The organism is Hoeflea sp. YIM 152468 (assembly GCF_029210485.1).
In the GTDB taxonomy this organism is placed as follows: domain Bacteria; phylum Pseudomonadota; class Alphaproteobacteria; order Rhizobiales; family Rhizobiaceae; genus Hoeflea.
On sequence record NZ_JARGET010000016.1, the window covers coordinates 1 to 56,488 of the forward strand.

Genomic DNA, 56,488 nt, shown 5'->3' on the forward strand with positions numbered 1-56,488 from the left:
CCTGCCACCAGTGAATCAGTCCGCAATCCTCACCGCAAGCAATTTAATGGGTCCTGAGCCTAGGCAGGCCGTGTTTGCCGATATACTCGCGCAGCCCCTGGTGTCCCACGTTAAGGGACCACGACTTGTGGCCGGAAAAGCTGCAACACGCAGCCTTGCGGCGGCATGGGCGAAGCGGTTTGGTGGCGCCGATCCAGGCGTGGAAATTGTTGCCGGTCTCACCATGCCACGACCGCTCGAATCCGAACATATTCTGCTGATCGGCGGGACGGGCGCTGGCAAGACGACGGTCATGGAAACGATCATGGACGGCGCGATCAAACGCGGTGACCGGCTACTGGCGCTGGACGTGAAGGGCGGCGTAACCGCCCGTTTCCCTGTCGACGACTTTTGTCTGCTGGCACTCGGCGATGGCCGCAGCAGCCGGTGGATGCTTGGTCTAGATATCGTCACGCCCGAAGACGCGGCCGAACTGGCAACAGAAATCATCCGGGAGACAAATGACCCCTCATGGTCTGCTGGTGCCCGGCAAGTGCTGACCGCGATCCTTGTACTCCTCCAGAGTGAAGCGGCCAAACGCGGAAAAGTATGGTCGTGGACACAACTCGATCAGATCCTGTCGAAACCCGTCGCGGAGCTTTTCAGGTTTCTTCGTGAAAGCGATCCCGTTGCCGCCTCGCTGATCAATGTCGAGCAGGATCAAACACAGCGGCAGGCGATGTCCTTCTACTTCGTTCTGGCTGCCAATGCCGGGCAGATGGCAAAGGCCTTTGCGGCCATGGGCGGGTCTTCGCGAAATGGAACAAAATCACCGGACGTCTCGATCCGGCGATGGGCTCGCGGAGCTGGCAGTGAAAATCTGATCCTGCGCCAGTCACGGCGGCAGCCGGAGCTTTCTGCTGCGATGTCCCGGATTGTGTTGAAGATCGTAGCCGACAACGCCGGTTCGGTATCTTCCGCAGAAGACACAAATCCTCCTGCCACCTGGCTCTTCCTTGACGAACTCCCACAACTGGGACGTTTGCCCGCTATACCCCGACTTGCTGCGATCGGTCGCTCCCTTGGCGTGAGGATCGTCGCTGCAATACAGTCTCCGGCACAGCTCAAGGAAATCTATGGAGCGGATGGTGCGCAGCACCTGCTTGACAACCTGACGACAAAGATCGTCGGTCGGGTTGCAAGCGGCAGCACCGCAACGGAAATTTCCTCTTCATGGATCGGCAATCGCACGGTCGCATGGATGGAAGACGCAGGCCTGGGCGTGGGCGGAAAGCCACGGTTGGAGCGGAAGACACAGGAAATCCCCGTCGTCGATCCGCAATTCCTTGCCAACGATCTCGGGCTTACCACTCGCTCTGGCAAAAGGCCATGTATCAGAGCACTCGTCATCGGTCATGGTGATGTGGCAATGCTGACCTGGCCTGTCGGTCGCTGGAGCGTGCGGCGACCAGCAGATGCCCTGCGTCACGGACACGTCCGCGCGCAAAAGGAGCAAGATTGATCTGGCCATCCCCGCAAAGTGGCCATGGTCGTCGTCGATCCTGTGGGAAGGTAGCCGGGACGCTGAACCTGAATCGACGGCACGTCCGCTATGTGCGGGATCGAGGCGAGCCCGGGCATTATAAAAGGGTATGAGCATATCGGAGCGTCGAGCATGGCGGTACTCCGCAAGGAGGACGACGCGGAAATTCGCGCATGTCGCGACCGGTTTAACCGGGTTGCCGCAGGAGCGTCAGCGAAGCGCCTTCCTGGGAAGGGACGCGGGACCGACAGCCCCCGGCAAGGCATACCGTTTTGAACACCGCGGCGCAATGGCTTTCGTTTTGTACCTTTAAAATAATGTAATAATATCAAATACTTAAAAGATATTTAGGTCGTTAGCCCAGCAGCTTTTTCAAGCCAGGCGACCATGGAGTCATCAAAGGAGATGAACCATGGTGGCAACCTGGGACCCCGCAGCAAGCGCGGAATACTATACGAAGCAGACTGCGTACTACGCGACCGAAACAGGCGCTGAGCCGCGCGGCGAGTGGTATGCCCCGGCAGGCGATCATGGCCTTGTCGACGGCACCGTTGTAGAGGCGGATCTATTCGAGCGTCTGTTCTCCGGCAAGGATACCGCCGGACAATCTCTTGTCACGAATGGCGGCGGGCGAATTGACCGTGTTCCGGCTTTCGATGTGACGCTGTCTGCACCGCGGTCCGTTTCTTTGATGTGGGCGCTCGGGGATGCGGAGACGCGATCCGCCATCGAAACTGCGCATGCGGATGCCGTTCGCCAGACACTCCAGCTTATAGAAAAGGAAGCGGCGTTTGCCCGGCGCGGTCAGGGCGGTAGCCGGATCGAACGGATCGCCTTGTCGGCAGCACTCTTCCGGCATGGTGAAAGCAGGCCCGCAGAGCATGCTGATGGCTTCACCTTTGCCGATCCGAACCTCCACACCCATTGCGTGATTCTCAACCTTGCGACGCGGTCGGACAAAACGATCGGAGCACTGCATTCAACTGTCTTGCGCGACTGGAAGATGGCCGCGGGGGCCACCTATCACGCAGCTCTCGCAGCAGGCGTGATGAAGGCGGGGCTTGAGATTGACCGCATTGGGTCGAACGGCGTCTTCGAGATTGCAGGCGTGGCTGAAGAAGCGATTACCTATTTCTCTGCCCGACGTCAGGAAATCCTGGAAGAGCTGCAGGTGGCAGGTGGGAGCACTGAATGGTCGGCTGCTCTTGCTGCAATGATTGCGCGGTCAAGCCGCAAGGCGAAGGACAAGGACGCCGCTGACCGGGAACTGGCCTGGCGAGATGCGGCTAGCCGTATCGGTTTTGCGGCAGAGGCTGACATTGAAAACCACCGCCGCTCCTTTGAAAATGCAGATCGAAAGAACGAAGCTGTTACCAAACGGCTGGCAGCCATTCCCGCGAAGCTCACCGAAACCAAAAGTGTTTTTGAGCGCCGCGATGTTGTGCGTGCCGTAGCAGAAGCCCTTGTCGGATCTGGCCGCGGGGCTGAGCGCATTGAAGCAGAGGTGTCCAGCCTGCTGGAGACAGCTCAGGTCGTGGAACTTGGCCGCGACCGGATTGGCCTTCCACGTTATTCGACGCCGGAGATGATCCGGATCGAGCGCGAAGTGGTCGAGATGGCAGCTCGTATGGCGAAATCCCCCGGCTTCCAGATCGATAGCGAACGCCTTGTTGCCGACTGTCGCAAGCGCTGGCTGAGCGAAGAACAGCAGATTGCAGTCACATATGCGACCGGCGAAACGGGGATCGTGGCGATAGAGGGAGCGCCCGGGACCGGCAAGACGACCTTGCTTGCTCCTGCCGTATCAGCATGGAAGGCAGCCGGCTTCCGTGTGGTTGGCGCTGCGACTGCATGGAAAGTCGCAACGGCCCTTCGCGACGATCTCGATATTGAGGCGCGAGCCACAGCCTCCTGGCTTGCCAGGTCAGGACATGGACAGCTGTTCCTCGACGCAAAATCTGTGCTCATCGTCGATGAAGCGGGACTCTTGTCTTCAAGGGAGATGCACGGGCTGCTGACTGCGGCCCGTGATGCAGGGGCGAAAGTGCTTCTTGCCGGCGATCGCGGCCAGCTGCAGGCGATCGGCGCCGGTTCGGGCTTGAGGGTTGTTGCCGAAGCGATCGAGGCTGTGCGTGTTCAAACCATTGTTCGGCAACGCGAGGCCTGGGCGCGCGATGCCATGGCAGCCTTTGGTCGCGGTGAGGCTGACAAAGCACTTGCCGCGTTTGCCGAGCGAAACCTGTTGCTTGAAGCGGATGGTGAGAAGGCAGCTGTCAAGGCTGTGGTTGATCGTGTCGACCAATACCTCGGGTCGTCAAGGCCGAACTCCTTCCTGATCGTCGCGAAAACCAATACCGAAGTGGCCGCGATCAGCAGAGAGGTCCGTACACGCCTTCGCGAAAAACAGATCATCCGGGGCGAGGACATCGCGATCGATGCCGTTACCCCGTCCCGACATGCAAGCCGTATCGACATCGCCGCAGGCGACCAAATTCGCTTTCTGGTCCGCAATGACAGGATCGGCGTGATCAACGGCACAGTCGGCCGGGTGATTGCCGTGGAGCCTTTTGATCGCGGCACGGACAAAACACCCCGCAAGCACGCAATCCTCACAGCAAGGATCGGTGACAGGATCGTCCAGTTCAACAGCTCCGAGCTTGCAGACGAGCAGGGCCGCACGAAATTTGCGCTTGCCTATGCCTCGACAATCTACGGTGCCCAGGGTGCGACCGTCGAGCAAGCCGTTGTTCTCGTCAATCCTGCCTTCGACCGGCATGACATCTATGTCGCAGCAAGCCGCGCCAGGGGCGAAACCGCTCTGGTCGTGGATCGTCGCCGGATCGATCGGGAGATGGCAGCGGCAGGTTTGAACCCGTCTGAGCCGGACCAGGATAGCCGCAGGCGTTGGCTCGGCGAGCGCATGGCAATCGCGCATATCAAGCAGACAACACTCGACTATCTGCCGACCGGACGCGATGCGCCCGAGCCAGAGCCCGTCCGAAGCAGGACCTGGGAGACTGGCCATGCGTTCTGATGCCGTCTCTCAGGATCGTCCCGTGCTTCGCTATCGCCCCGGCATTCCAGTGCCGGAGCGGCGCAGAAAAGCAAGATCGCGCCGAAAGAATGGCTCTGAGCGGACCGTGCCGGACCTCGTCCTCGATATGCCCGAACGCCCGCGCGTGTCTACCGACGAGCTCGCGGTGATCGAAACCTATCTCGCTGATCAGATCAGCGAGTTGCTTACCCGGTGCTCGTCAAGGTCATGACGGGCAGCGAATCCTCACCCATTCCCCAATTACCCATAAAGGAAGCCAACTCATGAATATGCATCTCAATCCCACCGCGATTTCGACGGCAAGAACCTATGGTTCCGATAAGCCGTCAGATGAAGCGCTTACAAACTGGCCGCTGCGCAGCATCGTCAACGATACGAAGACGCGCCCCTTCTGTGGTCCGACGGCTGTTGCCGCCATCACGCGTCAGCCGATCTCGATTGTAAAGGATGCCTTTCGGCTTGCCCGGTTTGGAAAGCGCTGGATTGAATTCGATCGCTCACCCGCAATCATGGGCGTCACACTGGCTGAAACCTACCATGTCATGAACACCTTCGGGTTCGGGGGAGGCTGGGAATCCTTTGATCGGGCTCCGAGCCTTGCCGCATGGCTCGAAACCCGAACCGGCATTGCGCGCACTCATCCTGTCATTGTCCATGTTACTGGCCATCTGGTGGCCGTACGCGGCTATGAGTTCTGCGACACCTTCTCAAAGGGCCTGGTGGTCGATGCGGATGAAGCTCCCGGCCGGCGCAAGAAGGTAAAGGACGTCTTTGTCGTGACCGGCAGGACCCCGCGTGCAGCCCATATCCCGTCAAAGAGCGGCAGGATGGTGGAGCCATGAGCGGGCTCACTAAAGTGCCGGACATCTTCTGTGTTTGGCGGTATCCCTTGAACGGGCAACGACAATCCGGAGACATCAGATCATGAACAAATCAATCAGAGGCAAAAACGTTGAGATAGATCTCGCTCCCACATTGCGTGTCGCTGCCTACCTGCGAGTGTCGACCGGACGCCAGGCGGATTCTGATCTGTCGATCCCGGACCAGAGAAAACAGATCTCCGGATTCTGCACATCGAAAGTCTGGCAGATTGTCGAGGAGTTCGTTGAATCCGGCGCCTCTGCGACAGATGACACCCGGCCCGAATTCCAGAGAATGATCGAACGCGCAACGGACGGCGATCACCCTTTTGATGTCATCGTCGTCCATTCATATTCACGGTTCTTCCGTGACAGCTTTCAACTTGAGTTCTATCTTAGACGTCTCGCGAAGGCTGGCGTCCGACTTGTGTCAATTACGCAAGAACTCAATGACGATCCGGCCCAGGTCATGATGCGCCAGGTGATCGCGCTCTTTGACGAGTACCAGAGCAAAGAGAACGCAAAGCACGTTTTGCGCGCCATGAAAGAGAATGCCCGCCAAGGCTTCCACAACGGGTCACCGGTTCCTCTGGGCTACAGGGCGGTTGAAGTGGAACGTCGCGGAACCAAGATCAAAAAGAAACTTGAAATTGACCCCGTGGATGCCGAAACTATCCGGTATATTTACAAGCTCTATTTGTATGGCGATGGCAAATCCGGCCCGCTTGGCATCAAGGAAATCGTCAAGCGTCTGAACGGCGAAGGATACCGAACCAAACGCAATTCGAGATTTGGCGTTGGCACCTTGCACGCCATCCTGACCAACCGCGTCTATATCGGCGAATGGGTCTTCAATCGACGGGATTCCAAGACTTTCAAAGACAAGCCGGTTACTGAACATATCATGGTGCCGGTGCCAGCCATCATCGAGCGGTCGGAATTTGATAATGTTCAACAGACACTCCGTCAGCGCAATCCGCGTGTGACGCCACCCCGAGTCACGACAGGACCGATCCTCCTGACCGGTCTTGCAATCTGCGCGACCTGTGGCGGCGGGATGACGTTGAGGACAGGAACTTCGCGCTCCGGAAAGATACACCGCTACTACACCTGTTCAAATGCGGCGCGGGCGGGCAAATCTGCATGCAAGGGACGCTCAATCAGGATGGATACCCTCGACACGCTTGTCGTCGAAAACCTATCGGAACGGCTGTTCACCTCGGAACGCCTCGCCGACATACTGTCAGCGATTTCTGCAAATCGTGCTGCCAAGTCCGCGGAAGTCGATCAACGCGTGATCCGTTTGCAGAGCGAACTCACTGACACGGAAACCCGACTGAAACGGATCTACTCGATGGTCGAGGACGGCAGCGCGGAAATGGACGACATTCTTCATGAACGCATCACTTCACTCAAGCTTGACCGTGATCGCCTGATGACCTCACTTGAACGGATAAGAACCCATGCAGTCCCGGCTACCGATATTCCGCCAGCCGTAATCGAGGAGTTCGGGCGCATGATGCGCGAAAACATATCGACCGGCGAAATCCCCTTCAGGAAAGCCTACCTCAAATCCGTTGTCGACCAGGTGATTGTCGACGACAAACAGATAAGGATCATCGGTTCAAAACGCACCATTGAAAGCGCAGTATTCGGCGGCAAAAAATTTTCCCATGGTGTTCGCAGTTTTGAACGGAAGTGGCGCGCCCGAAAGGATTCGAACCTCTGACCCCCAGATTCGTAGTCTGGTGCTCTATCCAGCTGAGCTACGGGCGCGCATCGCAGGCGTCAACCGCTTGCGAGGCGTGTCCTAAAACGGACTGCCGGGGAATGCAAGCGGAATTGGCGAAAAAAACGCTGGTTGCAGATTTGTCCGTCCCTTATGGGCTCCTGGCATCTTCAACCTGTCGCCGGGCTGTCAGTTGGCCGCTGCTCCTGGCTCCGGCGGCGTTGCCGGTGCGCCTAGTCACCGTGAGGCACTCGAGCCCCGGGTGAAGAGCCTGCCAAGGGCAGGAAGGCACTGCCGGGACCTGCAGCACTGCATGCTGGTGCAACCGTTGGCGCCAGCCATTGGACGCGCGGCGCTGCGGGGACGTCAGGCGCGGGCCCTGAACTTGTCCAGCGGCACCGGCTGGTCAGGCAGTTCGATGCGGAAGACCGCACCCTGGCTCGCCGATTCGTCGAGCGCGATCGATCCGCCATGGGCGATGACAAGTTCGCGGGCGATCGCCAGACCAAGCCCGGTGCCGCCTGAGCGGGCCGAACCGCGAAATGGCTGAAACAGGTTCTCACGCGCCTTGGCCGGAAGTCCCGGGCCGGTGTCGGCAACGCGGATTTCAACCACCGTGCCCAAACGGCGGGCGGACAGGGTGACGCGGCGCACGATTGCGCCGTCATCTCCGGTATCAGCCGCAAGCGCCTGCACCGCATTGCGCACCAGATTGTAGATGACCCGGAACATCTGCTCGCTGTCCGCCTCGATCTCGATATGCTCTTCCATGTCCAGCACAATGGTGACATCGGCGCGGGACTCCTCGATGACGACCTCGCGGACTTCGGCCGACAGAGCAGCGAGATTGATGAAGCGGCGGCGTGGGGCTGCCTCGCGCGCCTTGCCATAGGCGAGCACTTCACTGGAATAGCCGACAGCCCGGTCAATGGTCCGCAAGAGCTTGGGCGCGAAGCGCTTGACCAGCGGATCGTCAATCATCGCCAGCCGGTCAGACATCAATTGGGCCGAGGTCAGGATATTGCGCATGTCGTGGTTGATCTTGGAGACAGCGAGGCCGAGATCGGCCAGATGCCGCTGTTCCTTGAGTGTCTGCTGCAACCGGGTCTGCATTGCCGCAAGATGCCCCTCGGCCAAGGTCAATTCATCAACCATAGGGCCTGGCACGATGATGTTCTTCGGGTTCTCCGGATCCTTCGAGAAAGCCTGCATGTTGTCCGTGACCCGTTGCACCGGTCGCAGCAACAGCCGGTTGATGGAGAGGAACAGCAGACCTGCGGTGATAACCGAGATCAGCACCGACAACAAAAACACGTTGCGGCCGTAAATCAGCATCGCGTGGCGCAGTTGCCTGTCTTCGATAACCAGATCGATCTGCATGTCTGGATCGCCACCGACCGGGCCATAGACGCGGATCACCCTGTCGCCCCCGAAAACAATGGTGTCAAAGGCATCGATGATGGCCCGCAGCGGGGTGACGGAGGAGAGATCGTACTGATGGGTGACAAGCGGCGGCATGTCGGCACTGGCGATCATCCGCGATGTGCCGTCCTTGCGCAGCACGATGGCCTTGGTGCCGGTGGCCATCAAGGTGTCATTCTGGATGGACTGTGGAAGCTCCATGACATTGACGCCATCGACCACGACGGCCGCCGCCGCCGCCGTGTTGAGGCGATTTTCAAGCAACCGCAACCGTGTGTTGGCGACCGAAGGCACGAAAATCAGCACTTCGGCGATCATCACGAACAGGATGGTCAGCCACAACAGCTTGGAGGAAAGACTGCTCGCCCGCGGCCTCCACCAGGGAATTTTGCTCTCAGTTTGCGCATCCGCCATGGTCCACCCTTCCCGGCTCGGTCATCACCCAAACCGTCGCAGAAAGCGCACGATCCAGCGTACATAAGGCTTGCGGGTCATTGGTGTATAATAGGAAACCGCAGCGCGTTTTCCAATCTCGGCCATGGTCGGATAGGGCGGGACATAGCCGCGCACATGCTTGAGCGACAGGCCATTGCTGAGTGCCAATGCCCACATATTGATCATTTCGCCGGCACCGGCCCCTGCAATGGAGACCCCGAGCAGGCGCGCCTTGCGGTCCGTCACGATCTTGATCAGGCCGGTGGTCTTGCGCTCAGCCTGGGCCCGGTCGTTTTCTGCGTACGGCCATCGCAGGATCGAAATCCGGTCGCCATGGCGCTTGCGGGCTTCCTCCTCGGTCAGCCCGACCTGGGCGAGTTCGGGGTCTGTGAAGGTCGCCCAGGGTATGATATCGCGGTTTTCCCTGGCCGGAATACGGAACAGGATCTGTTGCACCACAAGGCCGGCATGGTAGCCCGCCACATGGGTGAACTGCAGGCCGCCGGCAACATCGCCGATGGCATAGACGCGCTTGTTGGATGTGCGCAGATTGGCGCCAACCTTGATACCACCCCTGTCGTGCTCGACACCGGCTTGCTCCAGCCCCAGGCCTTCGACATTGGCACGGTGGCCGACGGCGACCAGCACGTCCGAGCCATCGACAAAGCCTGCGCCCGTCCCGGCTTCATAGTGGACGCGGACACCTGTCCGGCCACGCTTTTCAACCGAGGTGACCTTGGCCCCCTCATGCACAGTCACGCCTTCGCTGCGGATATTCTCAAGCACGATGGCAGCCAGTTCCGGATCGTCCTTGCCCAGCGCCCTGAGACCTTCAACAACCGTCACCTCGGCGCCGAGCCTGCGGTGCGCCTGGGCCATTTCCATGCCGATCGGGCCGCCGCCGATGACAATGAGGTGCTTGGGTGCGCGGGTGCGGTCAAACAGGGTCTCGTTGGTCAGGTAGTCGACAGTATCCAGTCCCGGAATCGGCGGCACCAGGGCGGAGGAGCCGGTGGCGACGACATAGCGCCGGGCACGAATTTCGGTGCCGCCGGCCATGAGCGTGTTCTTGTCGATGAAACGGGCTTCGGCCTCGATCACATGAACGCCCATGGCGCGGAAACGCTCGACCGAATCATTTGGCGCGATCGCGCCGATGACCGCGTGAATGTGATCATGGACCTTGCGGAAATTGACCTTTACCTCGCCGGCGGTGACACCGAAGTCCGGGGCCTTGGCAAGGGCATGGGCGTGCTTGCCGGCGGCGATCATCGCCTTGGACGGCACACAGCCATAGTTCAGGCAATCACCGCCCATCTTGCCCTTTTCGACGAGAACCACATCGACGCCGAACGCGGCTGCGGCGGCTGCGACCGACAGGCCGCCGGAGCCACCGCCGATAACGCAGATGTCAGGTGTCAATCGGTTGCTCATGACGTGGTCTTTCTGTGATGGTGGTCACCTGTCCTGGCGCTGGCCAGGACTGTCAGCGCCTGCGGAGCTTGCGAACTATGGTGGGGATCGCAGCAACAATTGCAAGCCCAAGGAAAGCAATGGTGATCTCGGGCGTTACCAGATCAGAGACCGAGATCTCGCGTCCTGCGGCAGCTACAATGACACTGTCGAGCCCCTGGCCCAACCAGGTATAGGCAAAGGTTCCGGGAATGATGCCGAGAAATGTTGCCGCCACATAGGTGCGCAATTTGATGTCGAAAAAGGCCGGCGCGATGTTGATAATGAAAAACGGGAACACCGGAGCCAGACGCAACACCAGCAAGTAGCCGAATGCATCGCGGGTAAATCCGTCTGCAAGCTTGGCGGCAAACGGTCCGGCACGCTTGCGCAGCACATCGCCAAATGCCGATCTGGCGGCCAGGAAAATTGTCGCCGCACCGGTGGTGGCGGCAAAAACGGTCAAGGCTCCGCCGATGAACCATCCAAACACGAACCCGGCAAAAATCGTCAGGATCGAGGCCGCCGGAAACGCGAATGCGACGGCGAGCGCGTAGAGCACGAAGTAGCCGAGCGCAGAGACAATGCGGTTGTCGGCAACAAAACCCTTGAGGGCTTCACGCTGCTCGGCGAGCACGGCAAGCGACAGGTAATCCTGGAGCCCTGCGGCGTAGCCGAGAGCAAGACCGGCGGCAATAATGGCCAGTGGCAGATACCGCCGCCAGGTGCTGGTCCGGCTGGTCGGCGAGGCTGTGTCCGGGGTGTGCGCCATGGCTTTGTCCATTTCCGATGTTGCCTGCTGTCCAGTCATGCCGGCTCTCCAAGTCTGGTGTCGCAGCAAATTGCGCCGCTCTGTCTCGCTTGGGATCTAAGTAAAACAACGCCGCCTCCAGGGCCAATGACATTCCCCGGCGATTGGCCAAACATGCGTGAGCCTGGACCGGCTGAATCTCACGGAAGCGTGAAGTCCGCCTCTTCCACGCGCTACACGGCATTGATACTCCAGTCATAATCATAACCCGAAATCGAAGCGGCAGCGATGTCGGCCGCTTTGTGCGGGTTTGCAAACAACGACCAATGATGCTTGAGCTTGCCCTTGCCGCCGAAATCGCCGGCATACCAGGAGTAGATCCTGGAAGCGGTGATGCGGCCCTTGACCACCGAAACGCCGCGCGGATGATTGATATAGTCGATCGCGTTCTGACGCAGAAGCGCGTCAACATTGGCGCCGGTAAAGGCGCTGGTGGCAAGGTTGGGGCAGGAATAGGAGGCGCAATTGAGCCCGTAGTGGGACATCGGGTCTCTCAACAATGCGCGAACGATTTCATGTTCGATCTCATCAAGCGAGAGTTCTGTGCCGTTGATTGTCACCAGCTTGGCTGTCCAGGGGCCGGCTCCGAACAGGAACGAGCCGCCAAGATTGATCTTCTTGATCGAGGTCACCGGAAAGGCCTCGGCCACGACCTCAAGCGTCTTGGCATTGTAGAGATTGATCCAGTAGGCGTGGGCTTCGTTGCGCGACAGTGACGTCGGATCGACCGCCTGCAATGCGGAGATGTAGGACCTCAGTGCCGGCAGGTTCGACTTCACGCCACGGTAATCGACCCGGTTGTAGCGTTCGGCATCAGGTTTCACATGGGCTTTGAGGAGCGTGTTGTAAGCTGCATGATCCACCTTGGCGTTGCCTTTGGGCCGGAAACCGCTCATTGCAGCCCTGGCTGACGTTGGCCCAACAGCAATAGCGGCGACCAAGCTGGCGGAGCCTGTAATGAATGTGCGGCGGTCAATCTGCATGGTCTGGACTTTCCTTTTGCTTTGGCTTCTTGGTCATCACCCAAGCAGGATCTGGCGCAGCCATGTCAGCGAAGCAACAGCCAGACAGGCGATGTCACCGCCTTGTGAAAGAACGTGACCCTGGCCAATGCTGAAAAGACGGTGACCGAAGCGAATCCGGGCTCGCGTGGCTACGCCGCCGCGCATTGACTTTTGCACCAATTCGCGCCTATAAGCCGCTCGTCCGTGGAAGCTTCCGGTTTCCGGGAGCGTGTTTTGACGGACTGAACACCCAAACCACGTTGTTCCAAGAAGGGCCGCACACCGCGGTATTAAATAATGACAAAACGTACCTACCAACCATCCAAGCTTGTTCGCAAGCGCCGCCACGGCTTCCGTGCGCGTATGGCCACAAAGGGCGGCCGCAAGGTCCTCCAGGCTCGCCGCGCCCGTGGGCGTAGCAAGTTGTCGGCTTAATTGCTGACGCCGGCCCGCGAAGAAAGATGATCGCGTGGCACAAGACGACATCATAAAGATACCCGGGCGGCTTAAAACCCGGCCGGAGTTTCTCGCCGTGCAGAAGGGAAAACGTCTGCGCGGACCATATTTCTTACTGGAAAGCCTCGATAGGGGCGTCCCCGACCAGGCTCCGCGCATCGGCTTTACGGTGACGAAAAAACAGGGCAATTCGGTAGAGCGCAACAGAATGCGCCGCCGCCTCAAGGAGGTTGTGCGACATATGGCAGGGGTTCCCTTCAAGCCCGGACACGACTATGTGGTGGTCGCACGCCGCGATACGCTGGCTGCGCCGTTTGAACGACTCGTCACCGCGCTCACCGAGCGGGTGCATGAATCCGCCAGACCGAAACGACCCCACCAGGCGCGCGTCGAGAAGCATCTCGATGCGCCGGACAACACCAGAACGCCAGGCAATCGAAAGCCGGCCACCAGGATTGAGTGATGGAAAACAATCGCAATTATTTCGTCGCAATTCTCATGTCAGTGCTTGTCCTTGTCGCCTGGCAGTTTCTCTATGTCAGCCCGAAGATTGAACGTGAGCGTCTGGCCGCGGAAGCGCTGCAGGCACAGCAGCCCGTGCAGACGCCTGCCGCAGGCGCTGAGGGAGCCGCACCGGGCGACGTCAACGGATCATTGCCGGGCGGCGACACCTCGATCCCCGGTGCCGTGATCCAGGCTGGCGGGTTGTCGCGCGAAGATGCTGTGGCCCAGACTGGCCGGATCAGCATCGACACCCCGGCACTCATGGGCTCGATCAATCTCTCCGGCGCCCGCATCGACGATCTGCTGCTCAAGGAATATCGCGAGACAATCGACCCGACCAGTCCCAACATCTCCCTGTTCAGCCCGGCTGCAATGGCCGAAGGCTACTTCGCCGAAGTGGGGTACATCGGCGACGCTCAATCGGGTCCGGCTCCGGGGCCCAACACGGTCTGGACCGCCCAGCCCGGCCAGGTGCTGACGCCGTCATCACCGGTGACGCTGACCTATGACAACGGTGAAAACCTTGTCTTCACCCGGGTGATCTCGGTTGATGAAAACTACCTGTTCAGCTTCGAAGACACCATTGCCAACAGCGGCACTGCTGTGGCATCTGTTGCCAGCTATGGCCGGATTACCCGCTTCTCCAAGCCCGCAACCAGTGGCATTTACGTTCTGCACGAAGGCCTGATCGGGGTCATCGGCGAGGAAGGCCTGCAGGAAATCGACTATTCCGACGTCGAGGACACCCCGGTCATCGCGCATGGCAAGGCAACCGCCGGCTGGATGGGCATCACCGACAAATACTGGGCCGCAGCCCTTGTGCCGCCCCAGGGCGCAGGTTTCGAGACCCGCTTTGCGCATTTTACCGATGGCAGGGCACGCTACCAGTCTGATTTCAAGTCCGACACCCTTGCAGTCGCGCCGGGCGGCAGCGTCACATCCAAGACGCTCCTGTTTGCCGGCGCCAAGCAAGTGCCGATCATCGAAGGGTACGAGGCCGAGCACAACATTCTCAATTTTGACCTGATGATTGACTGGGGATGGTTCTACTTCATCACCAAGCCGATGTTCTGGCTGATCGACTACCTGTTCAAGGTGTTCGGCAATTTCGGCATTGCCATCCTGGTCACCACCGTGATCGTCAAGCTCATCTTCTTTCCACTGGCCAACAAGTCCTATGTCTCGATGGCCAACATGAAGAAGGTGCAGCCCAAGCTTGAAGAGCTCAAGGCAAAGCATGGTGACGACAAGATGGCTTTGCAGCAGGGGATGATGGAACTCTACAAGAAAGAGAAAATCAACCCGGTGGCCGGTTGCTGGCCGGTGCTGTTGCAGATCCCGGTGTTCTTCGCGCTCTACAAGGTGCTCTATGTCACCATCGAAATGCGACACGCGCCCTTCTTCGGCTGGATCAGGGACCTGTCAGCTCCGGATCCGACTTCGATGTTCAACCTGTTCGGCCTGTTGCCCTATGATGTGCCGTCGTTCCTGATGATCGGCGTCTGGCCATTGATCATGGGCATCACCATGTTTATCCAGATGCGGATGAACCCGACGCCTCCGGACCCGACACAGGCGATGATCTTTACCTGGATGCCGGTGGTGTTCACCTTCATGCTGGCGACTTTCCCGGCCGGTCTGGTGATCTACTGGGCCTGGAACAACACGCTTTCGGTGCTGCAGCAGGGTGTGATCATGAAGCGTCAGGGCGCCAAGATCGAGTTGTGGGATAATCTCGCGGCGCTGTTCAAACCCAAACCGAAAAAGACCTGACCGGCGCGGAGGCCGGAGCCATGAGCACACTGTCCGCAGATCCGGCAATGCAGGCCGCCAAAGAGCTCTCAGCTTCGCTGTTTACCAAGCCGTTCGTGTTTATTCGCGGCGTGCCCTCGCTCAAGTTCCTGCCGCCGGAAGGCCCGCCGGAAATTGCCTTTGCCGGCCGGTCCAATGTCGGCAAGTCCTCGCTGATCAACGCGCTTGTCGGCGTCAACGGCTTGGCGCGGACGTCCAATACGCCGGGCCGGACCCAGGAGCTGAACTATTTCGTACCGGCAGGTTATTCCGGCGATGCGGATGATCTGCCGCCGATGGCGCTGGTAGATATGCCAGGCTACGGCTATGCCAAGGCGCCCAAGGATCAGGTCGACCTGTGGACCGCGCTGGTGTTCGATTACATGCGCGGCCGCTCGACGCTGAAGCGGGTCTATCTGTTGATTGATTCACGTCACGGCGTCAAAAAGAATGATGAAGCCGTGATGGACCTGCTCGACAAGGCGGCCATGTCCTACCAGCTGGTGCTGACCAAGACCGACAAGATCAAGGAGGCCGGCGTGCCGCGGCTGATCAGCGACACGCTGGCTGCGATCAGGAAACGCCCCGCCGCCTATCCGGAAGTGCTCGCCACCTCATCGGAAAAGCATCAGGGCATCGCCGAACTCCGACTCGCGATTGCGCTGGCGATTACCGTGTAACAAGCCCGCACCCTGCCCGGCTTTTGAGCCGGGCTTTGTCATGAAGGCCTGGATCAGGCGGCTTCGGCCGGTTTGAAATTCAATGCCAAACCGTTGAGACAATGGCGCTTTCCCGTGGGAGGCGGCCCGTCATCAAAAATATGGCCGAAGTGGCCACCGCAACGGCGGCAATGGACTTCGGTGCGGGTGGAAAACAATGATTTGTCTTCCTTGGTCCGCACAGCATTCTCCTCGGCTTTCCAGAAACTGGGCCAGCCGGTGCCGCTGTCGTATTTGGCGTCGGACGCATAGGCGGGCAAATCGCACCCGGCGCAATGGTACATGCCGTTGCGTTTTTCGTCGTTGAGCGGGCTGGTGAAAGCGCGCTCGGTGGCCTCTGTGCGCAGCACATCGTACTGTCCGGGCGTCAGCTTTGCCTTCCATTCCGCCTCACTGAGCGTAAACTCGAACGTGCCTTCCGACGCGGTCGCGCGCGAACGGCGTCCAAACACGGTCAGGGCAACACCTGCAACACCTGCAGTCAAAAGCGCGCGACGGCTGATTTCTGTTTTCGTTGTCATGATGTGTCTCCTTGCGTTGACCGAAATCTAGGCAGGTGTGCGGGAAAAGGCCACGCACATGTTTTCAATTGCCCGTGAAGTGCCTCCCGCTCCTCAAGAGCGGGAGGCTGTCCGTGTTGGCGCGCCGTCCTTTGGTGATGCATGGGGCTGCGGCGCACCCGGACATGGCTTCAGGTCCTGGCGAGACCCGCTTTCAACCTCAGCCCTTGGGCAACAGCACCTTGTCGATGACGTGAATGACGCCATTGGACTGGTCGACATCAGCGATTGTGACATTGGCCATCGCGCCGGTTTCATCTTCGATGATGATCTTGTCGCCCTTGTAGGTGACATTGAGCATGCAGCCGCCAACGGTCTTGACCGGGTGCGTGCCGCCATCATCGTCGACCATCTTCATGATTGCCTTCGACATGGCATCGGCTGCGACGACGTGGCAGGTGAGCACCTTTGTCAACTGGTCCTTGTTTTCAGGCTTCAGCAGGGTGTCGACGGTGCCTTCCGGCAAAGCCGCGAAGGCGTCGTTTGTCGGCGCAAACACGGTGAACGGGCCTTCGCCCGCCAGTGTGTCGACCAGGCCTGCGGCCTTGACGGCTGCAACCAGCGTGGTGTGATCGGCTGAATTGACGGCGTTTTCGACAATGTTCTTGTCAGGGAACATCTCGGCGCCACCCACCATCGGGTTTGCGCCATGGCTGGCGGCATAGGAGAGGCTCACGCCTGCGAGCAGAACTGCGGTGGCGGCGATGGAGCGAAGAGCGGTTTTCATGAGACAACCTCTTTGAGTTTTCAGGCCGGATCATCCGGGCCTTTGGTCACCCGCCGCATGTTCTGTGCGGCGGTTAAAGAGGAAGACGGGACCTGTGCGAAATAAGTTTCAGAGCACCAGAATTATTTTTGGCCGAGGGCACCCGACAGCACCACCGGGCCAGTTGCCGCACCGGTGGGCGACCCGCCGAGCGGCTCGATGCTGACGGCAAGCAGGGCGCCATCGGAGATCTGGGAGAGCAGATCCCGGTCGAGCACAAGGCGGCCACCATCCTTGGGGACCAGCCCAAGCGAAACCGGCACGCCCTCACCCGGCACCAGCCACAGTTCCAGTGACTTGCCGTCATCGGGCGAAAACGCTGCCGGTGTGATTGTGAAGGCACCACTGGCCGGATCAAGCGCCGCCACAAGCCCGACCGCGCTGCCGGGCGCCCCCAGTTCAGCAACCAGCGCAGGACCGGCTGCGGGATCAACACTGCCGGGGAAATTGCCACCAAAGACACCAAGGGCCACGGCTGCGGCAAAACCGGCAAACGCCAGCCCTCGCCACAGCATCAGCGATCCCCACAGCCCGCCCTGAGACTTTGCTGCTTCGGCGAACAGCCGTGCGTCAATCCTGGCTTTGACGCCGGGTGGCGGAGGTTGAGGGCTGTAGGCGTCATCAAGGCTGGAGAGATCCGCTTGCCATGATGCGACAAGCGCTGCGAAATCCGCCTCGCGCAGCATCCGCTGCTCGACCTGCAGCCGCTCGGCCTGCGGCAATACGCCAAGCACGTATTCGCCGGCCAGAGCGTTGTCGTCGGAAATGTGCGGACCGGGGCTCATGTGTTCAGGCACTCTCTCAGTTTCAGCAGGCTGCGGCGCAGCCATGTTCGCATGGTGTTGAGCGGCACGCCATTCTTCTCGGCCAGCTCCTGATAACTCAATCCCTCGACATAGGCTTCGACCACGGCCGCCGCCTTGTCCGAATCCAGTCCTCCGAGACAGGTCTGGATCCGCCTTGCCTCGCCGCTGAGCGCCGCTCTGGCCTCGGGATCGGGGTCCGGATCCGCCACCTCGGGCGCATCGTCATATTCCAGCGTGGCCGGCTGGCGCGCCCGGATCATGTCGATCGCCTGGTTGCGGGCGATCGTCACCAGCCAGGCCATGGCCGAAGCCTGCCCCGCACGAAAGCTGCCGGCCCGCCGCCAAATGCGAACGTAAACCTCCTGCACGGCGTCCTCGGCCTGGGCGCTGTCTTTGAGGATACGGAGTGAGACGCCAAAAAGTTTCGCACTTGTCTGTGCATACAGCGCGGAAAAGGCCTTGCGGTCGCCCAGCGCGATATGCGCGATCAATCCAGAGAGATCATCTTGGTTCATGATGGGGTCGGCTGCTCCGCTCGCGGTTTTGACTCATATCAGTTTCATGGATCGCTGAAACCCTTTACGAAAAAATGCGCCAACTGGTTTTGCCTTTGGCACTTGGTGGGGTCGAGACGATCACCGCAAAAGAGAAATGGACCCAGGAGATCATTGATGCCGGGACCGATTGCCGCTAAACAGCGCCGGACCTTTTGCTTCTTGCGCTCACGCCAACCCGGGACGCCACACCAATGTCTGAGACCACAAGCAGCGACGCTGCAACCCAGGCCCGCCTGCTCGCCGAGGCGCTGCCCTATATGCAGCGCTACGAGAACAAGACCGTGGTGGTCAAATATGGTGGCCACGCCATGGGTGACGCAGCCCTCGGCAAGGCCTTCGCCCAGGACATTGCGCTGCTGAAGCAATCGGGCGTCAACCCGATCGTGGTGCATGGCGGCGGCCCGCAGATCGGCGCCATGCTGGCCAAAATGGGAATTGAATCCAAATTCGAGGGTGGTTTGCGGGTCACCGACGCCAAGACCGTCGAGATCGTCGAAATGGTGCTGGCCGGGTCAATCAACAAGGAAATCGTCGCGCTGATCAACGCCGAAGGCGAATGGGCCATCGGTCTGTGCGGCAAGGACGGCAACATGGTCTACGCCGAGAAGGCGCAAAAGACCTTTGTCGACCCTGATTCCAATATCGAAAGAGTGCTCGATCTGGGCTTTGTCGGCGAGCCGATGGAAGTCGACCGGACGCTGCTTGATCTTCTTGCCAAGTCGGAGATGATCCCGGTCCTGGCGCCTGTCGCACCGGGCCACGATGGCCACACCTACAACATCAATGCCGACACCTTCGCCGGCGCCATAGCCGGTGCTGTGGAGGCCTCGCGGCTGCTGTTCCTGACCGATGTTCCCGGTGTTCTCGACAAGAACAAGAAACTGATCGACAAATTGACCGTCAGTGAAGCCAGGGCGCTGATTGCCGACGGCACGATTTCCGCCGGCATGATCCCGAAGGTCGAAACCTGCATCGAGGCAATCGAGCGGGGTGTGAAGGGCGTTGTCATCCTCAACGGCAAGACCCCGCATGCGGTGCTGCTGGAACTGTTCACCGCGCACGGTGCCGGAACCCTGCTGGTTCCGTGAGCGTTCGGACTTGACCGGGGCGTGATCGCTGCACGGGAACTGCCTGCATTGCAGGTGTCGCAGCGCATGAGCGGAGACCCCTTCTTGCGCCACAATCCGTTGCCAAACCCGCTGAGCCACCCGTCCGAGCCGATGCTGCCAATATCGTGTCGATCCTGGCGGCTGTCGCGCCACCGCTCCATCAGCGACCGCGCCCGTCAATTCCCGTGCCAGCAAGGCGCCGTGCCGGCAAGGTACCGCCTGCTGGCCGGTCCACTAACGGCTGGAGAGGCTGGAACCGGTGACGCAGAAAATGTCGCCCAAGCGGGTGCAACGGGGCGTCAGGTTGAGCCTCGGATCGACTATGCCTCTGACCGAATTGCCGAGATTTCGCCCGAAACGCTGTGACTGGGCGTCAAATGTGTTGCGCGCTTTCGGGTCGAGGATCGCAATCGGTGCGGATATCGCCATGCCAGCAGCCGAGCCGACAGTGTTGGAGACGGACATTGCGGTGGCGCCAAATTCGGCCCCAAGGCCGAGATCCTGCTCGGTAACCGCCTGACCGTCGATCAGCCGTTGACCCAGCAATTTCACAACTTCCGGACTTTCGGCGAACTTGGAATGATTGAGGCTGTCTCCGACCTGCAGCGCCGAGAGATCAAGTATGGTGATTCCTCCGCGTTCGAACTCATCCCGGTAGACCGGATTGTGAATGTCGATCTGGCCAAGCCGGTCGACATTGCCGGAGATCCGGCGCGACAGGGTCAAGGCGCGATCATCCTGAGACACAAACACTGTGAATTTCGGGCGCTTCGACCCCATGTCAGCCAGTTGCTGGCTGAAAACATCGACATCAAGATCGGGTGAAGCCAGGATCACATTGCCGATCTTGGACGGAATCCCGTCGTTGCGGATCGCCATCTGGCGCAAGGATTCCATTGCCAGCCAGGTGCCCATCGAGTGAGCCAGAATGATGATATCCGTGATTTCCGGCGCCGCGGCAGCGCCGGTCAGAAGCGTCTCCAGCGCCGAGCGGGAATAGTTGGTGCTTTCCTTGTCATAGCCGTAATCGAACACCGAGCCACGTGATGGCCAGGTGAACATTACCGGGGTGGCATCGGTCCTGCTGTCATGGGCGATCTGGGCAAAGCGGTAAACCGCACTTTCATAGCGGGTATTGAAACCATGGACGAAAATCAGCAGCCGCCCGGAGGGCGATTTGTTGCGCTGGTACCAGGCCCTGATGTCCGTGACCGAGTCAAACCGGCTTGCTGACAGCGTCGCAAACTCGCGTGACGGATCTGCTGGCAGTGTCTTCGGCCATTGCACCTCGCCGATCTTGCGGTGTGCTTCAGGCGGAATCGAGACCACAAGTTCATTGAAGTCAACCGCATTGCCGCGTTCGCCAGAGTAGAGCAGGCCCGGATTGTCGGACGGTGCGCGGGTGGTGGCGACCATGATCGAAATCTCCGTCGCATCCGGAGCGGTCTGCGCGACAGGTGACAACACGCCTTCGGGAGGGCTGGCGCACCCCGCCAAAGACAGCGCGAGCCCGACAACAGCTGCGCCCGCCGCAGTCCGGCCCATTGTGAGCAACGGTTCGGTTATTGGCATGCACCATGCGGGCATCGGCGTTCCGTTCGGGTTTGCAATCGGCCGGTTCTCAACCTGGGGCTCAATCGGACTTGCCGGTTCCCCCGTCACCGCAGCCGGTCAGACCAGCAGCAGCACCACTATACCAGCTACGATGAAGATGCAGCCAAAAATTTCAAGCTTGTTGACGTGCTCGCGGAAAATCAGCACCGAGGAAGCATAGGTGAAAATCATCTCCACCTGGGCCAAGGCCTTGACCACAGCCGCTGTTTGCAGCGTCATCGCCATGAACCAGCCAAACGATGCGGTGGCGCCAACAAGGCCGACCATTGCGGAGATTTTCCACGCGGCGCGGATGCGGCCCAGTTCACCCGGAGCACGGAACCACATCCAGATCAGCATGATGACGGTCTGCAGCAGGATCGCCGCCAGCAGCGTGACCGCGGCCTGCATCATGAAATTCGGCCCGGCCAAGGACAACGATGCTGCGCGATAGCCGACCGCGGCGATGCCGAAGAAGGTTCCCGATGCCAGACCCAGAGCAGCCGTGCGGGAAAACACCGACCCGAGCAGCGCAGCCGCACCCGAGGCCGAGCGGGCGACCGAGATCATCACCACGCCGACGAGGCTGATGGCAATGGCGACCAGGGTCCCGGCACTCACCCTGTCGCCCAGAAAGATCAATCCGAACAAGGCCGCCTGCGCCGGCTCGGTGCGGGAGTAAGCTGTGCCGACGGTAAAATTGCGGTGGCTGAACATCTGGATCAGAAATGCCTGCGCGGTGATCTGGGAGAGCGCCGCCAGCGCCACCCAGCCGATGAACGCAGAATTCGGCAGCGGCAGCGGATAGCCGATGCCGAAGGCAAGCAGACCGACGAACACAAGGGCGAACGGCACTCCAAAGCCAAACCGTACAAAGGTCGCGCCGGTGGTGCCCATCACTCCCTTGAGATGCTTTTGCAACACAGAGCGGATGTTCTGCAGGAACGCGGCGGCAATGGTGATGAGGATCCAGGTTTCCATCTTGACGGGAGCCATCCTGTAGAAAGCGATGAGGCAACGCGGCCCGCCTTGCTGAGCCGGAATCCGGATTCTGCGTGCTGCGACAGCGGTCTAGCAGCTTGGCCACACTTCCGGCAAGCACTCGGCTTGCGCGGTCGCGAGGTCAGACCCGGTATCGAGACATCGGCCGACGGGTTTCACGCCACCATGAAACAGCGATCCCTACGCGTTATGCCGCATGAGAAATCCGCTGGCCGACACAAACCCTGTTGCGGCCGCCGCGCTTGGCTTCGTACAGCTTGGCATCGGCTGCGCGCATGACCTCATCGGGGCTCGCATGGCTCGCCAGCTCAGAGCCACCGACACTGACCGTCAGCTTCAGTTTCTTGCCTTCGGCTGTCGTGATGGACATATCCTCGACATTGCTCCGAATCCGCTCGGCCACCCGAAGCGCATCTTCCCGGTCCGCACCATTGAGGATGACAGCAAATTCCTCGCCGCCGATACGGGCTCCGAAATCACCGTTTCGAATGGCACGGGCAATCGCCTCGGCCACGGCGAGCAGGGCGCGGTCGCCGGCATCATGGCCATGCATATCATTGACCAGCTTGAACCGGTCGGCATCGATCATCAGCAGATACCCCGGATCGGGGTGCTGCATCCGTTCAGTCAGACGGGCAAGAAAAGCGTCACGGTTGGCAAGCCCGGTCATGCTGTCGTGACTTGCCCGGTGCAACAGGTCCCGGTTCGTGTCGGCAAGCTTGAGGTGAAACTCGAACAGGCGCTGATGCGCTTCACCCAGTGCCGCGTACGCTGCCTCAAGCTTCATGGTCTGCCGGAAAAAGACATAGCTCGCCGGCGGTGTGATCACGAGCGGACACAAGCCTGCGATCGACAGCGCCAGACCCATCGCCCCGGGCATGCCCGCCAAGATCATGGCTGTTGCGGTGATGGAGAGCGAGACAAGAACCGACGCCACTGTCACGATGCTGATTTTGCGGATCATCGTGCGAATATGTTTTCGTGAAATGTTTGGTTTCTGCATAATCAATCCAATGCGATTGCCCGTTGCGTGGTCCATCGCACGATAGTTTTGACTAAAGGTATACGGAGCCGCTAAAGCTGCGGCTTCCGAGCAGGCCATCGCCCCGCGGCGCCTTGAAGCGCCGCCGCTCCAACCGATATCATTCCGAGGTTCCCATGCCCCACAAGTCCGCCCTGCCAGATCCCGCTGCCTTCGCCCATGTCACCGAGTGGGTGTTTGATCTCGACAACACGCTGTATCCGCGCCGCACCGATTTGTTCTCGCAGATCGACAAGAAAATGACCGATTATGTGCGCACCCTGCTTGGCCTCGATCATGAGGCTGCGCGCAGCCTGCAGAAACAATATTACCGGGAGCATGGCACCACGCTGCAAGGCCTGATGCTCCATCACGGTGTCGATGCGAACGACTTCCTCGAAAAAGTTCACGACATAGATTATTCCTGGGTGAAGCCGGACCCAACGCTGGCCACAGCGATCAAGTCGCTGCCGGGCCGCAAGTTCATTTTTACCAATGGCGATACGCCGCATGCGGAGCGGACGGCGCGGGCCCTCGGAATTCTCGAGCATTTCGACGATATCTTCGACATCCTGGCAGCCGACCTCAAACCCAAACCGGCGCCCGAAACCTATGACCGTTTTCTCGCCCGGCACGGCGTGCACAAGGACAAGGCGGCGATGTTCGAGGATCTTCCGCGCAATCTGATGGCGCCGCATGCGCTGGGCATGCGCACCGTGCTGATCGTGCCCAACAATCTTGACGAGGTGCTGGACGACGTCTGGGAACACGAAGGCAAGGATGGCACGCATATCGATCACGTCACGGATGATCTGACGGCCTTCCTGACCCGCGTAACAGCCTGACCAGCCCGCCCTCCGGGGAGGCCGCCGGGCTGGGCGAGGCCGCGGACCTTTCCAATGTTTAATCTACATTACCGGGGTTTAAGTGGTTATTTTGAACCCCGGCATCCACTTTGGGGAGGCAAACAAGAACAGCCCCAAAAGGACATCCCGATGAAAAAGACACTTCTCGCCACCCTCGCTGCAGCCATGATTGCCTCCGTTGCATTTCCCGCCATGGCCGCCTCGCAACGCGGAGGTCACGAGCGTGGCCCGCGACTCGTGCATCTGATGGAACGGTTTGACACCAACAAGGACGGCGCCGTCGATCTTGAAGAAGTCTCCGCCCACCGTCAGTCGATGTTCGAAAGCGCTGACACCGACAAATCCGGCTCGCTGAGCCAGGATGAACTCAAGGCCTTCGGCGACATGCGCAAGGAAATGCGTCAGCAGAACCGGGAAGAACGCCGCGCCGAAGCCAAGGGCATGAAGCACGGCAAGATGGGCAAGCACGGCGACCGGGATGGCCGCATGGCCGGCAAGCATGACGGCAAACGTCATGGCGAAGGCAAGGGACGAGGTGAAGGCCGCGGCGATCGGCGCGGCGGCATGAAGCTCGAGCGCCTCGACACCGACAAGAACGGCGAAATCAGCCTTGAGGAATTCGCCTCTGTCTCGAGCCAGATGTTCGAACGGTTTGACCGCAATGACGACAAGAAGATCGACATCACCGACTTCTACCGCTCTGCCAAGAACGGCAACTGAGCCCGCAGCATCAGCCGAACGCGAACCAGGCCGGACCCCGGCCTGGTTTTTTCATGTCAGAGGCGTAATCTCGTAGTGGTTGGCGATGATCGACCACGCCTCCTCGGCGGTGTCGACAAAGTTGATCAGATCCAGATCATCGGGCGAGATCGTGCCGAAATCGGCCAGCGCCTGAAAATCCACAATCGAGTTCCAGAACTCGGACCCGAACAGGATCAGCGGCATCCTCTCCATCCGGCCGGTCTGGATCAGGGTCAGGGATTCAAAAAGCTCGTCCATGGTTCCGAAGCCGCCGGGGAAAATCGTGATCGCCCTGGCGCGCATCAGGAAATGCATCTTGCGGATGGCGAAATAGTGGAAGTTCAGACTGAATTCCGGCGTCACATAGGCATTGGGCGCCTGTTCATGCGGCAACACCACATTGAGCCCGATGGAAGCGGCGCCAACATCGTGGGCGCCACGGTTGCCTGCTTCCATCACCCCCGGGCCACCGCCGGTAACAATGACGTATTCCTGCCCCTTGGTGGCCAGCGAATGGGTGGAGCACAGCCGCGCAAAGGCGCGCGCTTCCTCATAGTAGCGGGCCGCGGCCGTCAGATTCTTCGCCTGGGTCTCGTTCTTGGCCGCCCAGGGCGCCTTGCCCGGCGCCGGGATGCGGGCTCCGCCGAACATCACCACTGTCGAGCGGATATCCGCCTCCATGAAAAGCATTTCCGGCTTGAGCAATTCAAGCTGCAGACGAATCGGCCGAAGCTCTTCTCGACAGAGAAAATCCGGGTCGGCATAGGCCAGCCGGTAAGCTGGTGACGCGCTTTGCGGAGTCGTGGGTTGCCGTTCGGCGCGCAGCTTGTCCTGGCGGCTGTCGGCAAACGGATCCCAGGTATTATTGGTACGTTTGGCACTCATCTGCTTGTCCCGTTCTGTGCTGGGCGATCTGCCGGATTTGACCCCGCGCCCAGCCTCGCTTAGGAGATGTGCAACGGTCCCCAACGGTCCGGCTGCACACGCCCATGACCGACCAAACTAGACGTTGAACCTTAAGGAATCGCCACGATGAAGCATGATATGGCTGCGCTTGCCACAACGATCGAAACCGCCTTTGACGATCGCGACACCATCTCCACTGCCACCCGCGGCGAAGTTCGCGATGCCGTTGAAGCATCGCTCAATCTGCTCGACCGCGGCGAAGCCCGGGTGGCGACACGCGGCGACGACGGCCAGTGGACCGTCAACCAATGGCTCAAGAAGGCGGTGTTGCTGTCGTTCCGGCTCAATCCGATGGAAGTCATCAAGGGCGGCCCCGGCGATGCCGTCTGGTGGGACAAGGTGCCTTCGAAGTTCGAAGGATGGACTGCCAATGAATTCGAGCGCGCGGGATTTCGCTCGGTTCCCGGCTCGATCGTCCGGCGCGGCTCTTTCATCGGAAAGAATGTCGTGCTGATGCCGTCTTTCGTCAATCTCGGCGCCTATGTCGATGAAGGCTCGATGGTCGACGGCTGGGCCACAGTCGGCTCCTGTGCACAGATCGGCAAGAATGTGCACCTTTCGGGCGGCGTCGGGATTGGCGGCGTTCTCGAGCCGCTGCAGGCCGGGCCGACGATCATCGAGGACAATTGCTTCATTGGCGCGCGTTCGGAAGTGGTCGAAGGCTGCATCGTGCGCGAAGGCGCGGTCCTGGGCATGGGCGTCTACATCGGCAAGTCGACCCGCATCGTCAACCGGATGACCGGCGAGATCAGCTATGGCGAGATCCCGCCCTATTCCGTGGTCGTCGCCGGCTCGATGCCGACCTCGAGCACCATGGGCAACGGCGAGGCCGCGCCAAACCTCTATTGCGCCGTCATCGTCAAGACCGTCGACGCACAGACCCGGTCGAAAACCGGCATCAACGAACTGCTCAGGGACTAGGTGAACCATGGCGCGGCGGCCCGGCACCGGCATGCGCTGGCTCCTGTTCGGAGTCTCGGGCCGGTTGTCGCGCCGGGTCTATGCCTGGTCGCTTTTGTTCTGGATCGCCGTGCTTGCCATCCCGGTTTCCGCAGTTGTTCGCGCCGTGCCGGACAGCTCCGAGATGACCATGGCAGGATTTGCCATCATCTTCAGTTTCGTGCCGGCAGCCTGGTCAATTGCGGTGATGAGCATCAAGCGGCTGCACGACGCGGGCCTGCCCGGAATTCTGGTAGGCGTCCTGGTTGTTCCGGCCGCGTCCTTCTTCATGCTGTTGATCATCATGCTCTGGCCCTCGGCAAAGGGCCCCAACCGGCACGGTCCGGGGCCGAACCAGCCCGGCTATTGACCGGGGTGCTTTTCATCCGCCCCGAACAGTCGACAGCACCGGGGCAATCGGCTAATCACGACGCATGAAACTCACTGATCCCGCCCAAACGCTTGCCGCCCTGCTCCGCTGTCCCTCGGTCACCCCCGCAGAGGGTGGGGCGCTGACGACGCTGGCCGCGATGCTGGGCGAATTGGGGCTTTCCAATGACCGCGTGACATTTTCGGACACCGGCACGCCAGACGTCGACAATCTCTATTCGCGACTGGGCTCGGACGGGCCGCATTTGATGTTTGCCGGCCATACCGATGTGGTTCCGGTCGGTGATGCCGATGCCTGGACGCAAGACCCGTTTGCAGCGCAGATTGCCGATGGCGAGATGTATGGCCGCGGTGCGGTCGACATGAAGGGTGGGATTGCCTGCTTTGTCTCGGCCCTGGCGCGGCTGATCGAGCGCAAGGGCGCGCCTGAGGGCTCGGTCTCGCTGCTGATCACCGGCGACGAGGAAGGGCCCTCGATCAACGGCACCGAAAAGCTGCTCGCCTATGCCAAAGCAAAGGGCGAGCACTGGGATGCGGCTCTGGTCGGTGAGCCGACCAATCCGGACCAGATGGGTGACATGATCAAGATCGGCCGACGGGGTTCGCTGTCGGGAACGCTCAGAGTGGACGGCGTGCAAGGCCATGTTGCCTATCCGCATCTGGCCGACAATCCGCTGCGCGGCATGCTGACGCTGGCGGATGCCCTGATGGACCCGCCGCTGGATGCCGGCAATGAGCGGTTTCCGCCGTCCAATCTGGAAATCACCAGCCTCGACACGGGCAATGGGGCAACCAATGTGATTCCGGCGCACGCCAGCGCGAGGTTCAACATCCGCTTCAATGATCTCTGGACCGCTGAAAGCCTCGCCGGCGAGCTGCGTGGGCGGCTCGAGCAGGCGTCCAGGGCCGACAGATTGCGCCCCGGACGTGACCCGGTGCGCTACGCCATCGAGTTCGACAGCCGGTCCTCGCCGTCGTTCCTGACCCGCGACTCGGCGCTGATCACGACGCTGTCGGCGGCCATTGCCGAGGCGACAGGGCGGACGCCAAAACTGTCGACCACCGGCGGCACCTCCGACGCACGCTTCATCAAGGATTATTGTCCGGTCGTCGAGTTCGGACTTGTCGGAAAGACCATGCACATGGTTGACGAACGGGTGGCGCTCAATGACCTTGAGAGCCTGACGGAGATTTACGAAATCTTTCTCGAGCGCTGGTTTGCCAGCGCCGGAGCGCGCTGATCTTGGCCGGCGGCGTGATACCGTCGCGGCTGGAAGCCGGGCGATCGCTGGCGGGGCTGTTTTATCTGATCATCGGAAACCGCGACGGCGGGCGTCTGCTCGATGCATCTCCCGACGGTTTCTGGCGATCCTTCGGCGCCTTCTTCTGGGCCTGGCCGGTGCAGTGTTTCCTGTGGACCGGGATCTGGCGCGCAGCGCCCGAATCCAGACCCGAAGCCGCGGCCGAGATCTTCAGGTTCTTTCTCGTCTCCACCAGCTTCGATGTCGCCGCGTGGGTCTTGCCGGCGATCCTGCTGCTGGCGGTCTGCCAGCTTTTCGGGCTGTCAAAGAAGTTTTCACGCCTGGTCGTGGTCAACAACTGGTTCGGATTGCTGTCGGCCTATATCGGATTTCTGCCTGCAGCTCTGCGCTATCTGACGCCGGTGCCGGACACGGCCAATGCGTTTATCTCGCTGGGGATCTATGCGCTGGTGATCTGGCTGTATTTCCGCGTGATCCGGATCAGCACCGGAGGTGATCTGATGATCACCATCTTCATCACGCTGATGATGGTGATGACCGGGCTGACCGTTTCCGAACTGGCCTTCCGGGCACTCTCCGGCTGATTGCCGCCGTGCCGCCTCAGCCGATTGATGCAACACCAGTCCCGCGGCCTGATCGCGGCCGCGCGGATTGGCTGGACAAGCACGTCCCCCTTCCAGCTATCAGGCTGCAAGTTCCTCTGGCGCCGAGAACAAGGCGTCAAGATCAAGATAACAGATCATCTGCTTGTCGACGGGGATGATGGCCTTGGTCAGAGCGCGCTCGGCGGCGGGCAGCACATCAGGTGCCGGCTGCAACTCATCGACGTTGACGGTGATCATGTCCGACACATTCTCCACCAGCAGTCCGACCAGTTTGCCGGCAATGTTGGTGACAATGATGGCGGATCTTTCGGTCGGCTTGATCGGCGGCAGGCCAAGACGGATGGCCATGTCGATCACCGGAATGACCGAACCGCGCAGGTTGATCACGCCGAGCACGTGCGGCGGCGAATGCGGCAGAGTGGTCGATGGCGTCCAGCCGCGGATTTCGCGAACCGACATGATGTTGACGCAGAATACCTGCTTGCCCAGGTGAAACGAGATGATCTCAAGATAGCTGCTGTTGGCCGCTTTGGTTGCAGTCTCGTGCATCAAAATTCCTCCCAGTCGTCTTGCGACGCTGCGGTTGTGTTGGAGTGGACGGCTTTGCCGGAGCCGAAGGCATTGGCAACTGATTTCAGCATCGCGCGCGCCGGCGACTGAACCGGGGTTGCCGCCACGGTCGAGGCGCTGACTGCGTGAACCGCAGGGCTGCCGGGCTGTTTTGCCCTGACCGGCCCGGCTTTGAAACCCGGATCGGCGGTATCGGAGCCGGGCATTGCCGCGCGCACAGGGGCCGCGAGCGAACCGCGCCCGGCCAAGGTGAACTGACGCACCAGCGCATCAAGGGATGCCGCGCCACTGCCGAGGCGGTGAGTGACCGCGGTGGTCTCTTCAACCATCGCCGCGTTCTGCTGAGTGACCTGGTCCATCTGGTTGACGGCGGAATTGATCTCCGACAAGCCGGTTGACTGTTCGCGGGCCGCGGTTGCGATCGAATTGATCTGGCCATTGATGTCACTGACGTGCTGGGCAATCAGCGACAAGGCCTCACCGGTCTGGCGGACCAGCGCCACACCGGACGTGACCTCTTCGCCGGATTTGCTGATCAGGGTCTTGATGTCCTTGGCAGCCGTCGCGGATCGCTGCGCCAGTTCGCGCACTTCCTGAGCGACCACGGCAAAGCCTCTGCCGGCCTCCCCGGCGCGGGCGGCCTCGACACCGGCATTGAGCGCCAGCAGATTGGTCTGGAAGGCAATTTCATCGATGACGTTGATGATCTTGGAGATCTCGTTCGATGCGTTTTCAATGCGCCCCATGGCATCGATCGCCTCGCCGACGACCCTTCCCGACTGGTCGGTCGCCCCCTTGGCTTCAGCCACCTTGGTGGTCGCCTCGTCGGCCCGCTCGGAGGAGCTTTTGACGGTGGCGGTGATTTCGTCGAGCGCTGCCGAGGTCTGCTCCAGCGAGGCTGCCTGCTGCTCGGTGCGCCGCGCCAGATCATCGGTTGCCGTGCGCAATTCGCCGGTGTCGCCGTTGAAATCCAGAATGTTGTCGGTGACCTCGGTGAGCGTGCTGTTGAGTTTTTCCACCGACGCGTTGAAATCGAGCCGAAGCCCATCGAGGCTCTGCATGAACGGCGTGTCAAGCCGGATGCTGAGGTCGCCTTCGGAAAGCTTGCGCAGTCCGTCGGCCAGAGCGTCGACGGCCTGTTGCGTCAACGCGGTTTCCTCGGCCTTGGCAGCTTCACGATCCTGGCGTCTGCGTTCGGTCTCGGACCGGGTCTCGTCAACCTCGCGCTCAAGCGCGACCTTCTCGATGGCCGCATCGCGGAAAACGCCGACCGAGCGTCCTTCCGGTTTTCGCCGGCGAGTTCAATTGTCGTGTCGCCTTCGGCCAGACGGCGCATGTCGCCCACCAGCGCCTCGATCGGCTTGCTCAGGCTGCGGGAGAACCAGGTGCTGGCGGCCAGGGCGCCGAGCAACAACAGCAGCGACACCCCGAGAATGGCGTTGCGCATCATCACCATGCTGGCACCGGCTTCGGTCTTGTCGATCAAGCCCGCCACGGTCCAGTCGGCACCATCAAATTTGACACCGGTCATTGCGACGCTGGCGTGCATATCGCGGTAGCCTTCGACGTCGCCGATCTCGATGGTGCCGCCCCGCGCGCGCGCCAGAAGGTCACTTTCGATCCGGGCAGACAACATATCAGGTTCGGCTGTCCTCACCGACTCGCTGATCAGATATCCGTCGGCATTGAGCAACACGGTTTCTCCGGTCTGACCCAGGCCGGCTGTGTTGGACATGATCTCGGCGATCCTGGCGCTGGGCATGCGCATGATGATCACACCAACCATGCCCCAGTTCGAATTCAGCGCATGCCCCATGAACGCGGCGGGAGCGCCGTTGGATGGTGCATAGGCCTCATAATCCGAAAACACCGTCTTCTCGGTTTCATTGCCGTCGACAATGCCTTCGAACACACGCCCAAGCCCACTGTCCTTCCATGGACCTTGCTTGAGATTGGTGGCGTAATCCTGGTTCTTGCTGACTGAGTAAATGACATTGCCGTTCATATCGACAAGGAAGAAGTCCTCCCAGCCACGGCTCTCGGCGATCTCACGCAACTGGGCATGATAGCGTTCATGGGTCTGGTCGTAGGAGCTGATCTTGGCAGCGTCAGGCTTTTTTGCCGTGTCGTAGTTCGCACGCTCGCCTTCCGGAAAAGGGTTTTCGGTGATGTATCGTCTCTTCAACTCCTCGGTCACATCGTCGCCAAGAACGCCCCAATCATGCTTGAAGCCCTCAAGAGCGATGCGCATCAGCGTGTTTTGCGAGGTCGCGATCAGATCCTGCTGAGCACTGGACAAAAACGTTTCGAGCTGGTTTCTGCGACCGTCGACAACAGCTTCGAGCTTCTCGACAATCTTTTCGTTGACCGCACTGGAGCCGATCTGAAGGCTCACGACACTCGATACACCGATCGACAGGATTGTTAGCAAGGCCGCAGCCAGCGGCAATTTACGCGAAATAAGCATCGAAACCCCAAACCTACGCTTTGATCACCATGTCTTCAAGGTCGAGACGTCCAGAGCGGCATCATGCTTTCCGCGCGCAAACGCAGATACTGGCTGGGATTGTTCTCGGCTGTTTGGGTAACTTTTCAGTTAAGAACCGGAAGCCAATCTGCCCCCTATAAAGCTGATTTATTCCTGGCAGCTGCGCTCAGAGACAGTCCGGAGCGTTACCCGGCAGGATCGGGATACTCGACCGCGCAAAAATACAGCCCGGCAGCGGCGGCCACCGGGCCGCAGGCCTTGCGATCCCTGGCGGCCAGCGCCGCCTCGACATCGGCGGTTGACCATTTGCCGGCGCCCACCAGCCGGAGAGTGCCGGCGAAAGACCGGATCTGGTTGTGCAGGAAGCTGCGCGCGGAGGCGTGAATCTCGATCAGACCCTCGGTCGCACCGGCAACCACATCGAGACGGTCAAGGTTGCGGACCGGTGAATTTGCCTGGCAATTGGTTGACCGGAAGGTGGTGAAATCATGCAGACCCACCAGGCTCTGCGCGGCCGCGTGCATGGCCTCGACATCAAGCATCCTGGACGACCACAGCGCCCGGTTCTTCTCGATCACCAGCGGCGTGCGGCGACAGATGATGCGGTAGATATAGTGCCGCTTGAGGGCCGAAAAACGGGCGTCAAAGCCATCATCGACGAGGTTTGCGGCAAGGATCCCCACTCGTTCTCCCGCCCCGAGAAGATGTGCATTGACCGCGTCGCGCACGGTATCGACCGGCCAGCTCTTCTCAAGATCGACATGGGCGACCTGACCAAGCGCATGCACCCCCGCATCGGTCCGGCCAGCACCGCGAACCAGGGTCGTTTCACCGCAGAACTTGAAAATCGCGGTTTCGATGGCCTGCTGGATCGATGGATGATCCGTCTGCCGCTGCCATCCCGAATAGCCGGTGCCGTCATATTCGATGTCGAGACGATAGCGTGGCATCAGCCGATCACCGTGCCGGGAGGTACTGCGGTTCCCCGGAGAAAATCCCGCGCGGCGAGCGGCTTGCCGCCGGCCTTCTGCAAGGTGAGAAGCCGCACAGCCTGCCCGCCGCAGGCTATGGCCAGTTCCTCATCAAGCACCGTCCCCGGCGCCGCGGTGCCGGTCTCCATGGCCACCACTTGCGTGGCAAGCACCTTGACCCGCTCGGCGCGATCGCCGCTGCTTAACGCGAACCAGGCACCGGGTGACGGGGACAGTCCGCGGATATGGTTGTGCACCTGCTCGGCTGGCTGGCTGAAATCGATCCGTGTTTCACTCTTGCTGATCTTGGACGCATAGGTCACACCGCCATCCGCTTGCGGCGTGACCGGCAGCCCTGACGTCTCAAGGCGCGCCATGGCATCGACCATCAGGCGGGCCGTCAGTGCCGCAAGTGCATCATGCAACTCGCCGGCGGTCATGGATGGTGTAATCTTGACGGAACCCGTCAGCGCCACGGGGCCGGTGTCGAGACCCTCGTCCATCTTCATGATCATCACGCCGGTTTCGGTGTCGCCAGCCATGATAGCGCGCTGGATCGGCGCCGCACCGCGCCAGCGAGGCAGCAGCGAGGCATGGCCGTTCCAGGCGCCGTGGCGCGGGGCCTCGAGAATGGGCCTGGGCAGGATCAGCCCGTAGGCAACGACAACCGCCGCGTCTGCCTCAAGCGCTTTAAAAGCCGCCTGCTCTTCCTGGCCTTTCAGGCTCCTGGGTGTGAACACCGGAATGCCCAGACCTTCGGCGGTGCGATGGACCGGCGACGGCAGCACTTCGAGCCCGCGGCGGCCGGATGGACGCGGCGGCTGGGAGTAGACCGCCACGATTTCGTGTCCCGCTGCATGCAGCGCTTGCAGCGTTGGCGCCGCATAATCTGGCGTTCCCATAAAAATGATGCGCATACTCAAACCTCAAACAGCTCGGCGGCGGGCACAACGCCACGTTACGATCACTTTACCCGATACCCTCAGGCGGTAACGCGTGTTCTGGCCAGCTTGGTGAATTTGCGCACCACCATGTCACGCTTGAGCTTGGAGATGTGGTCGATGAACAACACGCCGTTCAAATGATCGATCTCGTGCTGCAGGCAGGTGGCGAGCAGGCCATCGGCTTCGGTCAATTGCTCCTTGCCGGTGCGATCAAGATGCTTGACGCTTACCGTTTCCGGGCGCTCGACCTCGGCATAGTAATCCGGGATCGACAGGCAGCCTTCCTCATAGACACTGATGCCATCGCCGGTGGCGATAAGCTCGGGATTGATGAAGACTTGCGGATTGGGCGTCTCGTCCTTGCCGGCCACGTCAATCACCAGCAAACGTCGCGGCACGCCGACCTGAATTGCGGCGAGGCCGATTCCCGGCGCGTCGTACATGGTCTCGATCATGTCCTCGATGAAACTCTCCAGTTCCGCGTCGAAGCGTTCCACCGGCTGGCTTTGCTGGCGGAGAATGGGATCGGGCAGGTAGATGATGGGCTTGATGGTCATGGCGGTGAATTAATCATTGATCGGTGCGACGTCAATCATGCCGGTGCGGAAGCCAACAGCAATGTTCATGTTTTGATCTGACAAACAGGCAAGAATCATCTAGGAATTCAGCATGCAGATTGACGACGCCTTGTTTTCATCAGGACTTATCGAGCTCAACGGCCACATGGTGACGCTGGGCGAGTTGCTTCTGGCCGTCGTCGCCGGGCTTGCCATCCTGTCGGTCTGGGCGAGCCTGGCGCTGATACGGGCCGGCAGGGCACGGGCCCGGGCGGAGGCCGAAGCCTCGGCAAGGGCGGAGCAGGCGGAGACGCAGCTGGCCGAGATTCTCAAGGCGCAGTCGGAAATGCAGGGCCGCATGGGCGCGATGGCGGAGTTGTTCGGCGCGCGCCAGGCCGAGCTCAACCAGTCGATCGGTCAGCGCATCGACGGCATGACCCAGCGCATCGGCTCGACACTCACCGACCAGACCCGCAGCACGCACGAAAATCTGACAAAGCTGCAGGAGCGGCTGGCCGTGATCGACACGGCACAGGCCAATATCCAGTCGCTGGCGCGTGACGTCGTCGGGCTGCAGGCCATTCTGTCCAACAAGCAGACGCGCGGCGCCTTCGGTCAATCGCGGATGGAAACCATCATCCGGGACGGATTGCCGTTCGGGGCTTTCAGTTTCCAGCCAACACTGTCAAACGGCATGCGGCCCGATTGCACCATCGCCATGCCCAATGATGCGCCGGATCTGGTGATTGACGCCAAATTTCCGCTGGAAGCCTGGAACGCGATGCGAGCCGCGGAAACCGAGGGCACTGGCGAGCAAGGCATCCAGCCGGCGCAGCAGCGTTTCCGCCGGGATATCGAGGTTCATATCCGCGACATTTCCGAGAAATACCTGATCACGGGCGAGACCCAGGATACGGCGTTCTTGTTCGTGCCGTCGGAATCGATCTTCGCCGAGATCCACGAGAATTTCGAAACCATCGTGCACAAGGCCCAGCGCGCACGGGTGGTGATTGTCTCCCCGTCATTGCTGATGCTGTCGATCCAGGTGATCCAGGCGCTGCTGAAAGACGCCCGCATGCGCGAACAGGCGCATCTGATCCAGGGAGAGGTGCTGCGGCTGATGGAAGATGTTTCCCGTCTCGATGACCGCACCCGCAAGCTGCAAGCGCATTTCTCCATGGCGCAGAAGGATGTCGACCAGATCCTGACCTCCTCGGAAAAGCTGACCAAGCGTGGCGCCAAGATCGAAGCGCTGGAATTCGCCCAGATTGCCGATGAGGCGACCGCCGAAACGGCCGCGCAAGCATCCCGGGCTGCTGACCATGAGCCCCCGAAGTTCGAGCCGCGATCCTCAACACTGAAACTCCGCGTTGTCGATGAGGACGACTAGAGTGTTAACCGCTGCAAATCTTGATCCTGGCTGACTGGCTCGGCGATTACGCCGACATTTCCACATCCAGCCGTTTGCCTGCCTGGCCGCGCGGCGCCGAGATGCCCGACGGCGGAGAATTTCCTTTCCATGTCGCCGATGACCTGCCGCAGGTTCAGTATGACGCGCTCCGCACCGGCGATTATCCGATGGTCTGCTACATTCAGGGCCGGGAGAGCACCTTGTGTCTGATCAAGCAACCTGGCATGAGCGCCCTGATTGAGGTTGGCGCACAGTCATTTCCAGGCTAACAGCAGCACCCCAAGGGAGACCATCATGATCACCATTATTGGATCCGCCAACATGGATCTTATTGCCACCACCCCCCGCCTGCCCGAGCCAGGCGAAACCGTCGCCGGGACGGAGTTCACCACCGCACAAGGCGGCAAGGGTGCAAATCAGGCACTGGCGGCCCAGCGCGCAGGCGCGAAAGTTGTTTTTGCCGGCGCGGTCGGCACGGACGCCTATGGCGTCGAGGCGCTGGCCCTGCTTGACCAGGCAGGCGTGGATCTCGATTCGGTCCGCCACCTTGAAGGCGCAACCGGCATAGCGATGATCCTGGTGGGCGGCGACGGCGAGAACATGATCGTCGTCATCCCCGGCGCCAACGGACAGGTCACTGCCCGGGACGCCGAACAGGCGGTGGCCCGAATGGCAGACAACGACACGCTGCTGTTGCAGATGGAAATTCCCGAAGCTGCGACAGAGGCGGCACTCAAGGCCGCCCGCGCGCGCGGCATCAAGAGCATTCTCAACATCGCGCCGCTGACCGACGCGGTGGAGCGTCTGGCGCCGCTTGCCGACATCGTGATCGCCAACGAAACCGAATTTGCGCGGCTGTCAGGCCGCTCGGCGGAAACGCTTGATGCTGCAAGAGAGGAACTCGCCAAACTGCACACAAGAACCGGTCAGTGCATGATCGTCACGCTGGGCGGTGATGGGGTTCTCTGGGCCAAGGACGGCACAGTCGAACATATTGATCCCCTTAGCATCACACCGCTCGACACGGTGGGCGCGGGCGATACCTTCTGCGGCTATCTGGCTCAAGGGCTCGATGCCGGACTGGACTTTGCAACGGCCAATCGCCGCGCCGCCGTAGCCGGAGCCCTGGCATGCCTGAAACCCGGCGCACAGCCGTCGATCCCGCTCGCTTCCGAAGTCGAAATGCGACTCTAAAGACGACCGAGTCGCTCAATCAGCAGATCGAAGAAGCGGTCTGCGTCGACTTCGCGGGCGACAAAGGCGTTTTCGGGCCGTTTGGTCACTTTCCACCAGTCGATCACCGTGGCGCCAAGGGTCAGTTCCGATCCGGTCTCGATCTCGACATTGCATTTGCGCCCGGTGAACATGGCCGGATCAAGCAGCCAGGCGATGACAGTCGGGTCATGCAGCGGACCGCCATCGGTGCCGTATTTCTGCTCGTCATACCGCTCGAAAAACTCGAGCATGTCGGCCATCGCCATCGACGCGCGGTTGCCATTGGCCCGCAACCGGTCAACCCTTGCCCTGGTGGTCAGCACCTTGTGGGTGACATCCAGTGGCATCATGGTGATCGGCACGCCCGACTGAAACACCACATCAGCGGCCTCGGGATCAACGTAGATGTTGAATTCGGCCGAAGGGGTGATGTTGCCGCCTTCAAAGAAGCCGCCGCCCATCAAGACGATTTCCTTGATCAGCCGAACCACATCGGGCGACTTCTCGAACACCGTGGCGATGTTTGTCAGCGGCCCCAGCGCGCAGAGCGTCACCGATCCGGCAGGCTCGGCACGCAGCGTCTCGATTATGAAGTCCGCCGCATGCCCGGGCTCAAGCGGGCGGCCGGGTTCGAACGGTTCCACGCCATCGAGCCCGGTCTTGCCGTGTACATGCTCGGCGGTCACGAGGTTGCGGCGAAGCGGCTTGTCAGCCCCGGCGAACACCTTGATATCGGCGCGGCCGCAGATCTCGGTGATCATGCGGGCATTGCGGCTGGTCAGCGCCAGCGGCACATTGCCGGCCACCGCAGTAATTCCCAATACGTCGACCTCCGGGCTTGCCAGCGCAAGCATGATCGCCGCGGCATCATCCTGTCCAGGATCGGTGTCGATGATGATCTTACGCGGTGTCATGGCGGGTCCTTCAGTCTAGCGATTCGGTCGGCGCGACATTACGGGCGGCATGGGTCAGAGAGCAAGGCGCTTGCGAAGCCGCACTGGAATTCCCATATTACGATCAAGCCGGATGCTGATTGCAGGTCCGGTGCCTGTCGCTTGAAACCGAGGACAAACCATGTCGCGCATGACGCCTTTTTCAAGCCCGCTGCTGCTGGGCTTTGACACAATGGAGAAGACCCTGGAGCGGATCGCCAAGGGGTCTGAAGGATACCCGCCTTACAATATCGAGCGCATCAGCGCTTCTGCCGATGGCAGCAATTGTGAACGATTGCGGATCACGCTGGCGGTTGCCGGTTTCTGCGACGAAGACCTTGAAGTGACGACCGAGGAAAACCAGCTGGTCATCCGCGGTCGCCAGGCCGAAGCCGACGGCCGCGAATACCTGCACCGCGGCATTGCGTCACGGCAGTTTCAGCGGATGTTCGTGCTTGCCGATGGCATGCAGGTTGTCAGCGCCGATCTGAAGAACGGATTGCTTTCGGTTGACCTTATTCGTCCGGAACCGGAGCGGATGGTGCGAAAAATTAACATTTCGGTTCGAGACTAAGGATCAAGGTTCGACCAACAGGATGTTTCCTGCCACAACCAGGAGGAATCGACATGATTGCCAAATCGGGAAAAACCCAACTGTCCGCTCATGACCTGGCCCTGCTCGGTGCAGGCAAGGTCGGTTATATTCGCAAGATGCGCTCGGAAGACGTGCTGGCCCGGTTCCCCGAAGCACCTGTGCTCGATCCCGGACTGGAGTTATGGGCACTGTTTGGTGCAGACGGCACGCCGATCCTGCTGACCGACAACCGGTCGAGCACATTTTATCGGGCTGCCGAAGACGAATTGAAGACCGTCGCCCTGCATTGACGGCCCCTGCGCGCATCCGGTGATCATCTCGCTCACCTGAGCAGACAAAAAAACCCGAAATTCACCGTGGATTTTCGGGTTTTTCTATGCCTGTCCCAGCAACCACGCCGGGTCTGGTCAGAGCCCTGCGCCCGGCGGATGCTGCCCTCAAGCGGCGTTGGACGCTTTTTCGTCGGTGAGAAATGCATAAAGCGAGGCAGCATTGTCGGTGGCGCGCAGCTTGGCGACCATGTCGCTGTCACGCATCACACGGGCGATCCGCGAGAGCGCCTTGAGATGATCAGCGCCAGCGCCTTCCGGCGCGAGCAACAGGAACACCAGATCGACCGGCTGGTCGTCCAGAGCCTCGAACTCAACCGGCTGGTCAAGCCGCGCAAAAATGCCGACTATTCGATCAAGCGACGACAGCTTGCCATGCGGGATGGCAATACCATTGCCAACACCGGTCGACCCAAGCCGCTCGCGCTGCAGAATGACGTCAAACACCTCACGCTCGGCAAGTCCCGTGACTTCCGATGCCTTGGCCGCCAATTCTTGCAACAGCTGTTTCTTGGAGTTTGCCTTTAGCGCAGGCAGAACAGAGTTCTGCCCAATCAGATCAGCAAGCGCCATGTCACATTCCTTGTTTTGGGTCCGTAGTCCGGGCCGCACTGTTCGCTTCAGGTGAAGGACTGCAGGCCAACGCCAGCTTATGCCACCGATGACCTGCCTGCCTTCATTCCATCTCAACCTTCGACGTTAGGTCTTGTTCCCGCCAGCATCAATCCAGCCGATATTGCCATCATCCCGGCGATACACAACATTGAGCGCGTCATTGCCCGCATTGCGGAACATCAAGATCCGTTCATCCGTCATATCAAGTGCCATCACGGCATTGGCCACGCTCATGGTGACCAGTTGCTTGGTGCTTTCGGCGATGATCGCCGGAGCGTAGTCTTCGGGTACTTCCGCTGCATCGTCACCTTCGGAATCCACCACCGCATAAGCCAGCTTGGCCTGAACCTGCTGGTTGTTGGCGTGATGGTCCTTGAGACGACGCTTGTAACGGCGCAGCCGCTTTTCAATACGTTCGGCAGCGGCATCAAAAGAGGGCTGCGGATCCTGGGCTTCCCCGGTTGCATGCAGGACGACACCAGTATCGAGGTGGATCTTGCAATCGGCTTTAAAGCGGGATCCGGACTTTTCGACGATCACCTGGCTTGAAAACCCGCCATCGTAATATTTTCGAACTGCTCCCGTGACATGGTCTTCAATCCGGGTCCTGAAGGACTCGCCGATTTCCATATGCTTACCAGACACTCGCACGCTCATGGGTTATCCCTTCTTGTTATGACTTGGGAAATCAGTCTAGGCCATGCGCCGCGCTCATCCAAGCGTCTGCTGGCGGTCAATTGCTCCGGTCCAAGCAATTTTTCACTTGACAAAACCGGCCTACAGCGCCGCATTTCCTGCGTCGTCCGATGCGGGGCGGCTTCTACGCTTGTGCGCCCGGCCTGTCAAGTTAACGCTGTAGGCCGTTAAATTGGAAAGCGTTTTCAAGCGATTGCTTGATGTCGATTATACCGCCGCGGCGCGCGCCCTGGCCCGCTTCTCGCGGCGCCGCTGTACCGAGGACGGGATAGCCATGGCCTCGCGGTACTTCGCCACCGTCCGGCGCGCGATTTCCACGCCGGATTTCTTTAAAAGATCAACCAGATCATCGTCTGACAGGACCGCTTCAGCGGCCTCTTCGGCCACCATCACGCGAATGCGATGGCGGACCGATTCGGCCGAATGCGCGTCGCCGCCGGGGTTCGCCGAAGCGATCGAGACCGTGAAGAAGTACTTCAGCTCAAACACACCGCGCGGGGTGATCATGTATTTGTTGGCGGTGACACGGCTGACAGTCGATTCATGCATGCCGATGGCGTCTGCAACGGCCTTGAGATTGAGCGGCCGCAAATGGTCGACACCATGCAGCAGAAAAGCATCCTGCTGGCGGACAATTTCCGTCGCCACCTTGATGATCGTCCTCGCCCGTTGGTCCAGCGAGCGCGCCAGCCAGTTGGCGGTCTGCAGACACTCGCCGAGAAAGTCCTGGCCGGGGGCGTTTTTCGGCATTTTTCCGGTCACGGAGGCGAAATAGGTCTGGTTGACCAAAACCCGCGGCAAGGTGTCGGGGTTGAGCTCGATGTTCCAGCCGCCGTCAGACGCCGGGCGTACAAAGACATCGGGCACCACCAACTCGCTCGATCCAGTTTCAAACCGGGTGCCCGGCTTGGGATCCAGAGCCCGGATCTCGGCCATCATGTCGAGCAGATCTTCCTCATCAACTCCGCAAATCCGCGTCAGCGTGGTGAAATCGCGTCGCGCAAGCAGTTCGAGATTGTCGACCAGCACCGCCATGGCCGGATCGAGCCGGTCCTTGCGCGCCAGTTGCAGGGCCAGGCATTCGCCGAGCGAACGGGCAAACAACCCCGCAGGCTCGAATTCCTGCAGGCGTGACAACACCCCGGCGATATCGGCCTCCTTCGCGCCCAGCCGGGCAATGGTCTCCGCCATGCCGCCGACCATATAGCCCGCCGCATCAAGCTGATCGGCCAGATCCGTTGCAATCAATCGCTCGGCAGGGTCTGGAAACGCAAAGGATATCTGTTCGGCAACGTGGTCACGCAGGGTCGGCGCGCGCGCGGCAAAATCATCAAGATCATAGCCCTCGCCCGAACGAGCCCCATCGCTGCCCGGCATGGATTTCCAGTTGTCGATGAATTCGGGCTGATCCACGCGCGCGGTGCCGTGATCATCAGGAAAGACATTCTCATAGCGCGCATCGATCTCGGCGGTCATGCGCTCGGACGGAGTTTCGGCCGATCCGGTCCAAGCCGCGTCTTCCGCGGCATCGCCGGATGCCGCCTGTGCGGCGGACGTCTCTTCGGGAGCAGCGGAGCCGGTTTCCTGATGGTCGGCATCAGAACTCACCAGTTCGAGCAGCGGATTGCGTTCGACTTCCTCTTCGATGAAACGGGTCAGTTCGACATGGCTGAATTGCAGCAGACGGATCGACTGCATTAGTTGCGGCGTCATCACCAGTGACTGGCTTTGGCGCAATTGGAGACCAGCTGACAGGGCCATGGCGATGCTTTACTCCCGGCTGCGGCGCTGTGAATCGGATCGGACGCACGATGACCGCCGCAACAGTTTGAAGTCGCGTCACAGTGTTCGGCTCACGCCCGGAGATGATCGGGGGCAACCATGCGTCCGTACTGCCTCGACTTCGGTTTGCGGGCGTTCCGCGCAGCCATCGTCCAAGCAGACACCGCGCGACAGCAACCCCGGTCAGCCCATCTGGCCCGAAAATTGCTTTTTTATTCTGTCCGGTCAAGCCCGACCTGCGGACAAGGTAAAATTGCCCGGCCGGGGCAGATTCCGAACGAAAACCGGCCAGAGCGCCGATGGTCGGATGCCCATTTGGCCCGGGCACGGAGACCAGCCGGCAGAAAAGCGATCTTCAGAGCGAGAATTGTTCACCGAGATAGAGCCGCCGCACATCCGCGTTGGCAACAATGTCCTGCGGGCGGCCATGGGTGAGCAGTATGCCGTCATTCATGATGTAAGCCCGATCGATCAGTCCGAGCGTTTCGCGGACATTGTGGTCGGTGATCAGCACCCCGATGCCGCGGCGGGTAAGATGCCGGACCAGATCCTGAATATCGGAGACCGCGATCGGATCGACGCCGGCGAAGGGTTCATCGAGCAGCATGAAAGTCGGATCAGAAGCCAGCGCGCGGGCAATTTCGAGCCGGCGCCGCTCGCCGCCGGACAAGGATATGGAGGCGGACTTGCGCAAATGCGCGATGTGGAACTCCTCGAGCAGACTGTCGAGTTTCTCCTCACGTTTGGCACGATCCCTTTCCACCACTTCCAGAACGGCGCGGATATTGGCTTCGACACTCAAACCGCGGAAAATCGAGGCCTCCTGCGGCAGATAGCCGACACCTAGCCGGGCACGCCGGTACATCGGCAGACTGGACACATCGTTCCCGTCAATCTCGATTGTGCCGACGTCCACCGGCACCAGCCCGGTGATCATGTAGAAACACGTGGTTTTGCCCGCGCCGTTGGGACCGAGAAGTCCCACCGCCTCACCGCGGCGGACACCGAGCGAGACGCCGTCCACCACCTTGCGGGATTTGTAGGACTTGGTCAGATTGCGGGCTATCAGCGTGCCGTCATAGCGTCCCGGCGCCTCGGCGGCGGCCTGATCGGCGTCACCCTTGCCATTGTTGCCGCCAAGCGATGAAAACAGAGCTCGGATCACTGTTTGGGTCGCGATTTGGGGTCGAGCTGGATCATGACGCGACCGCCGCAGCTGTCGAGCTTGGCCTGACCGCTCTTCATCTCCACCGTCAGCTTGCAGCCGATAAAGACGTTTTCGGCGTCGGTCAGCACAACCTTTTCACCGGTGAGCACCAGAACCTCATCAATCATATTGAAGTTGCCGGCATCGGCTGTGGCGGTTTGGGTGCCGGACTGGATCAGCACCTTCTTGTACATTTCAATTTCGCTGATTTCTGCCGTTCCCGAGGAAACCGAGCCGCCATTCTTGACGTAATTGACGACCATCTCGCCCGCCTGCAGGACCGTGTCGCCCTGCACCACCTTGACGTTGCCGGTGAAGGTCGCCTGGCTGGTTTCCTCGTTGATCTTGAGCAGGTCACTTTCGATCTGGATCGGCTCGTCACTGGTCAGGGTCATGCCCGACATCTTGCTTTCGGTGCCCTGCGCAAAGGCGGCAGGCAGCGGCGGCCCGAATGTCGATGCCAGCAATCCGGCGGCGATCAGAATCGCGGCAGTCCGCATGAAGGTGAGTGTGGGGATGGCCATGTCAGTTCGTCGCTCCATCCTTCGACTTTAATGCGGAGGGGTTGATCGTCATGCGGACCTTGTCCTGAAAGATGATAATGCGGCCTTTATCCTGTATCTGCATGGATTGCGCAACCACGGATGCGTCACCGGAACTGATGGACACCGGGGTCTCGGAGACCAACGTGCTGTTGGCCAGATCGATATCTGCCGACTGCAGCCGGACCTGCATTCCAGCCTCGGTATTGACCGTGAAAGGCTGTTTGAAAACCATGGTCTGCCCGGCGCGGTCATAGGTACCGCGGACTGCATTCAAGACCGCCTTGTCACCATTTGACACCGGCAGGTCGGCAACAATGTCTTCCAGCACGATGATATCCGGCGTGTCGAGATCCTGAATCGCCTTGTCGGCACGCAGGGTATAGGGATTGGCATCGGAGGTCTGGCCGCTCATCACCGGGCTCTGCATGACCAGCTTTCCATCCAGGATCGCCACCGATTCAATCCCGATCCCCTGTGGCACCAGGTTGTCGAACCAGGAGACGACGACAAAGGCGATGACGATGAGGGCTGCGGACAGCGGCAAAAGGATCTTGAGCACCCGGACAAGCCGGGTATGGGACCGGGCGCGCCGGTACTGGGCATGCGAACGTCCCGCATAGTCGCCGCGCCCTGGCACTCCTGAAGCGATTGGCCCTGATGCGGTCGGCGGTGTCATTCGTTGCTGTAATCCCGAAGGCTGTTGACGCCATGCCGACTTTCGGTCCGGTTGCCCGCCCGTGTGGCTGTTGCAGAGAACTTCGCATGGCAATATGGTGAGATTGCGAAGCAGTTGACACAGATTGCCACGGCTCGCTGACAATGGCAAAAACAAAGCGGAGTTTGTGCAGATTGGCCGATCCGGCCCTCTGCACTGCATTCGCGCCCCACACTCCATCGGAGGAGCAAGCGTGATCGATCCGGAACTTCTTGCCGATCGTCGCCGTATTCGGCGTAAACTCAGTTTCTGGCGGATCATGACCGTCGTCGTCAGCGTCGCGCTTGTGGCGGGACTGGTGTGGCGGTTCCAGGGAGCGGCACGCGACAGCAACCATATTGCGCGTATCGATATCGATGGCGTCATCACCGACGATCAGCCATTGCTTGATCTGATCAAGGATGTTGCGGAAAATGACGCGGCAAAGGCGCTGATTGTCTCCATTTCCTCCCCCGGCGGCACGACCTATGGCGGAGAGCGGCTCCACAAGGCCTTGCTGGCCGCAGGCAAATCCAAGCCCGTCGTCGCCGACATCCACACATTGGCGGCGTCAGCCGGCTACATGATCGCTGTGTCGACCGACCATATCGTCGCCGGCGAAAGCTCGATCGTCGGCTCCATCGGAGTGCTTTTCCAGTATGCCCAGGCAGGGGAACTGCTCGACAAGATCGGAATTCGACTGGAAGCGATCAAATCCTCGCCGATGAAAGCCGAACCCTCCCCGTTTCATGAAGCCAGCGACGAGGCCAAGGCGATGATCCGATCGATGGTCCTCGACAGCTACGACTGGTTTGTCGACATGGTGGCGGCGCGCCGCGAGATGGACCGCACCGAAGTTCTGGCGCTCGCTGACGGTTCGATCTTCACTGGGCGGCAAGGGCTCAAGAACGGACTTGTCGATGCGCTCGGGGGTGACGCCGAAATAAGAGCCTACCTGAAAGGCCGCAACGTTGACGACACGCTCAAGATAGTTGACTGGAAACCTGCGGACTCGACGACGGGTTTGCTTTTCGGTGCGCGGGCAGCCAGCCTGCTGCAGCAATTCATTGGTGTGCCTGAGACATTTTCGAACGAGATCAACCGGCTGGCGGATGGCAAGTTGTTCCTTGACGGCCTTGTATCCGTTTGGCAGGTTGGCGGTCATTCGGAGAGTGGCGAGTAGGGCGAGGACATGATCAAATCGGAATTGGTGCAAGCAGTTGCGGCGCGAAACCCGCACCTTTATCATCGAGATGTCGAAAATATCGTCAACGCGGTGCTCGACGAGATCACCGACGCCCTGTCGGAGGGCAATCGCGTCGAGTTGCGCGGTTTCGGCGCCTTCTCGGTGAAGAACCGCCCGCCGAGATCGGGCCGCAACCCGCGCACCGGTGAGCCGGTGTTCGTGGAAGAAAAATGGGTTCCTTTCTTCAAGACCGGCAAGGAATTGCGCGAACGGCTCAATCCTGACAGCAAGGACTGAGCCTGACAGCAAGAACTGAGCCCGCCAGCCCCTGCGGCACACGAGCTGCCTGCGACTTGTGCCGCTCCGTCCGGCCGACAAAACACGCCACTTTGGGCGATTGCCCCTTGGTTTGCTGGCAAACCGGATTACATGACAGCATGCACCGGTCAGCCAGGGCAAGGCGCCCGGGCTCGAGAGAATAGGAGCGACACATGATCAAGCGCATCATCGCATTGGCAATATTCGTGCCTCTGGGCATCGCCCTCATCATGCTGTCGGTCGCCAACCGCACGGCGGTGACGCTGGCGCTCAATCCGTTCAACCCGGCAGATACGGTGCTGTCGGTGACATTGCCCTTCTTCGTGTTTTTGTTTGTTACGCTGATCATCGGCATGATCATCGGATCGCTGGCGACCTGGTTCAAGCAGGGCAAGCACCGGCAGCGGGCCCGCGCCAACGCCAATGAAGCGGTAAAGTGGCATTCCGAAGCCGATCGCCAGAAAGCCAAGGCGCAGCAGATCGCCGCTGCCCTGCCCGCACCGGACAAGCGCAGCGCCGCCTGAGGCACACCGCCCTCGCCGCGCCTCCCTGTCGTCCCAGCTTTCATGTTTCGATCCGCGCGCAAGATTTGCGGCGCTCCCGCTGGTGTCGCCATTGCTGTCAGCACCGGTCTCGAAACGCGTATCAAGACGGCCCTCTGCCAGTCCCGGACCCGACCTCTCCACTTGTTCCAAGTGCAGCGACTTCCTTCGAACTGCCATTCCAACCCAGGAGGATGAGCGCGCCGATCGTATCCGACATACCTCGCCTGATCGGTTGGGCGGGCGGGCGGCTCGGGCGTGAAACGGCCCGCTTGCCACCGGTTTGGGGACCGCGCTGATTGCTGCACAAGCCGCACGGCACGAAAACGGCTTTGCCAAGTTCCGATCCGGTTGCTATGTCCAGACGACCATGAAACCTCGGGGGTCAGGGTTGCTTTGGCCCCGGCTTCATCCAGATCGATCAGGATTTTTCCACTTTGGCGGACAAACGCTCCCAACATCCCCGACGCGGCAGCTCTGCGAAGCCAGGGGATGGCAAGCCGAAGCGCAGAAAACCGCGGGATGGCAGACCGGAGCAAGCGGGCAACACAGCGCGTGCACAGGCTGATCCCGGGGCCAAGCCGCCGGCCAAACCGCACACCAGGTCCAGCCGCGCCAAGGCGCCGCAGGAAGCACTCAATGCCCGAAGCAAGCCCTCGCCGGACAAGCAATCCGCGCCCAGGCCGATCTACAATGCACCGGATTTCGACAGGCGCGAACCAGCCCGGCAGCAGGTGTCGCTACGGCCGCTCAACCAGCGCAGCGGCGCCCTGCCGGCACAATCGGCGCCGATCATTCTCGAAAGCGGCAACGAGGACGGCTACCGGCTGCTCGACACCGGTCTCAACGCCAGCGGCCAGGGCGAGAAGCTCGAACAATATGGCGCTCTGCGTATTGTCCGCCCGGAAGCACAGGCGTTGTGGGCGCGCGGCCTGCCAGACGGCGTCTGGGACAAGGCCGATGCGGTGTTCACCGGCGACACCGACGAGGACGGCATCGGCCGCTGGGCGTTCCCCAATCTGCCGCTGGGCGAAACCTGGCCGATGAAACTGCTCGATGTCGATTTCCATGGCCGGCTGACCTCGTTCCGCCATGTCGGGGTGTTCCCCGAGCAGATCGCCCACTGGCGCTGGATGGCGGATCAGATCACTGCGGCCAGGCGGCCGCTGAAGGTGCTCAACCTGTTTGGCTATACCGGGGTTGCCTCGCTGGTGGCGGCCAAGGCCGGGGCTGAAGTCACCCATGTCGATGCTTCCAAGAAGGCCATCGGCTGGGCCAGGGAAAACCAGGCGCTGGCCGGGCTGAACGACCGGCCGATCCGCTGGATCTGCGAGGATGCGATGAAATTCATTGCCCGCGAGGAACGCCGCGGCAACCAGTATGACATCATCCTCACCGACCCGCCGAAATTCGGCCGGGGGCCGAATGGCGAAGTCTGGCAATTGTTCGAGCATCTGCCGCTGATGCTCGACATCTGCCGCGAGCTGCTGAGCCCGAAGCCGGTCGGACTGGTGCTGACGGCCTATTCGATCCGGGCCTCGTTCTACGCCATTCACGAATTGATGCGCGAGACCATGCGCGGCGCCGGCGGCCGGGTGGAATCGGGCGAATTGATCCTGCGCGAGAGCGGCAAGGCGACGCCGGACGATTGCCGCGCCCTGTCAACCTCGCTGTTTGCAAGGTGGCTGCCGCAATGAGTGAACACAAAACCCCAACAAGCGGCACCGGGCGGGTCGGCCAGATCAAGGACATCACCAGCCTGTCCAACCCGATCATCAAGGACATCCGCGCGCTGTCGATGAAGAAGCATCGCGACGAGACCGGCACGTTTCTGGCCGAAGGCCTGAAGCTGGTGATCGACGCGATCGAACTCGGCTGGAGCATCCGCACGCTGATCTACGCCAAGAGCCAACGCGGCAAGGCGCAGGTCGAAAAGATTGCGGCGCTGACCTTTGCCCGCGGCGGGCTGGTGCTGGAAGTGAGCGACAAGGTACTCACAGCGATTACCCGGCGCGACAACCCGCAGGCGGTGATCGCCGTGTTCGAGCAGAAGCTGATGCCACTGAGCTCGGTGAAGGTAAAGCCGGACGACACCTGGGTGGCGCTCGACCGGGTTCGCGATCCGGGCAATCTGGGCACCATCATCCGCACCTGCGACGCCGCCGGCGCCTCCGGTGTCATCCTGATCGGCGACACTGTCGATCCGTTCTCGACCGAGACCGTGCGGGCGACGATGGGGTCGATCTTCGCGGTGCCACTGGTGCGGGCCTCCGAGAGCGACTTTCTGAGCTGGTCGGCGAAAGCCGCGCCGATGCTGGTCGGCAGCCATCTCAAGGGCAGCGTCGATTACCGGACGATCCCTTACCGCAACCAGCCGGTGGTGCTGTTGATGGGCAACGAGCAGGCAGGCCTGCCCGACACGCTGGCCAAGGCCTGCCGCAAGCTGGCGCGGATTCCGCAAGCCGGCCGGGCCGATTCTCTCAATCTGGCGATTGCCACCGGGGTGATGCTGTTCGAGGCGCGGCGGCATCTCCTTGATCTGGAAGATCCCGCCCCATGAGCGAGCCTGCACCCAAGGCCTCCGCGCTGAGCCGGATCGCGCCGATGCTGACACTGATCACGGTTTCGGTTGCGCTTGACCAGATCATCAAGTGGCTGGTGGAAACCCGGTTGCCGTTCCACGAGATCGTGCCGGTGATCCCAATGTTCGCCCTCTATCGGACCTGGAACGAAGGCATCGCGTTTTCGCTGCTCAAGGGAATGCCGGATACGTGGCTGCTGGCCCTGACCGGGCTGGTGGTGGTCTTTGTGCTGTATCTGTGGCGGCGCACCCCGCCAGGACGCGGCATCGCCCATCTGGGTTATGCGCTGATCATCGGCGGCGCACTGGGCAATCTGATCGACCGCGCGGTCTACGGCCATGTGGTCGACTACATCCTGTTTCACACCGAAAGCTGGTCATTTGCCGTCTTCAATCTCGCCGACAGCTTTATCAGCATCGGCGCCGGCCTGATTGTGCTCGACGAACTGATCGCCACCTTGCACGACCGCAAAAGACGCGATTGATCACGCCGGCGGACATCTCCGCCCTTGATCTTGTTGCCGGGTCGGGTCAGTCTGAAACAACACTTTAGAGGAGCTTCCATGCAAGACCGTTTCAAGGGCATTCTGCTTACCCGAGACGACAACAAGGTGATGTCGGTCAATGTGACCGAGCTCGGCCTTGACGATCTGATGGAAGGCGACGTGGTCGTCGAGGTGGAATGGACCACCATCAACTACAAGGACGGGCTGGCGATCACCGGCAAGGGGCCTGTGGTGCGGCGCTGGCCGATGGTGCCGGGCATTGACTGCGCCGGCACGGTGGTGCGCTCGGAAAACGAGCGCTTCAATCCCGGCGACACGGTGATTCTCAACGGGTTTGGCGTTGGCGAGGTCCATACCGGTGCCTACGCCAGTTACATTCGGCTGAAAGGCGATTGGCTGATCCCGATGCCCGAGGGCATGGATGGGCGCTCGGCGATGGCCATCGGCACCGCCGGCTACACAGCCATGCTGTCGGTGATGGCGCTGGAACGCCACGGCATCACGCCGGGCCGCGGTGCGGTCGTGGTCACCGGCGCCAATGGCGGCGTCGGCACAGTGGCGATCGCGGTGCTGGGCAAGCTCGGCTATGACGTCATCGCCTCGACAGGCCGCACCGAGGAGGCTGAGTTTCTCAAGAGCCTCGGCGCCTCCGAAGTCATCCACCGCGACGAGCTTTCCGGACCTGCCAAGCCGCTGGACAAGGAACGCTGGGCCGGCGGCATCGACGCGGTTGGCAGCCACACGCTGGCAAATGTGCTGGCGATGACGTCCTATGGCGGCGCGGTCGCGGCCTGCGGCCTGGCGCAGGGCATGGATCTGCCGGGATCGGTGGCGCCGTTCATTCTGCGCGGCGTGTCGCTGCTGGGCATTGATTCAGTGATGGCGCCGCTGGCGCTGAGACAGGAAGCCTGGTCGCGGCTGGTCAAGGATCTGGACCTGGCGAAGCTTGAAGCGCTGTCAACCGAAGTCGGCTTTGACGGAATCATCGACGCGGCGCATTCGATCATCGACGGCAAGATACGCGGCCGTGTGGTGGTCAATATGAAGCAATAAAAGGCCTGATCGATAAAATTCGATGCTTTGGCGGAAGATTTTGCTCACTAGGTCCGTGCTAAATACACCGGATGAGCACAGAACCCTTGCGACTCCAGAACGCGCTCCAGCAGGCTCTGAACGAGCCTGTGCCGGCCCATCGAACCGCGCCACAGGTCGAACCGGCGGACCGGTATCCCACCGGTGACGCCGCGCGGCGCGACGACAGTGCAGGCAAACATGGTTCTGCCGCGCGCCGGTTGTTCTTCGCCTCGGCGGCGATGGCGGCCACGGCCGCGTCAGTCGCCTTCAACGCGCCGGCGGCGCTGCTGGCGTCGGTCGCCGGAATCGCCATCTTTGCAGCCGTGCCGGTGCTGACGCGTTCGTTCGGATCAGCGGCGACAGAGCAGCCGGCGCCAACAAAACCCGAAATTTTCGCGCTGGCGGAGCGTGACATCGACCATGCCTGGGAAATGGGCGAGTTCTCGGGCCAGTTCGGCGCCGTGTTCGACACACTTGGCGACATGGTGGCAGCGTGCGAGCTCAATGGTCAGATCATCCATGCCAACGACACATTCAAATCGGCGACAGGGTTTGACAATCCTGTCGGCTTGACGCTGGCCATGACTGGCGTCGAGCCGGTGGAAATTGCCGGAGAGGACAAGCACGAACTGGTACTTGGGGAGGCCGGGAGCCAGACGATCTGGACCTGGCACGAGACCACGGTCCGCGATCCGGCCTCCGGCAGACTGATCCTGCAGTGCGTTGGCCGCAACATCACCGCAGCACGCCGCACCGAAGCGGAGCTGGTCGACGCGCGCGAGAAGGCCGAGGCCGCCAATCATGCCAAATCGCGGTTTCTGGCCACCGTCAGCCACGAGATCCGCACGCCGCTCAACGGCATACTCGGCATGACCCATCTTCTCGAGCAGACCCAGACAACACCGGAACAGGCGAGCTATCTCAAGACCTCGCGGGAATCCGGTCACGCCCTGCTGTCGCTGATCGAAGATCTGCTCGACGTCACGTCAATCGAGGCCGGACGGCTGCACTTGCGGCACGAAGAGGGGGATCTGGAGGAGCTGGTAAACGGCGTATCAGAGCTGATGGCCTCGCGCGCTCATGAAAAAGGCATCGAGATTGCTGTCCGCATTGCGCCGGAAGCGCCGCAGCGTATCACGTCCGACATCGGCCGACTGCGGCAGGTGCTGTTCAACCTTGTCGGCAACGCCATCAAGTTCACCGAAACCGGCGGCGTGCTGATCGAGGTAATGCGTGAAGACACGCAACTGGCCTTCATTGTCTCCGATACCGGCCCCGGCCTGAAGGACGAAGATACAACCCGCATTTTCAAGGAATTCGAGCGCGCCAACAACGGACCGACCCGCAAGCATGGCGGCGCCGGTCTGGGCCTGTCGATCTCCGCCCGCATTGTCGAAGCGCTGGGCGGCGAGATTTCGGTCACGTCCACCGCCGGACAGGGCAGTGCCTTTGAGTTCACTGTGCCGGTCCGGGAGGTTTCGGTTCCCGAAGCCAGTGCGCCGGTGAGCGGGCCGCTCGCCGATCGCTCGGTTCTGGTGATCGCGCCTCGTGGACCTGTCGCAACCGCGCTTTTGTGGACCATCCGCGATCTTGGCGGCATCGCCGAGACTGCTGATGACGCCGAAAGCGTCATTGCAGCCCTGACCCGGCTTTACCGGTCCGGCGCCGAGCTGAGCGATATTGTGGTCGACCGCAGGCTTGCTGACAGGGCGGAACTGCTGCTGGCCAGCGCGCCGATCGAATTGCCCGCGGATATTGCGCGCACCCTGGTGATCGCGCCGGAAGACAGCCGCGATCTCGACAGCCATGCCGGCCATGGCGCCAATGCCTGGCTTGTGCGCCCGGTGCGCCGGGCGTCACTGATCAATGTTCTGACCCGCCGCGACGACCGCGACGACCGCGACCGCCTGTGCGGAAAGCCACGCGAGATGGTGTTCGCGCGCTCATCGGAGCATCCGACGCTCGACATTCTTCTGGCCGAAGACGATCCGATCAACGCCTTGCTGGTGCGCACCATCCTGGCCCGCCAGGGACACCGGGTCTCCATTGTGACCAATGGCCGGGAACTGGTTGACCAGGCCATGCAACGTCCTGGCGGTGCGGCCAGCTTCGATCTTGTTATCACGGATCTGTCGATGCCCGAACTCGATGGCCGCAGCGCAATTCAGCAGATCCGCCAGGAAGAAGCCGCAGGCCAGTTTTCGCGCTTGCCCATCATGGTGCTGTCGGCCGACGGTCAGGCTTCCACCCGCGACGACTTGCTGGCAGACGGCGCTGATGCGCATGCGGAAAAGCCGGTCGATCCGGAATGGCTGGTTCAGCTGGCAGCGGTCACCGCCGGCAAAAAAACGCGCGCGGCAGGCTAAGCCCCACCTGGAAGGTGGAGCAAGCAACACATTAAGACCTCCAAATCACCACATCCGGGATGGCAAATGTCACCGGGATGTCGCAGAATCATGGTTGAACCGCGTCACCACAACGCGAGAGATGAACCATGGAAACCCACGTGCACCGCCCCTTGCCCAAGCCCTTTCTTCCCCCGTTCGCGGGAGACCGTCCGGCGAAACCGGTACTTGGCCGCATCGGGTCGCTGGAAGTCCGGCTTGCCGCCACGCGCAACGAAGCCGAGGCAGCGCAAGCGCTGCGTTACCGGATCTTCGTCGAGGAAATGGGCGCGCGGCTGCCCCTCGAAGCCATGCAGCAAAAACGGGATTTCGACACGATTGACCGATATTGCGATCATCTTATCGTGCTTGATACCGCGATTGGCGGCGAGGTCGAACAGCAGATCGTCGGCACCTACCGGTTGCTCAGGCAGGACATTGCGGCCCGCCATGAGGGCTTTTACTCGCAGGCCGAGTACGATGTGATGGATCTGGTCGGCCGCAATCCCGGCAAGCGTTTCCTCGAACTCGGCAGGTCCTGTGTGTTGCGCGCCTATCGCACCCGGCGCACGCTTGAAGCCCTGTGGCAAGGCACCTGGGCCTATGCGCTGGTTCACCGCATCGATGTGATGTTCGGGTGTGCCTCGTTTCCCGGAGATCAGCCCTACGCGCATGCACTGGCGCTGTCGTTCCTTCACCAGACAGCCGCTGCGCCTGAAGACTGGCATGTACGCTCCATGGCTGGCCGGGGGCTGTCAATGGACATGATGCCGGTCGAGGCAATCAACCCGAAGGCCGCGTTGGCGGCGATGCCCCCTCTGGTCAAAGGCTATCTCAGGGTTGGGGCGCTGGTCGCGCAGGAGGCTGTCGTCGACAGCGCCTTCGGCACAACCGATGTCATGGTTATCCTGCCGGTCAACCAGATCAGCGGTCGCTACCTCAATCATTACGGTGCTGATGCCTCGCGGTTTGCGGTCTGAACCGCCCACGCGAAATCATGATGCGTGTTGCATCGGCTCAATGAGATACCGCGTCTCTTGCGCATCCTGATGGGTGCGTGCGGCTGTCGTGCGCAAGCCTGCGAAACAGCGGCGCGCCGCAGTCGCACGGCTTCGGCCAGCAAATTTTGATTGCCTTGAACCCCGCGCAAGGGTTAGGTCACGGCAATGAGGTGGCGGCAAACCCCGCCCCAGCCGAGTCTGGCTGCTACGCGAGGGATGATGAGCTACAACATAGTGCAGTTTTTTCTGCCTTTCACCCGCTATCCCTACAGCGGCGAAAGCGTGGTTTGCCCGGCCTGCGGGCATGACGACAGCCAGCCGCTGGTCTCGCTCGACCGTCGGCTCAAGCGGCTGCCGACCGTCATGTGCGGCCATTGCGGCCTGCTCTATACAAACCCGATGCCTACCGATGCGGAGCTTACGAGCTATTATCGGGATTACTACCGGTTCGATTATCAAGCCGCCACCTCGAAGCCGAAAGAGCGGCATATCAGCAAGCGCCGCGTCGAGGCCAGCCGACGGGTCGCGCAGCTCGAAGGTCTTTTGCCGGAGGGCGCGCGCACGCTTGATTTCGGCTGCGGCTCCGGCGAATTTGTCGGCGCCATGCTCGACGCCGGTTTTGATGCACACGGATTCGAACCCGGCGACACCTATGCCACTTATGCGCGGACCCTGTATGGCGACCGGATTTCGGTGTCGGGCTGGCAGGATTTCAAGGTCGAGACGCCATTTGATCTGGTCACCAGCTTTCATGTGGTCGAGCACCTGCGCGATCCGGTGGCGGCCATACGGCAGATGACGCAATGGATAGCGCCAGGCGGGCTGATCTATATCGAGATCCCGGATCTGGGCATCGTCCATCCCAACAAGGGATTTGGCACCCTGCATTTTGCCCATCTGACCGGCTTCAACCAGCACAATCTGGTCGTCGCGGCGGCGCGCGCCGGGCTGACGCCGGAACGCACGGTCAGCCCCACAGGGGTGATCTTCAGGCGTGAACAGATGCCGGCCGAAGCCATCGAGGCAGAGGCGCTGCGCGGGCGGGCGCTTGCACAAAGGCTCTATGGCGGCGGCCGCATGGTTTCGAATTATCTACGCTACCAGCTGGGTAAACTTACCGGCGCCAACCGCGCGAAAGACTAAAGCGCGACGCCAGAGCTCCGGTGATGCCGGCCCAGCTCAGGATTTGCGCCGGTTGATTTTCTTCCGCAGCAATCGCAGGCCGCGCCGGACGAAGCGGTTGGTCTCCAGATAGGCGCGATAGGGAAAAACCGTCAGATAGCGGGTGGGCGAAAGCTTTACGCGTTCGGCAGTGAACTGGATTTGTGTTTCCATGCCGGTGTTCTGGTCGATTGGCACGGGCACGACGAACACGGATCTGAGCCCCATCAGATACTCGATGTCGAAGGCAATGTCCCATGCCACCCGTATCGGCAGCAGTCGCTTGAGAAAGACTTCGGCACAGCGGCGGTTGACCACATACCCGCCAGCGCCTTTTTCGCGCGTCAGGGCAATCGCGAGGGAACGGGTCGCATCGATCTTGCGGTAGGGCACCCGGATGCCGGAATTGACCGTGGACAGTCTCAGGATATCCCATTCATCGGCCTCGGCAATCGCTGCGCGGACAATTGCCGCCAAATCATCGGGCAAGCGCCCGTCATCTTCGAGAATCAAAGCATGCTCGGCGGGACTTGCCAGAAACGCCCGCAAACAGGCGATGTGGCTCAGGTAACAGGCGATTTCACCATCGTGAAATCCGCGCCCATGCAGCGTCCTGTACCCCTTGGTATCGAATTCGGGAACAGATGCATCAAGGGTCAACCGGTCGACTGCGGCAATCCGTTGATAGCCGATTCCAAGACGACGCAACTGTGCGTCCATGAATTTCAACCGATCAGGCGCGCGGTCGAGGTTGATGAGATAGGTGCTGAAGCTATTTACATTTCGCACTGTAAAGCCTGTTCTTCACGTCTCTGGTTATAGTGATAGGAACCATTGCGTTGCGTCAGACGCCTCAATGTCCGACTAACTTTACCCCGGGCGAATGAATTACCCGTCCGACGTAGCAAAATCAGAAAGACCACGCCAGAGTACTTGTCGGTTGGAGGAAACAAAATCGCCCGACTCTCAGGCTGTGGTCTCTATTGGCACGGCAAACTCAGAGCAACCGGTTTAACGATTGACGGCAGCCGATCTGCCTTGCCGGCATGTTTGCGCCTTCTCCGGGCATGGCCGTTGCCGGTCTGGTCCGCCTGCGGGATGCAAGGCCCTGACAGCTTTTTGCCCCAAGCCTGCCCCCCGGCATTAACCTCGGCTTAACCATAAACCGGCAAGCTGAACGGACAATTACACTGCGCGCAAACCAGCGTGGGATGCATTTCCACTGAACCCGCTGCAACCGG

At 60.8% G+C, this 56,488-nt stretch carries 57 protein-coding genes and 1 tRNA gene; 31 read left to right on the top strand and 27 right to left on the bottom strand.

Features of this window, described 5'->3' with window-relative positions; genetic code table 11:
• The 5 genes from PZ897_RS08790 to PZ897_RS08810 form a co-directional block, all read left to right on the top strand.
• The coding region (locus PZ897_RS08790) for a type IV secretion system DNA-binding domain-containing protein (protein ID WP_275751758.1) at positions 1-1,501 on the top strand (1,501 nt) is incomplete at its 5' end.
• Between the two features lie 433 nt (positions 1,502-1,934).
• Complete coding sequence (gene mobF, locus PZ897_RS08795) at positions 1,935-4,556, top strand: MobF family relaxase (protein WP_275751760.1); 2,622 nt, start codon at positions 1,935-1,937, stop codon at positions 4,554-4,556.
• Positions 4,546-4,788 carry a hypothetical protein gene (locus tag PZ897_RS08800; RefSeq protein WP_275751761.1) on the top strand — a complete coding sequence of 81 codons (243 nt, stop codon included), beginning with the start codon at positions 4,546-4,548 and terminating at the stop codon, positions 4,786-4,788. Before mobF ends, PZ897_RS08800 begins: the two co-directional genes overlap by 11 nt.
• Before the next feature lie 52 nt (positions 4,789-4,840).
• On the top strand, positions 4,841-5,419 hold the full coding sequence (locus tag PZ897_RS08805) for a hypothetical protein (protein WP_275751763.1): 579 nt from the start codon (positions 4,841-4,843) through the stop codon (positions 5,417-5,419).
• A gap of 82 nt (positions 5,420-5,501) precedes the next feature.
• Entirely contained in the window at positions 5,502-7,166 is a 1,665-nt protein-coding gene (locus PZ897_RS08810) for a recombinase family protein (protein ID WP_275751765.1), read from the top strand.
• Here the strand turns inward: PZ897_RS08810 and PZ897_RS08815 are convergent.
• From PZ897_RS08815 to PZ897_RS08835, 5 genes are all read right to left on the bottom strand, one after another.
• A tRNA-Arg gene (locus tag PZ897_RS08815) sits at positions 7,137-7,213 on the bottom strand. The two genes, PZ897_RS08810 and PZ897_RS08815, sit on opposite strands and share 30 nt — an antisense overlap.
• 319 nt (positions 7,214-7,532) lie before the next feature.
• A complete protein-coding gene (locus PZ897_RS08820) occupies positions 7,533-9,002 on the bottom strand; it encodes a HAMP domain-containing sensor histidine kinase (protein WP_275751767.1) in 1,470 nt (489 codons plus the stop codon).
• 24 nt (positions 9,003-9,026) lie between these two features.
• The gene (locus PZ897_RS08825; protein ID WP_275751769.1) at positions 9,027-10,457 is read right to left on the bottom strand and encodes an FAD-dependent oxidoreductase; all 1,431 of its coding nucleotides are present in this window, start codon (positions 10,455-10,457) and stop codon (positions 9,027-9,029) included.
• 52 nt (positions 10,458-10,509) lie between these two features.
• On the bottom strand, positions 10,510-11,286 hold the full coding sequence (locus PZ897_RS08830; protein WP_343217451.1) for a TVP38/TMEM64 family protein: 777 nt from the start codon (positions 11,284-11,286) through the stop codon (positions 10,510-10,512).
• 173 nt (positions 11,287-11,459) lie between these two features.
• Entirely contained in the window at positions 11,460-12,182 is a 723-nt protein-coding gene (locus PZ897_RS08835) for a DUF547 domain-containing protein (RefSeq protein ID WP_275751771.1), read from the bottom strand.
• A gap of 405 nt (positions 12,183-12,587) precedes the next feature.
• Here PZ897_RS08835 and rpmH point away from each other — a divergent pair, with 405 nt between their 5' ends.
• Genes rpmH through yihA form a run of 4 tightly spaced genes read left to right on the top strand, consistent with a single transcriptional unit; the run spans position 12,588 to position 15,721 of the window.
• Positions 12,588-12,725 carry a 50S ribosomal protein L34 gene (gene rpmH, locus PZ897_RS08840; RefSeq protein ID WP_275751772.1) on the top strand — a complete coding sequence of 46 codons (138 nt, stop codon included), beginning with the start codon at positions 12,588-12,590 and terminating at the stop codon, positions 12,723-12,725.
• 34 nt (positions 12,726-12,759) lie between these two features.
• On the top strand, positions 12,760-13,209 hold the full coding sequence (gene rnpA / locus PZ897_RS08845; protein ID WP_275751774.1) for a ribonuclease P protein component: 450 nt from the start codon (positions 12,760-12,762) through the stop codon (positions 13,207-13,209).
• Positions 13,209-15,023: a membrane protein insertase YidC gene (gene yidC / locus PZ897_RS08850; RefSeq protein WP_275751776.1), complete on the top strand. Its 1,815-nt coding sequence runs from the start codon at positions 13,209-13,211 to the stop codon at positions 15,021-15,023. Before rnpA ends, yidC begins: the two co-directional genes overlap by 1 nt.
• 20 nt (positions 15,024-15,043) lie before the next feature.
• Positions 15,044-15,721, top strand: coding sequence for a ribosome biogenesis GTP-binding protein YihA/YsxC (gene yihA / locus PZ897_RS08855; RefSeq protein ID WP_275751778.1), 678 nt, complete (start codon positions 15,044-15,046; stop codon positions 15,719-15,721).
• 53 nt (positions 15,722-15,774) lie between these two features.
• Here the strand turns inward: yihA and msrB are convergent, their stop codons facing one another.
• From msrB to PZ897_RS08875, 4 genes are all read right to left on the bottom strand, one after another.
• On the bottom strand, positions 15,775-16,281 hold the full coding sequence (msrB, locus tag PZ897_RS08860; RefSeq protein WP_275751779.1) for a peptide-methionine (R)-S-oxide reductase MsrB: 507 nt from the start codon (positions 16,279-16,281) through the stop codon (positions 15,775-15,777).
• A gap of 199 nt (positions 16,282-16,480) precedes the next feature.
• Positions 16,481-17,047: a fasciclin domain-containing protein gene (locus PZ897_RS08865; RefSeq protein ID WP_275751781.1), complete on the bottom strand. Its 567-nt coding sequence runs from the start codon at positions 17,045-17,047 to the stop codon at positions 16,481-16,483.
• 122 nt (positions 17,048-17,169) lie between these two features.
• Positions 17,170-17,871, bottom strand: a complete 702-nt coding sequence (locus PZ897_RS08870) for an anti-sigma factor (RefSeq protein ID WP_275751783.1) — start codon at positions 17,869-17,871, stop codon at positions 17,170-17,172.
• A complete protein-coding gene (locus tag PZ897_RS08875; protein WP_275751784.1) occupies positions 17,868-18,407 on the bottom strand; it encodes a sigma-70 family RNA polymerase sigma factor in 540 nt (179 codons plus the stop codon). The genes PZ897_RS08870 and PZ897_RS08875 overlap by 4 nt, the downstream gene beginning before the upstream one ends.
• A 233-nt stretch (positions 18,408-18,640) precedes the next feature.
• Between PZ897_RS08875 and argB the strand changes: the two genes are divergently transcribed.
• Positions 18,641-19,537 carry an acetylglutamate kinase gene (gene argB / locus PZ897_RS08880; protein ID WP_275751787.1) on the top strand — a complete coding sequence of 299 codons (897 nt, stop codon included), beginning with the start codon at positions 18,641-18,643 and terminating at the stop codon, positions 19,535-19,537.
• Between the two features lie 255 nt (positions 19,538-19,792).
• Here the strand turns inward: argB and PZ897_RS08885 are convergent, their stop codons facing one another.
• The 3 genes from PZ897_RS08885 to PZ897_RS08895 form a co-directional block, all read right to left on the bottom strand.
• Positions 19,793-21,130: an alpha/beta hydrolase gene (locus tag PZ897_RS08885; RefSeq protein WP_275751789.1), complete on the bottom strand. Its 1,338-nt coding sequence runs from the start codon at positions 21,128-21,130 to the stop codon at positions 19,793-19,795.
• Between the two features lie 99 nt (positions 21,131-21,229).
• Positions 21,230-22,132, bottom strand: a complete 903-nt coding sequence (locus PZ897_RS08890; RefSeq protein ID WP_275751791.1) for a DMT family transporter — start codon at positions 22,130-22,132, stop codon at positions 21,230-21,232.
• A 208-nt stretch (positions 22,133-22,340) separates the two neighbouring features.
• The gene (locus tag PZ897_RS08895; protein WP_275751793.1) at positions 22,341-23,156 is read right to left on the bottom strand and encodes a GGDEF domain-containing protein; all 816 of its coding nucleotides are present in this window, start codon (positions 23,154-23,156) and stop codon (positions 22,341-22,343) included.
• 155 nt (positions 23,157-23,311) lie between these two features.
• Here PZ897_RS08895 and PZ897_RS08900 point away from each other — a divergent pair, with 155 nt between their 5' ends.
• Together PZ897_RS08900 and PZ897_RS08905 are read left to right on the top strand one after the other, a co-directional pair.
• Positions 23,312-24,019, top strand: coding sequence for a pyrimidine 5'-nucleotidase (locus PZ897_RS08900; RefSeq protein ID WP_275751794.1), 708 nt, complete (start codon positions 23,312-23,314; stop codon positions 24,017-24,019).
• Positions 24,020-24,169: 150 nt separating this feature from the next.
• Positions 24,170-24,760: an EF-hand domain-containing protein gene (locus PZ897_RS08905; protein ID WP_275751796.1), complete on the top strand. Its 591-nt coding sequence runs from the start codon at positions 24,170-24,172 to the stop codon at positions 24,758-24,760.
• Positions 24,761-24,811: 51 nt separating this feature from the next.
• On the opposite strand, the gene PZ897_RS08910 is transcribed toward PZ897_RS08905, so the two are convergent.
• Positions 24,812-25,666 (bottom strand): LOG family protein, encoded by an 855-nt coding sequence (locus PZ897_RS08910; protein WP_275751797.1) that lies wholly within the window; start codon positions 25,664-25,666, stop codon positions 24,812-24,814.
• A 147-nt stretch (positions 25,667-25,813) separates the two neighbouring features.
• Between PZ897_RS08910 and dapD the strand changes: the two genes are divergently transcribed.
• The 4 genes from dapD to PZ897_RS08930 all read left to right on the top strand — a co-directional run bounded on the left by dapD (position 25,814) and on the right by PZ897_RS08930 (position 28,922).
• The gene (gene dapD / locus PZ897_RS08915; RefSeq protein WP_275751798.1) at positions 25,814-26,668 is read left to right on the top strand and encodes a 2,3,4,5-tetrahydropyridine-2,6-dicarboxylate N-succinyltransferase; all 855 of its coding nucleotides are present in this window, start codon (positions 25,814-25,816) and stop codon (positions 26,666-26,668) included.
• 7 nt (positions 26,669-26,675) lie between these two features.
• Entirely contained in the window at positions 26,676-27,056 is a 381-nt protein-coding gene (locus PZ897_RS08920) for a DUF805 domain-containing protein (RefSeq protein WP_275751799.1), read from the top strand.
• Positions 27,057-27,120: 64 nt separating this feature from the next.
• Positions 27,121-28,317 carry a succinyl-diaminopimelate desuccinylase gene (gene dapE, locus PZ897_RS08925; RefSeq protein ID WP_275751800.1) on the top strand — a complete coding sequence of 399 codons (1,197 nt, stop codon included), beginning with the start codon at positions 27,121-27,123 and terminating at the stop codon, positions 28,315-28,317.
• 2 nt (positions 28,318-28,319) lie between these two features.
• On the top strand, positions 28,320-28,922 hold the full coding sequence (locus PZ897_RS08930; RefSeq protein WP_275751801.1) for a hypothetical protein: 603 nt from the start codon (positions 28,320-28,322) through the stop codon (positions 28,920-28,922).
• Between the two features lie 99 nt (positions 28,923-29,021).
• On the opposite strand, the gene PZ897_RS08935 is transcribed toward PZ897_RS08930, so the two are convergent.
• The 6 genes from PZ897_RS08935 to def all read right to left on the bottom strand — a co-directional run bounded on the left by PZ897_RS08935 (position 29,022) and on the right by def (position 34,473).
• Positions 29,022-29,492, bottom strand: a complete 471-nt coding sequence (locus PZ897_RS08935; protein WP_275751802.1) for a chemotaxis protein CheW — start codon at positions 29,490-29,492, stop codon at positions 29,022-29,024.
• A complete protein-coding gene (locus PZ897_RS08940; protein WP_275751803.1) occupies positions 29,492-30,661 on the bottom strand; it encodes a methyl-accepting chemotaxis protein in 1,170 nt (389 codons plus the stop codon). Before PZ897_RS08940 ends, PZ897_RS08935 begins: the two co-directional genes overlap by 1 nt.
• Positions 30,658-31,980, bottom strand: a complete 1,323-nt coding sequence (locus PZ897_RS08945; RefSeq protein ID WP_275751804.1) for a cache domain-containing protein — start codon at positions 31,978-31,980, stop codon at positions 30,658-30,660. Before PZ897_RS08945 ends, PZ897_RS08940 begins: the two co-directional genes overlap by 4 nt.
• A 206-nt stretch (positions 31,981-32,186) precedes the next feature.
• Positions 32,187-32,951 carry a tRNA pseudouridine(38-40) synthase TruA gene (truA, locus tag PZ897_RS08950; RefSeq protein ID WP_275751805.1) on the bottom strand — a complete coding sequence of 255 codons (765 nt, stop codon included), beginning with the start codon at positions 32,949-32,951 and terminating at the stop codon, positions 32,187-32,189.
• Positions 32,951-33,895 (bottom strand): methionyl-tRNA formyltransferase, encoded by a 945-nt coding sequence (fmt, locus tag PZ897_RS08955; RefSeq protein WP_275751806.1) that lies wholly within the window; start codon positions 33,893-33,895, stop codon positions 32,951-32,953. Before fmt ends, truA begins: the two co-directional genes overlap by 1 nt.
• 59 nt (positions 33,896-33,954) lie before the next feature.
• Complete coding sequence (gene def / locus PZ897_RS08960; RefSeq protein ID WP_275751807.1) at positions 33,955-34,473, bottom strand: peptide deformylase; 519 nt, start codon at positions 34,471-34,473, stop codon at positions 33,955-33,957.
• Positions 34,474-34,639: 166 nt separating this feature from the next.
• Between def and rmuC the strand changes: the two genes are divergently transcribed.
• From rmuC to PZ897_RS08975, 3 genes are read left to right on the top strand one after another with little or no spacing between them, the layout of a single operon-like run.
• On the top strand, positions 34,640-35,863 hold the full coding sequence (gene rmuC, locus PZ897_RS08965; protein WP_275751969.1) for a DNA recombination protein RmuC: 1,224 nt from the start codon (positions 34,640-34,642) through the stop codon (positions 35,861-35,863).
• A gap of 20 nt (positions 35,864-35,883) precedes the next feature.
• A complete protein-coding gene (locus PZ897_RS08970; protein ID WP_275751808.1) occupies positions 35,884-36,153 on the top strand; it encodes a hypothetical protein in 270 nt (89 codons plus the stop codon).
• Between the two features lie 25 nt (positions 36,154-36,178).
• Positions 36,179-37,078 (top strand): ribokinase, encoded by a 900-nt coding sequence (locus tag PZ897_RS08975; RefSeq protein ID WP_275751809.1) that lies wholly within the window; start codon positions 36,179-36,181, stop codon positions 37,076-37,078.
• Here PZ897_RS08975 and PZ897_RS08980 read toward each other — a convergent pair.
• Positions 37,075-38,013, bottom strand: a complete 939-nt coding sequence (locus tag PZ897_RS08980; RefSeq protein WP_275751810.1) for a nucleoside hydrolase — start codon at positions 38,011-38,013, stop codon at positions 37,075-37,077. The two genes, PZ897_RS08975 and PZ897_RS08980, sit on opposite strands and share 4 nt — an antisense overlap.
• A 160-nt stretch (positions 38,014-38,173) precedes the next feature.
• Here PZ897_RS08980 and PZ897_RS08985 point away from each other — a divergent pair, with 160 nt between their 5' ends.
• Together PZ897_RS08985 and PZ897_RS08990 are read left to right on the top strand one after the other, a co-directional pair.
• Positions 38,174-38,605, top strand: a complete 432-nt coding sequence (locus PZ897_RS08985; protein WP_275751811.1) for an Hsp20 family protein — start codon at positions 38,174-38,176, stop codon at positions 38,603-38,605.
• A gap of 53 nt (positions 38,606-38,658) precedes the next feature.
• Positions 38,659-38,916 carry a DUF1150 family protein gene (locus tag PZ897_RS08990; RefSeq protein WP_275751812.1) on the top strand — a complete coding sequence of 86 codons (258 nt, stop codon included), beginning with the start codon at positions 38,659-38,661 and terminating at the stop codon, positions 38,914-38,916.
• Positions 38,917-39,063: 147 nt separating this feature from the next.
• On the opposite strand, the gene ptsN is transcribed toward PZ897_RS08990, so the two are convergent.
• The 6 genes from ptsN to lptC form a co-directional block, all read right to left on the bottom strand.
• Positions 39,064-39,528: a PTS IIA-like nitrogen regulatory protein PtsN gene (gene ptsN, locus PZ897_RS08995; RefSeq protein WP_275751813.1), complete on the bottom strand. Its 465-nt coding sequence runs from the start codon at positions 39,526-39,528 to the stop codon at positions 39,064-39,066.
• Positions 39,529-39,654: 126 nt separating this feature from the next.
• Positions 39,655-40,227 carry a ribosome-associated translation inhibitor RaiA gene (gene raiA / locus PZ897_RS09000; RefSeq protein WP_275751814.1) on the bottom strand — a complete coding sequence of 191 codons (573 nt, stop codon included), beginning with the start codon at positions 40,225-40,227 and terminating at the stop codon, positions 39,655-39,657.
• Between the two features lie 246 nt (positions 40,228-40,473).
• Complete coding sequence (gene rpoN, locus PZ897_RS09005) at positions 40,474-42,027, bottom strand: RNA polymerase factor sigma-54 (protein ID WP_275751815.1); 1,554 nt, start codon at positions 42,025-42,027, stop codon at positions 40,474-40,476.
• Between the two features lie 376 nt (positions 42,028-42,403).
• Positions 42,404-43,117 (bottom strand): LPS export ABC transporter ATP-binding protein, encoded by a 714-nt coding sequence (gene lptB / locus PZ897_RS09010; RefSeq protein ID WP_275751970.1) that lies wholly within the window; start codon positions 43,115-43,117, stop codon positions 42,404-42,406.
• Between the two features lie 92 nt (positions 43,118-43,209).
• Positions 43,210-43,779, bottom strand: a complete 570-nt coding sequence (locus PZ897_RS09015) for an LptA/OstA family protein (protein WP_275751816.1) — start codon at positions 43,777-43,779, stop codon at positions 43,210-43,212.
• Between the two features lies 1 nt (position 43,780).
• On the bottom strand, positions 43,781-44,476 hold the full coding sequence (lptC, locus tag PZ897_RS09020) for an LPS export ABC transporter periplasmic protein LptC (RefSeq protein ID WP_275751817.1): 696 nt from the start codon (positions 44,474-44,476) through the stop codon (positions 43,781-43,783).
• Positions 44,477-44,711: 235 nt separating this feature from the next.
• On the opposite strand from lptC, the gene sppA reads away from it, so the two are divergent.
• From sppA to PZ897_RS09070, 10 genes are all read left to right on the top strand, one after another.
• On the top strand, positions 44,712-45,677 hold the full coding sequence (gene sppA / locus PZ897_RS09025; protein ID WP_275751972.1) for a signal peptide peptidase SppA: 966 nt from the start codon (positions 44,712-44,714) through the stop codon (positions 45,675-45,677).
• Positions 45,678-45,686: 9 nt separating this feature from the next.
• Positions 45,687-45,977 carry an integration host factor subunit beta gene (locus PZ897_RS09030; RefSeq protein ID WP_275751818.1) on the top strand — a complete coding sequence of 97 codons (291 nt, stop codon included), beginning with the start codon at positions 45,687-45,689 and terminating at the stop codon, positions 45,975-45,977.
• Between the two features lie 194 nt (positions 45,978-46,171).
• Positions 46,172-46,522, top strand: coding sequence for a LapA family protein (locus tag PZ897_RS09035; protein ID WP_275751820.1), 351 nt, complete (start codon positions 46,172-46,174; stop codon positions 46,520-46,522).
• A gap of 455 nt (positions 46,523-46,977) precedes the next feature.
• Positions 46,978-48,237: a class I SAM-dependent methyltransferase gene (locus PZ897_RS09040; RefSeq protein WP_275751822.1), complete on the top strand. Its 1,260-nt coding sequence runs from the start codon at positions 46,978-46,980 to the stop codon at positions 48,235-48,237.
• Entirely contained in the window at positions 48,234-49,100 is an 867-nt protein-coding gene (locus PZ897_RS09045; protein WP_275751823.1) for an RNA methyltransferase, read from the top strand. Before PZ897_RS09040 ends, PZ897_RS09045 begins: the two co-directional genes overlap by 4 nt.
• The gene (gene lspA, locus PZ897_RS09050; RefSeq protein ID WP_275751824.1) at positions 49,097-49,606 is read left to right on the top strand and encodes a signal peptidase II; all 510 of its coding nucleotides are present in this window, start codon (positions 49,097-49,099) and stop codon (positions 49,604-49,606) included. The genes PZ897_RS09045 and lspA overlap by 4 nt, the downstream gene beginning before the upstream one ends.
• Before the next feature lie 78 nt (positions 49,607-49,684).
• Complete coding sequence (locus tag PZ897_RS09055; protein WP_275751826.1) at positions 49,685-50,680, top strand: MDR family oxidoreductase; 996 nt, start codon at positions 49,685-49,687, stop codon at positions 50,678-50,680.
• A 71-nt stretch (positions 50,681-50,751) separates the two neighbouring features.
• Positions 50,752-53,067: an ATP-binding protein gene (locus PZ897_RS09060; protein WP_275751828.1), complete on the top strand. Its 2,316-nt coding sequence runs from the start codon at positions 50,752-50,754 to the stop codon at positions 53,065-53,067.
• Between the two features lie 128 nt (positions 53,068-53,195).
• Positions 53,196-54,065 (top strand): GNAT family N-acetyltransferase, encoded by an 870-nt coding sequence (locus PZ897_RS09065; RefSeq protein WP_275751830.1) that lies wholly within the window; start codon positions 53,196-53,198, stop codon positions 54,063-54,065.
• A 240-nt stretch (positions 54,066-54,305) separates the two neighbouring features.
• A complete protein-coding gene (locus PZ897_RS09070; RefSeq protein WP_275751832.1) occupies positions 54,306-55,229 on the top strand; it encodes a class I SAM-dependent methyltransferase in 924 nt (307 codons plus the stop codon).
• Between the two features lie 36 nt (positions 55,230-55,265).
• Here PZ897_RS09070 and PZ897_RS09075 read toward each other — a convergent pair whose 3' ends face one another.
• Positions 55,266-56,036: a glycosyltransferase family 25 protein gene (locus PZ897_RS09075; protein WP_275751834.1), complete on the bottom strand. Its 771-nt coding sequence runs from the start codon at positions 56,034-56,036 to the stop codon at positions 55,266-55,268.
• Between the last annotated feature and the right edge of the window lie 452 nt (positions 56,037-56,488).

What these genes read in the sequence shown, in the direction of transcription:
- mobF (WP_275751760.1), top strand. Translation starts at nt 1,935, where the DNA reads ATGGTGGCAACCTGGGACCCCGCAGCAAGCGCGGAATACTATACGAAG.
- PZ897_RS08800 (WP_275751761.1), top strand. Translation starts at nt 4,546, where the DNA reads ATGCGTTCTGATGCCGTCTCTCAGGATCGTCCCGTGCTTCGCTATCGC.
- PZ897_RS08805 (WP_275751763.1), top strand. Translation starts at nt 4,841, where the DNA reads ATGAATATGCATCTCAATCCCACCGCGATTTCGACGGCAAGAACCTAT.
- PZ897_RS08810 (WP_275751765.1), top strand. Translation starts at nt 5,502, where the DNA reads ATGAACAAATCAATCAGAGGCAAAAACGTTGAGATAGATCTCGCTCCC.
- PZ897_RS08820 (WP_275751767.1), bottom strand. Translation starts at nt 9,002, where the DNA reads ATGGCGGATGCGCAAACTGAGAGCAAAATTCCCTGGTGGAGGCCGCGG.
- PZ897_RS08825 (WP_275751769.1), bottom strand. Translation starts at nt 10,457, where the DNA reads ATGAGCAACCGATTGACACCTGACATCTGCGTTATCGGCGGTGGCTCC.
- PZ897_RS08830 (WP_343217451.1), bottom strand. Translation starts at nt 11,286, where the DNA reads ATGACTGGACAGCAGGCAACATCGGAAATGGACAAAGCCATGGCGCAC.
- PZ897_RS08835 (WP_275751771.1), bottom strand. Translation starts at nt 12,182, where the DNA reads ATGAGCGGTTTCCGGCCCAAAGGCAACGCCAAGGTGGATCATGCAGCT.
- rpmH (WP_275751772.1), top strand. Translation starts at nt 12,588, where the DNA reads ATGACAAAACGTACCTACCAACCATCCAAGCTTGTTCGCAAGCGCCGC.
- yidC (WP_275751776.1), top strand. Translation starts at nt 13,209, where the DNA reads ATGGAAAACAATCGCAATTATTTCGTCGCAATTCTCATGTCAGTGCTT.
- yihA (WP_275751778.1), top strand. Translation starts at nt 15,044, where the DNA reads ATGAGCACACTGTCCGCAGATCCGGCAATGCAGGCCGCCAAAGAGCTC.
- msrB (WP_275751779.1), bottom strand. Translation starts at nt 16,281, where the DNA reads ATGACAACGAAAACAGAAATCAGCCGTCGCGCGCTTTTGACTGCAGGT.
- PZ897_RS08865 (WP_275751781.1), bottom strand. Translation starts at nt 17,047, where the DNA reads ATGAAAACCGCTCTTCGCTCCATCGCCGCCACCGCAGTTCTGCTCGCA.
- PZ897_RS08870 (WP_275751783.1), bottom strand. Translation starts at nt 17,871, where the DNA reads ATGAGCCCCGGTCCGCACATTTCCGACGACAACGCTCTGGCCGGCGAA.
- PZ897_RS08875 (WP_275751784.1), bottom strand. Translation starts at nt 18,407, where the DNA reads ATGAACCAAGATGATCTCTCTGGATTGATCGCGCATATCGCGCTGGGC.
- argB (WP_275751787.1), top strand. Translation starts at nt 18,641, where the DNA reads ATGTCTGAGACCACAAGCAGCGACGCTGCAACCCAGGCCCGCCTGCTC.
- PZ897_RS08885 (WP_275751789.1), bottom strand. Translation starts at nt 21,130, where the DNA reads ATGCCAATAACCGAACCGTTGCTCACAATGGGCCGGACTGCGGCGGGC.
- PZ897_RS08890 (WP_275751791.1), bottom strand. Translation starts at nt 22,132, where the DNA reads ATGGAAACCTGGATCCTCATCACCATTGCCGCCGCGTTCCTGCAGAAC.
- PZ897_RS08895 (WP_275751793.1), bottom strand. Translation starts at nt 23,156, where the DNA reads ATGCAGAAACCAAACATTTCACGAAAACATATTCGCACGATGATCCGC.
- PZ897_RS08900 (WP_275751794.1), top strand. Translation starts at nt 23,312, where the DNA reads ATGCCCCACAAGTCCGCCCTGCCAGATCCCGCTGCCTTCGCCCATGTC.
- PZ897_RS08905 (WP_275751796.1), top strand. Translation starts at nt 24,170, where the DNA reads ATGAAAAAGACACTTCTCGCCACCCTCGCTGCAGCCATGATTGCCTCC.
- PZ897_RS08910 (WP_275751797.1), bottom strand. Translation starts at nt 25,666, where the DNA reads ATGAGTGCCAAACGTACCAATAATACCTGGGATCCGTTTGCCGACAGC.
- dapD (WP_275751798.1), top strand. Translation starts at nt 25,814, where the DNA reads ATGAAGCATGATATGGCTGCGCTTGCCACAACGATCGAAACCGCCTTT.
- PZ897_RS08920 (WP_275751799.1), top strand. Translation starts at nt 26,676, where the DNA reads ATGGCGCGGCGGCCCGGCACCGGCATGCGCTGGCTCCTGTTCGGAGTC.
- dapE (WP_275751800.1), top strand. Translation starts at nt 27,121, where the DNA reads ATGAAACTCACTGATCCCGCCCAAACGCTTGCCGCCCTGCTCCGCTGT.
- PZ897_RS08935 (WP_275751802.1), bottom strand. Translation starts at nt 29,492, where the DNA reads ATGCACGAGACTGCAACCAAAGCGGCCAACAGCAGCTATCTTGAGATC.
- PZ897_RS08945 (WP_275751804.1), bottom strand. Translation starts at nt 31,980, where the DNA reads ATGCTTATTTCGCGTAAATTGCCGCTGGCTGCGGCCTTGCTAACAATC.
- truA (WP_275751805.1), bottom strand. Translation starts at nt 32,951, where the DNA reads ATGCCACGCTATCGTCTCGACATCGAATATGACGGCACCGGCTATTCG.
- def (WP_275751807.1), bottom strand. Translation starts at nt 34,473, where the DNA reads ATGACCATCAAGCCCATCATCTACCTGCCCGATCCCATTCTCCGCCAG.
- rmuC (WP_275751969.1), top strand. Translation starts at nt 34,640, where the DNA reads ATGGTGACGCTGGGCGAGTTGCTTCTGGCCGTCGTCGCCGGGCTTGCC.
- PZ897_RS08975 (WP_275751809.1), top strand. Translation starts at nt 36,179, where the DNA reads ATGATCACCATTATTGGATCCGCCAACATGGATCTTATTGCCACCACC.
- PZ897_RS08980 (WP_275751810.1), bottom strand. Translation starts at nt 38,013, where the DNA reads ATGACACCGCGTAAGATCATCATCGACACCGATCCTGGACAGGATGAT.
- PZ897_RS08985 (WP_275751811.1), top strand. Translation starts at nt 38,174, where the DNA reads ATGTCGCGCATGACGCCTTTTTCAAGCCCGCTGCTGCTGGGCTTTGAC.
- PZ897_RS08990 (WP_275751812.1), top strand. Translation starts at nt 38,659, where the DNA reads ATGATTGCCAAATCGGGAAAAACCCAACTGTCCGCTCATGACCTGGCC.
- ptsN (WP_275751813.1), bottom strand. Translation starts at nt 39,528, where the DNA reads ATGGCGCTTGCTGATCTGATTGGGCAGAACTCTGTTCTGCCTGCGCTA.
- raiA (WP_275751814.1), bottom strand. Translation starts at nt 40,227, where the DNA reads ATGAGCGTGCGAGTGTCTGGTAAGCATATGGAAATCGGCGAGTCCTTC.
- rpoN (WP_275751815.1), bottom strand. Translation starts at nt 42,027, where the DNA reads ATGGCCCTGTCAGCTGGTCTCCAATTGCGCCAAAGCCAGTCACTGGTG.
- PZ897_RS09015 (WP_275751816.1), bottom strand. Translation starts at nt 43,779, where the DNA reads ATGGCCATCCCCACACTCACCTTCATGCGGACTGCCGCGATTCTGATC.
- lptC (WP_275751817.1), bottom strand. Translation starts at nt 44,476, where the DNA reads ATGACACCGCCGACCGCATCAGGGCCAATCGCTTCAGGAGTGCCAGGG.
- PZ897_RS09030 (WP_275751818.1), top strand. Translation starts at nt 45,687, where the DNA reads ATGATCAAATCGGAATTGGTGCAAGCAGTTGCGGCGCGAAACCCGCAC.
- PZ897_RS09035 (WP_275751820.1), top strand. Translation starts at nt 46,172, where the DNA reads ATGATCAAGCGCATCATCGCATTGGCAATATTCGTGCCTCTGGGCATC.
- PZ897_RS09045 (WP_275751823.1), top strand. Translation starts at nt 48,234, where the DNA reads ATGAGTGAACACAAAACCCCAACAAGCGGCACCGGGCGGGTCGGCCAG.
- lspA (WP_275751824.1), top strand. Translation starts at nt 49,097, where the DNA reads ATGAGCGAGCCTGCACCCAAGGCCTCCGCGCTGAGCCGGATCGCGCCG.
- PZ897_RS09055 (WP_275751826.1), top strand. Translation starts at nt 49,685, where the DNA reads ATGCAAGACCGTTTCAAGGGCATTCTGCTTACCCGAGACGACAACAAG.
- PZ897_RS09060 (WP_275751828.1), top strand. Translation starts at nt 50,752, where the DNA reads ATGAGCACAGAACCCTTGCGACTCCAGAACGCGCTCCAGCAGGCTCTG.
- PZ897_RS09065 (WP_275751830.1), top strand. Translation starts at nt 53,196, where the DNA reads ATGGAAACCCACGTGCACCGCCCCTTGCCCAAGCCCTTTCTTCCCCCG.
- PZ897_RS09070 (WP_275751832.1), top strand. Translation starts at nt 54,306, where the DNA reads ATGAGCTACAACATAGTGCAGTTTTTTCTGCCTTTCACCCGCTATCCC.